Origin of the sequence: Hymenobacter psychrotolerans DSM 18569 (genome assembly GCF_900142395.1) — a bacterium.
In the GTDB taxonomy this organism is placed as follows: Bacteria; Bacteroidota; Bacteroidia; order Cytophagales; family Hymenobacteraceae; genus Hymenobacter; species Hymenobacter psychrotolerans.
Genome location: NZ_FRAS01000004.1, coordinates 173015 through 214096 on the forward strand (window position 1 = coordinate 173015; position 41082 = coordinate 214096).

General features: G+C 58.3%; 31 protein-coding genes and 1 pseudogene (1 of these 32 running past the window's edge). 23 read left to right on the top strand and 9 right to left on the bottom strand.

What is annotated here, in order from left to right; genetic code table 11:
* A protein-coding gene (locus tag BUE15_RS06275; protein WP_073282220.1) for a M14 family metallopeptidase crosses the window boundary here: on the top strand, positions 1 to 2529 show its 3' portion. Its footprint begins 57 nt before the window's first position; 2529 of the gene's 2586 nt are visible here — the last part of the coding sequence; its start codon lies beyond the left edge, outside the window; the stop codon is at positions 2527 to 2529.
* Positions 2530 to 2605: 76 nt separating this feature from the next.
* Here BUE15_RS06275 and BUE15_RS06280 read toward each other — a convergent pair whose 3' ends face one another.
* The 3 genes from BUE15_RS06280 to BUE15_RS06290 form a co-directional block, all read right to left on the bottom strand.
* Positions 2606 to 2923, bottom strand: coding sequence for a hypothetical protein (locus BUE15_RS06280; protein WP_073282222.1), 318 nt, complete (start codon positions 2921 to 2923; stop codon positions 2606 to 2608).
* Between the two features lie 87 nt (positions 2924 to 3010).
* Positions 3011 to 4249: an S-adenosylmethionine:tRNA ribosyltransferase-isomerase gene (locus BUE15_RS06285; RefSeq protein WP_073282224.1), complete on the bottom strand. Its 1239-nt coding sequence runs from the start codon at positions 4247 to 4249 to the stop codon at positions 3011 to 3013.
* Between the two features lie 68 nt (positions 4250 to 4317).
* The gene (locus tag BUE15_RS06290; RefSeq protein WP_244535891.1) at positions 4318 to 5106 is read right to left on the bottom strand and encodes a class I SAM-dependent methyltransferase; all 789 of its coding nucleotides are present in this window, start codon (positions 5104 to 5106) and stop codon (positions 4318 to 4320) included.
* Between the two features lie 182 nt (positions 5107 to 5288).
* On the opposite strand from BUE15_RS06290, the gene BUE15_RS06295 reads away from it, so the two are divergent.
* Together BUE15_RS06295 and BUE15_RS21900 are read left to right on the top strand one after the other, a co-directional pair.
* The gene (locus tag BUE15_RS06295; protein WP_073282228.1) at positions 5289 to 5912 is read left to right on the top strand and encodes a hypothetical protein; all 624 of its coding nucleotides are present in this window, start codon (positions 5289 to 5291) and stop codon (positions 5910 to 5912) included.
* Between the two features lie 68 nt (positions 5913 to 5980).
* Positions 5981 to 6652 carry a hypothetical protein gene (locus BUE15_RS21900; protein WP_170865202.1) on the top strand — a complete coding sequence of 224 codons (672 nt, stop codon included), beginning with the start codon at positions 5981 to 5983 and terminating at the stop codon, positions 6650 to 6652.
* 8 nt (positions 6653 to 6660) lie between these two features.
* Here the strand turns inward: BUE15_RS21900 and priA are convergent, their stop codons facing one another.
* The 5 genes from priA to rpsF all read right to left on the bottom strand — a co-directional run bounded on the left by priA (position 6661) and on the right by rpsF (position 13154).
* Complete coding sequence (gene priA / locus BUE15_RS06300) at positions 6661 to 9210, bottom strand: replication restart helicase PriA (protein WP_073282230.1); 2550 nt, start codon at positions 9208 to 9210, stop codon at positions 6661 to 6663.
* A gap of 231 nt (positions 9211 to 9441) precedes the next feature.
* Entirely contained in the window at positions 9442 to 11877 is a 2436-nt protein-coding gene (locus BUE15_RS06305; RefSeq protein ID WP_073282232.1) for a GSCFA domain-containing protein, read from the bottom strand.
* A 178-nt stretch (positions 11878 to 12055) separates the two neighbouring features.
* Positions 12056 to 12499, bottom strand: a complete 444-nt coding sequence (gene rplI / locus BUE15_RS06310; protein ID WP_073282234.1) for a 50S ribosomal protein L9 — start codon at positions 12497 to 12499, stop codon at positions 12056 to 12058.
* 21 nt (positions 12500 to 12520) lie between these two features.
* Positions 12521 to 12772 (bottom strand): 30S ribosomal protein S18, encoded by a 252-nt coding sequence (gene rpsR, locus BUE15_RS06315; RefSeq protein ID WP_022822548.1) that lies wholly within the window; start codon positions 12770 to 12772, stop codon positions 12521 to 12523.
* Between the two features lie 10 nt (positions 12773 to 12782).
* Positions 12783 to 13154, bottom strand: a complete 372-nt coding sequence (gene rpsF, locus BUE15_RS06320; RefSeq protein ID WP_073282236.1) for a 30S ribosomal protein S6 — start codon at positions 13152 to 13154, stop codon at positions 12783 to 12785.
* A gap of 398 nt (positions 13155 to 13552) precedes the next feature.
* Here rpsF and BUE15_RS06325 point away from each other — a divergent pair, with 398 nt between their 5' ends.
* The 20 genes from BUE15_RS06325 to BUE15_RS06420 all read left to right on the top strand — a co-directional run bounded on the left by BUE15_RS06325 (position 13553) and on the right by BUE15_RS06420 (position 40296).
* Positions 13553 to 14896 (top strand): c-type cytochrome, encoded by a 1344-nt coding sequence (locus tag BUE15_RS06325; RefSeq protein WP_084548866.1) that lies wholly within the window; start codon positions 13553 to 13555, stop codon positions 14894 to 14896.
* 152 nt (positions 14897 to 15048) lie between these two features.
* Positions 15049 to 18069: a TAT-variant-translocated molybdopterin oxidoreductase gene (locus BUE15_RS06330; RefSeq protein WP_073282238.1), complete on the top strand. Its 3021-nt coding sequence runs from the start codon at positions 15049 to 15051 to the stop codon at positions 18067 to 18069.
* A gap of 77 nt (positions 18070 to 18146) precedes the next feature.
* The gene (gene nrfD, locus BUE15_RS06335) at positions 18147 to 19601 is read left to right on the top strand and encodes an NrfD/PsrC family molybdoenzyme membrane anchor subunit (RefSeq protein ID WP_084548867.1); all 1455 of its coding nucleotides are present in this window, start codon (positions 18147 to 18149) and stop codon (positions 19599 to 19601) included.
* A complete protein-coding gene (locus BUE15_RS06340; RefSeq protein WP_073282239.1) occupies positions 19594 to 20118 on the top strand; it encodes a DUF3341 domain-containing protein in 525 nt (174 codons plus the stop codon). The genes nrfD and BUE15_RS06340 overlap by 8 nt, the downstream gene beginning before the upstream one ends.
* The gene (locus BUE15_RS06345) at positions 20118 to 20867 is read left to right on the top strand and encodes a c-type cytochrome (RefSeq protein ID WP_073282241.1); all 750 of its coding nucleotides are present in this window, start codon (positions 20118 to 20120) and stop codon (positions 20865 to 20867) included. The genes BUE15_RS06340 and BUE15_RS06345 overlap by 1 nt, the downstream gene beginning before the upstream one ends.
* Positions 20868 to 20873: 6 nt before the next feature.
* Positions 20874 to 22196, top strand: a complete 1323-nt coding sequence (locus BUE15_RS06350; RefSeq protein ID WP_073282243.1) for a quinol:cytochrome C oxidoreductase — start codon at positions 20874 to 20876, stop codon at positions 22194 to 22196.
* Between the two features lie 95 nt (positions 22197 to 22291).
* The gene (locus BUE15_RS06355) at positions 22292 to 23350 is read left to right on the top strand and encodes a cytochrome c oxidase subunit II (RefSeq protein WP_073282245.1); all 1059 of its coding nucleotides are present in this window, start codon (positions 22292 to 22294) and stop codon (positions 23348 to 23350) included.
* Between the two features lie 26 nt (positions 23351 to 23376).
* A complete protein-coding gene (locus tag BUE15_RS06360) occupies positions 23377 to 25233 on the top strand; it encodes a cytochrome c oxidase subunit I (RefSeq protein WP_073282247.1) in 1857 nt (618 codons plus the stop codon).
* 161 nt (positions 25234 to 25394) lie between these two features.
* Entirely contained in the window at positions 25395 to 26492 is a 1098-nt protein-coding gene (locus tag BUE15_RS06365) for a COX15/CtaA family protein (RefSeq protein ID WP_073282248.1), read from the top strand.
* 51 nt (positions 26493 to 26543) lie between these two features.
* A complete protein-coding gene (gene cyoE / locus BUE15_RS06370) occupies positions 26544 to 27407 on the top strand; it encodes a heme o synthase (RefSeq protein WP_073282250.1) in 864 nt (287 codons plus the stop codon).
* Positions 27408 to 27462: 55 nt separating this feature from the next.
* Entirely contained in the window at positions 27463 to 28056 is a 594-nt protein-coding gene (locus BUE15_RS06375; protein WP_073282252.1) for a cytochrome c oxidase subunit 3, read from the top strand.
* Positions 28057 to 28077: 21 nt separating this feature from the next.
* A complete protein-coding gene (locus BUE15_RS06380; RefSeq protein ID WP_073282254.1) occupies positions 28078 to 28854 on the top strand; it encodes a cytochrome c oxidase subunit 3 in 777 nt (258 codons plus the stop codon).
* 82 nt (positions 28855 to 28936) lie between these two features.
* Positions 28937 to 29278, top strand: a complete 342-nt coding sequence (locus BUE15_RS06385; RefSeq protein ID WP_073282256.1) for a cytochrome C oxidase subunit IV family protein — start codon at positions 28937 to 28939, stop codon at positions 29276 to 29278.
* A 37-nt stretch (positions 29279 to 29315) separates the two neighbouring features.
* A complete protein-coding gene (locus tag BUE15_RS06390; protein ID WP_244535892.1) occupies positions 29316 to 29945 on the top strand; it encodes an SCO family protein in 630 nt (209 codons plus the stop codon).
* Positions 29932 to 30489, top strand: a complete 558-nt coding sequence (locus tag BUE15_RS06395; RefSeq protein WP_073282260.1) for a DUF420 domain-containing protein — start codon at positions 29932 to 29934, stop codon at positions 30487 to 30489. The genes BUE15_RS06390 and BUE15_RS06395 overlap by 14 nt, the downstream gene beginning before the upstream one ends.
* Positions 30490 to 30600: 111 nt before the next feature.
* Positions 30601 to 30858, top strand: a complete 258-nt coding sequence (locus BUE15_RS06400; protein ID WP_073282262.1) for a hypothetical protein — start codon at positions 30601 to 30603, stop codon at positions 30856 to 30858.
* 68 nt (positions 30859 to 30926) lie between these two features.
* Positions 30927 to 31280, top strand: coding sequence for a DUF983 domain-containing protein (locus BUE15_RS06405; protein WP_244535893.1), 354 nt, complete (start codon positions 30927 to 30929; stop codon positions 31278 to 31280).
* A gap of 82 nt (positions 31281 to 31362) precedes the next feature.
* Complete coding sequence (locus BUE15_RS06410; RefSeq protein ID WP_084548868.1) at positions 31363 to 35088, top strand: sensor histidine kinase; 3726 nt, start codon at positions 31363 to 31365, stop codon at positions 35086 to 35088.
* 102 nt (positions 35089 to 35190) lie between these two features.
* Entirely contained in the window at positions 35191 to 38979 is a 3789-nt protein-coding gene (locus BUE15_RS06415; RefSeq protein WP_073282264.1) for a hypothetical protein, read from the top strand.
* A 126-nt stretch (positions 38980 to 39105) separates the two neighbouring features.
* Positions 39106 to 40296, top strand: a complete 1191-nt coding sequence (locus BUE15_RS06420; RefSeq protein ID WP_073282266.1) for a hypothetical protein — start codon at positions 39106 to 39108, stop codon at positions 40294 to 40296.
* Positions 40297 to 40774: 478 nt separating this feature from the next.
* Here BUE15_RS06420 and BUE15_RS21905 read toward each other — a convergent pair.
* Positions 40775 to 41082, bottom strand: a pseudogene (locus BUE15_RS21905) (IS982 family transposase); the annotation flags it as partial.

Below are 41082 nucleotides of genomic sequence, written 5' to 3' on the forward strand. Positions count from 1 at the left end.
TGGCTGCTGAGTGGTGCTGCTTTGGCCCAGCCGGGCGCTGCTACCTCCACTGGCAGCCCGCTGCTGGCGCCCGGTCAATTTCTGGGCTATGAGCTGGGCAGCCGCTTCACGCCGCACGCCACTTTGCTGCGCTACGTGGAGCACGTGGCCGTGCACTCGGGCGGCCGGATGCGGGTGCAGCCCTACGGCAGCACCTACGAAAACCGTCCGCTGCAGGTCGTGCAGATTGGCACCCCCGAAAACCTGGCCCGCCTCGACGATATCCGGCAGAACAACCTGCGCCTGGCGGGGCTGGCCAGCGGCCCGGCCCGCCTCGATGCGCCGGCCGTGGTGTGGCTCAGCTACAATATTCATGGCAATGAAGCCGTGTCTTCGGAGGCGGTGATGCAGGTGCTCTACGACCTGGCGAACCCCGCTAACGAGGAAACCCGGCAGCTGCTGCAGCATACCGTGCTGCTCGTGGACCCCTGCGTGAACCCCGATGGCCACGAGCGGTACGTGCAGTGGTACAACCGGGTGCAGGCGCAGGTGCCTAACGCGTCGCCGTATGCCTGGGAGCACCGGGAGCCGTGGCCCGGCGGGCGTTTCAACCACTATTTCTTTGATCTGAACCGCGACTGGGCCTGGCAGACGCAGCAGGAAAGCCGGCAGCGGCTGGCGCTCTACAACCAGTGGCTGCCGCAGGTGCACGCCGACTTCCACGAAATGGGCCCCGAGGACCCGTATTATTTCTCGCCGGCGGCCAAGCCGTTTCATGAGGATATTACCAGCTTCCAGCGCAAGTTTCAGGGCGTCATCGGCGACTATAACCGGGCCGTATTCGACAAAAACAACTGGCTCTACTTCACCCGCGAAACATACGACCTGTTCTACCCCAGCTACGGCGACACCTACCCGTCGTTCAATGGGGCCATCGGCATGACGTATGAGCAAGGCGGCTCGGGCCGGGCCGGGGTGCGCTACCTCAAAACCGACGGCGACACGCTCACGCTCACCCAGCGCATCAGCCACCACCACGCGGCCAGCCTGGCTACCATCCGGGCCGCCGCAGAGCGCCGGGCGGAACTGGTGAAGGAGTTTAAGAAGTACTTCGATGATGCCCGCACCGCGCCGCGCGGGCCCTACAAAACGTTTGTGGTGGCCGGTTCCGGCGACCCGGGCCAGCTGCGGGCCTTCACCGAGTACCTGAGCCGCCAGCAAATACAGTTTGGGTACGCGCCGCGCCGCCAGCGCCTGCGAGGCTTCAACTACTTCTCGGGCCGGGATGAAAACGTGCAGATTGAAGCGCAGGACGTGGTAGTGAGCATGTATCAGCCCAAATCGACGCTGGTAAAAGTGCTGTTTGAGCCCCGGCCCGCGCTGGAAGATTCCCTCACCTACGACATTACCGCCTGGGCGCTGCCTTACTCCTTTGGGCTGAAAGCCTATGCCCTGAAAGACCGGGTGGCTGCTACGGGCAATGCCGCCAGCAAGCCTGTGGTGGCCGCTGCAACGGCGGTGCCGGCGCAGCCCTATGCCTACGTCGCCCGCTGGAACAACCTGCAGGACGTGCGTTTTCTGAGCCGGCTGCTGCAGCAAAAAGTGCGGGTGCGCGTGGCCGGTCGCGCGTTTGAGGCCGAAGGACAGCAGTATCAGCCCGGCACGCTCGTCATCACGCGCAACGGCAACGAAGCGCTGGGTTCGAAATTCGACCAGCTGGTGCGCGCCCAGGCCGACTCGGCGGGCGTGCTGGTGCGGGCGGTGCAGTCTGGCTTTTCTACCTCCGGCGCCGACCTGGGCTCGGGCTACGTGCGCAATGTGGCCAAGCCCACTATTGCCGTGGTGGCCGGCAGCGGGGTTTCGCCCACGGCGTTTGGCGAGGTCTGGCACTTTTTCGAGCAGCAGATTGGCTACCCCGTTACGGTGCTGGGCACCGACTACCTGCGCACCGTGCCGCTGGCTAAGTTCGATGTGCTGATTCTGCCCGATGGCGACTACTCCGAAATCTACAGTGAGCGGCAGCTCGAAGCCCTGAAAACCTGGGTGCGGGGCGGCGGGCGGCTCATTGCTATGGAAGGCGCGGCGGCTTTCTTCTCCGGCAAGAAGGAATTCCTGCTGCGGGCCAAGCCAGCCGACAGCTCCGCCACTCGCAACGCCGACCCCTACCGGCTGCTGAAGCCCTACGCCAACGCCGAACGCGCTCAGATAGTTGACCGGGTGCAGGGCAGCGTCTACCGCGTGCACCTCGACAACACGCATCCGCTGGCTTTCGGCTATGGCAGCACCTATTTTGCCCTCATCCGCGACACGCTCAACTACCGCTTTCTGGGTGAAGGCGGCTGGAACGTAGGCGTGCTGAAGCGCGACAATTATGCCGCTGGTTTCACGGGCCGTGGCGCCCGCCGCAAGCTCAACGACACGTTTGTGCTGGGCGCTCAGGATATGGGCCGCGGGCAGGTCATCTACCTCGCCGATAATCCGCTGTTCCGGGGCTTCTGGCAGGGCGGCAAGCTGCTGTTCGGCAATGCGCTGTTTTTTGTGGGCCAGTAGCCGGCTCTGAGTTGCTGGCGCGCAAAAAAGCCCCGCTGAGCGAACAGCGGGGCTTTTTTGCATGGGATATAGCAGACTAATCTACTACGTCCTCAGCTTTGTTTTTCACGGCTTTCGCGCCTTTTTTCACGGCTTTGCCGGTTTTCTTGGCGCCTTTTTCAACGGCGTTACCGGTTTTCTTGCCAGCGTACTTCACGTCTTCTTTCGTGTTGTAAGCTTTCTGGCCGGCTTCGGTGCGGCCGGTGCGGGTTTCGGTTTTCACGGTGCCGTTGTCGCGCACGGTGGTTTCGGTTTTGGCACCAGTGGTTTCGTCCCGAACGACTACTTTGTCGCCCTGGGCATAGGCTGCGGTAGAGAAGGCTGCGGCAGCAAGCAGCATGAGCATCTTTTTCATGATTTTTAGTGTCAAGGGAGGTTTGAAATACAACCTGAGCCTTATACGGCGCTGAAGAAATAGGTTGCCGCCCCGCCTGCGAAGCCCCTACGGCAGCAGCAGCGAACTGTCGCCGTAGCTGAGGAACCGGTAGCCGTTGGCCAGCGCGTGCTCGTACACCTGCCGCCAGCCCGGCCCCAGCAGCGCCGCCACCAGCAGCAGCAGCGTGCTTTCCGGCTGATGAAAGTTGGTAACCAGGCCGCCAATCACCCTAAACCGGTAGCCCGGCGCAATCAGCAGTTGGGTGGTGGCGTGCAGCGTGTCGAGCTGCTGGGCTGCCAGAAAATGGAGCAGGGCCTGCAAAGCCTCCGTAGCTGGCAGCTCGGAGCCGGGCTCGTAGGGCTGCCACTGACTGACGTGGGGCACCACATCGGCAGAAAGCTGGCCCTGCGTGGCCTGCACGCCCAGCCAGTACAGGCTTTCCAGCGTGCGGAGGCTGGTGGTGCCTACGGCGACTACGGGCCGCGGCAGATGACCCAGCAGCTGCTCCAGCGTTGCCCGCGAAACGCTGATAGGCTCGCCGTGCATGGCGTGGCCCTCCATACGCTCCGCCTTCACCGGCTGGAAGGTGCCTGCACCCACGTGCAGCGTCACGCGTGCCGACTGTATACCCCGCTGTGCCAATTCGGCCAGCACTTGCTCGGAGAAGTGGAGGCCGGCGGTGGGCGCCGCCACGGCACCTTCGTGGGCAGCATACACGGTCTGGTAGCGCACGGCGTCCACAGCCGTGTCTTCGCGGTTGAGGTAGGGGGGCAGGGGCAGATGGCCGGCACCGCGCAGCACCTCCGCAAAAGGCAGCTCGGCCGGCTTCCAGCTGAAATGAATCAGCGAATAACCGTCGGCGGCTTCCTGCCGCTCAGCAGTGAGGAGCGCCGGCTGGCCATTGTTCTCGAATTCCAGGGTAACCGGGCCGCTTTTCCAGCGCTTTCCGTTGCCCACGAGGCATTTCCAGACGCAGGCGCCGGTTTGTTGCATGGCCGGCTCGATGGCACGGTGCGGGGCCACGGGTTCCAGACAAAACAGCTCGATGATGCCGCCCGTGGGCTTGTGGCAAAACAGCCGCGCCCGCACCACTTTGGTATCATTGAATACCAGCAGCGCATCGGGGGGCAACTGCGCGGGCAGCTCCTGAAAGGTCAGGTCGTGCAGCGCGCCGTGGCGCGACACCAGCAGCCGCGACTGGTCGCGTTGGGCCAGAGGCTCGGGCGCAATCCGCTCGGGCGGTAGCTGGTAGGTGTAGTCGTGGATGGAAAGCTGACGTGGATCGGCGGGCAAGGAGGTTGACATAGGGCAAAGGTAAAACGCCCGTGTTATAGGAAGTGCCCGCCTCGGCCTTCTACTCGCCAGCGAAGCGGCTATTTGGGGCGCTGAAAGATGAGCAAGTGCTGCTGCGGCAGAGTCTGCACGTTTTCCACGAACTCCAGGCCCATGGCTTCCACCTCTTTGCGGGCTTGTTTTTCGCTCATCTTATGAATGCGCTTGATGGGTACGCTGGGGTCTTCGGCCCGGTACTCAACCAGCGCCAGGCGTCCGCCGGGCCGGAGCGCCGTCCGGATGGCGCGCATCATCTCACGCGGGTGGTCGAACTCATGATAGGCGTCTACGATAAGCACCAGATCAACGCCCCCAGCCGGCAGGTTGGGGTTGCGCACCGTGCCGAGCACGGGCTCTACGTTCAGGGCTTTGTTCTGCACTTTATGGTCGCGCAGATACTTCACCATTTCCGGCTGAATATCCACGGCCAGCACCTTGCCCTTGGGCACCTGCGGGCTGATGCGGAAAGAGAAATAGCCAGTGCCGGCCCCGATATCGGCTACCACATCGGTGGGCTTAAGCTTCAGCTCACGCAGCAGCACGTCGGTGCCTTCTTCCTGCTGCCGGTCGTTGCGTTCCAGCCATTCGGCGCCTTCGTGGCCCATTACGTGCGCAATCTGGCGCCCCTGGTAATACTTGCCGATGCCGTTGGGGTCCTGCGGAGCGGCTAGGTGGTAGCCGCTGGTATCAGGAACGGTTGCGCTCTGGCCGGAAAGCAGCCGCTGCTCAGCACTAAGGGTAGCGGAGCTTTCCATGGGTGTCTGGGTGCAGGCTACCGGTAGCGTGAGCCCCATAAAAGCCACTGCCCGAAACAAGGAGTAATATGTCATACGCACAGGTGCAAATAAACCGTGTTCTTGTCAACATCCCAGCGGGCAGAAGCGTTCGGCGCTGTTTACGGCTGGTGGAAGCTGAACCTTAATTCGGGAATTTGGGCAGAAATTTTCCGCCATGTTCTAATTTGGCTCGTACAAAGCACGTTTAAGTTCTTTCCACCAACCTTCCTTCTTGTATGAAGCACCTCTTCCATCATCTGCCCAAGCTGGCGGCCGTTGCCACTATTGCCCTGAGCATGAGCAGCTGCAACCGCGCCGAGTACGCCATGCTGCCCAAAACGACGCCTTACCACGCTACCTACCACGGCACTGCCAAGATGACGGCACCAGTAGCGCAAAAGCAGGAAGTAGCTGTGGCAGAAACGCAGGCTGCAGTTGTAGAAGAAAAAAATGTTGTGGCTGAAGCACCGGCAACGGTAGCCGCAGCCCCGGTTGCCGCTCCGGCCACTACCACAGCGCCCGTAGCTGCGGCTGTTGCCGCTCCGGTAGCTGCAAAAGCTGCTCAGCCCGCCACGGCGGCTGCGGCCCCGCGCAAGCTGAACCTAATGGAAAAAGTAGCTTTCAACAAAGTGGTTAAGAAGGTTGACAAGCTGGCCAGCAAAGTTCAGTTCAAGCAGGGCAGCGAAACGGCTGGCACCAGCAAAATCGGTGGCTACCTGCGCACGGGTATCATCCTGCTGCTGGTTGGTCTGCTCGTGTCTTTGCTGAGCGGTATCAGCAACATATTCGGCATCATCGGCGGTATCCTGGCCATCATTGGTCTGATCTTCATCATCCTCTGGCTGCTCGACGAAGTATAGCCTAAGGTGCTATCAGCTCTTGAAAAACCCCGGCCACTACTGGCCGGGGTTTTTTGTTGCCCTATACCATGCTGCCGTTGAATTATTGCTTTACTTTGGGAGATATAAGCGCATATTGTCCGTTACTGCATTTTACCAGCATCATGTTCCTTATAAGAGATTTTGTACTAAGCATTGCCACTGCAGGAGTGCTGCTAAGCGGCTGCCAGAGCACCCGAGTTGCTTCGTTTGCGCCTGCTGCGGCTAGCTACCATGCACCTCAGCCACAGCCTGCGGCCGAGGTAGCGGAGCCTAGCCAGCTAGAATTAGTTGCCACAACGTTAGCCGGGCCCGTTCTTCTGCCTTCGCCTGCACAACTGGCTGTGAGCAAACAGGAGCCGCAACAGCAGTTGCGACGTGCCGTGCCAGTAGTTTCCGCAGCCATCATACAACAATCCTTCCCTGATACCAGCGTGGTCAAGCGTCAACCTGTGCCAACTGCTGATGAAATTCGCGAGGCGGATACATCTACTACAATAGTTAATGTATTAGGTGTGGTTTTTTTCTTATTAGGGCTTGTTGCTGTAATAACCGCATTGGTCACGCCCTTCGGCGGATATGTAGCAGTTGCGCTTTTACGACTTGGGGTAGTCGGTTTGGCTATTGGTATTCCATTTATGGCATTTGCGAGCAAAAACAGCAGACGCGGACTGCTTCGGGAAAAGCGTAAAGCTGAGCGCCGACAAGCCAAAGCCAACTAAGTCCGACGCTACATCGGGTCCACGTCGGCCACGAAGCGAGCTTGTTTGTATTCTTTCTGGTCGCGGATGGCGTTAATAGCATCCAGAATATCGGCTTTGGCGGCTTTCAGGACCGTGTGCTCCCGGCTGAGCTTGATGGTGATTTCCTGCAGGTAGAAGTTGCGAATCCGGAAAATGTAGGGCGCTTCCGGCCCCAGCACCGCCTCGCGGCCCAGCCGCTCTACTAGCTCGCCGGTCAGTAGAATGGCAGCCCGCTCGGCCAGCACCTGGTCCATGTGCTTCACCGTGAGACGGATGATGCGCATGAACGGCGGGTAGCCATGCTCGCGGCGCTGCGTGATTTCGTACTCGTAGAACTCCAGATAGTCGTTGCGCATCACCTTGTCGAAGATGACCTGCTGCGGGTCGGCGGTCTGGATGATGACCTTGCCCTTCTTGCCTTTGCGCCCGGCCCGGCCACTCACCTGCACAAACATCTGAAACGCCCGCTCGTGCGCCCGGAAATCGGGGTAGTGAATGATGCTGTCGGCGTTGATGATGCCCACCAGGCTCACGTTGGCGAAGTCGAGGCCTTTGGTCACCATCTGCGTGCCTACCAATACGTTGGTGGTCTGCTGCTCAAAGTCGCTGATGATTTGCTGGTAGGCGTTTTTGGCGCGGGTCGTGTCGAGGTCCATGCGCTGCACGTTGGCCTGGGGCAGCATCACCTTCAGGTCGTCCTCAATCTTCTCGGTGCCGAAACCAACGGTTTTGACGTTGCGCGAGCCGCAGGCCGGGCACTGCACCGGCATCCGGTCGTGGTGGCCGCAGTAGTGGCAGCGCAGCTCGTGGGCCTGCTTGTGGTAGCTCAGGCTCACGGCGCAGTTGGTGCACTTCGGAATCCAGCCGCAGTCGAGGCAGTTGATGAAAGGGGCGTAACCGCGGCGGTTCTGAAACAGAATGACCTGCTCTTTCTGGGCCAGCTTGCTTTCCATTTCCGTCATCAGCTCCGGCGTGAAATGGTTGAGCAGCGTTTTGCTTTCGCGGGCCTTGCGGGTATCTACCAGTTCAATTTCCGGCAAACCAGCCTCCCCGTAGCGCTTAGTGAGCGTAACCAGGCCGTAGCGGCCGGCGCGCGCCTGGTAGTAGGTTTCCACGGAAGGCGTGGCCGAGCCCAGCAGCGTTTTGGAGCCCTGGAAATTGGCCATCATCAAAGCCACTTCGCGGGCGTTGTAGCGCGGGGCCGGGTCGTACTGCTTGTAGCTCGACTCGTGCTCCTCGTCCACGATGGTCAGGGCTAGGTTGTCGAAGGGCAGGAACACGGCGGAGCGCACGCCCACCACCACCTGAAAGCGGCCGGAAAGCACGCCGTTCCACACTTCCACCCGCTCGTTGTCGGAGAATTTAGAGTGGTACACGCCCAACCGGGAGCCAAACACGCGCATCAGGCGCGTCACAATCTGAGCCGTGAGGGCAATTTCCGGCAGTAGGTACAGCACCTGCCCGCCGCCGTCCAGCGCCTGCCGGATCAGCTCGATATAGATTTCCGTTTTGCCCGCGCCCGTCACGCCGTGCAGCAGCACAATGTCTTTGGTCTGAAACTGGTCCAGAATGTCGTCGTGGGCCACCTGCTGCGCTTCGCTGAGCTGGAAGTGCATGTTGGCTTCCGTGGCATCGTCCAAAGGGAACCGCGACACAATCTGGTCGAACTGCTCCAGCACGCCGTTTTTGATGAGCGTATTGACGGCGGAAGGGGAGAGGTGCGGCGCCGATGTGAGGTAGGCCTTTTCGATGCCGTTGTGGTTGGCGTGCTCGTTCTGGTACACCGGCACTTTCTGCAGGTAGCGCATCAGCACATCCAACTGCTTGGCCTTGCTGGCCAGCTGGGCAAACAAACCTTCCAGCGCAGCTTCCGCCACAAAATGGTGGGCCAGCCGCACCTTCTTCACCACCTTCGGCGAGTATTTGTCGGCCAGATGCTCAAACAGGAAGATGACGTCCTTGTTCATCAGGCTCTTGATGACCTTGTGGAAGGACGCAACGCCCAGCACGTCGCCGACTTCCGTGAAGGTCATGGATTTGCCTTCCTCGCCATCCAGCAGCGCCGCCACCACTTTCTGCTCCTGCTCACTCAGCGGGTATCGGTCGGCTTCGTCGGTGTTCATCCAGACCGGGTGCAGCTGAATCCGGCTTTCGGAGTTGAGCTTGAGGGCCGCGGGCAGGGCAGCGTTTATCACTTCGCCCAGCGTGCACAGGTAGTAGTCGGCCATCCAGCGGAACAGCTTCAGCTGCGGCTGCGTCACGACGGGCGTTTCGTCGATGAACTCCAGAATATACTTGGCCTGATAGTCCTTGGGCGGCGTTTCGTGCACCGCCGCCACAATACAGCTTAGGGTGCGCTTGGCCCCAAACTGCACAATCACACGCCCGCCAATCACGACCTGGTCGTTCAGCTCGAAGGGCACGCGGTAGGTGTACAGCTTGGGCAGCGGCAGGGGCAGAATCACGTCGGCGAAGAGCGTGACCCGGTCGGCGGCCGGCTCGGGCTGCGATTGAACAAAGTCGAACGTAAGGCTCAAAAGGGAAGCAAACTGGAAGCGGATGGTAAAGATAGCACGATGGCGGCCGCACTTCGCAGGCAATTCCTGAGTAAAACAGGAAGGCTATATTGGGTTAGTTGTGCCCCGGTATCAGCAACTCGCTCACTTGCTTTCTGTTCTCGGTGGCAAACTATCGGTAACCAAGCAACCCGCTTGCAGCATATCCAAAACAAAACCCGACCGTATAGGGTCGGGTTTTGAGCAAGGACGCTAGGCGTTTTCCGGTGGCGTATCGGGGGCGGCTGGTTTGCGCCGCGGTGGCCGAGGCCGTTTGGCCGGTGCCGCCGCGGGAACTGCCGGTTCAGTTGGTTCAGCAGCGCTGGTAGCGGCCGGCTTACGGCGGCTTTTGGCTGGGGCTTTTGGCGCAGCTTCCTCCGCGGCTGCTGCAGTGGACTCAGCCGCCTTGTGTTTTGCCCGCGACTTGCGCGCTGGCCGTGCCGCCGTATCGGTAGCTGGAGCGGCTTCCGCACCGCTTTCGGGAGCTGCAGGAGCTACTGCCTCTGGGGGAGGAGTCTGCGACACTAACGGTTTGGGCGCGGCGCGGCGCGGCTTACGGACGGTTTTCGGTGGATCTTCTGCCGGCGCAACAGGTGCATTAGCGGCGGGGGCCTCGGCAGTTTCTGTAGCAGATGCTGTTTCGGCCGCTTCTACGGGAGCAGGCTTAGCCCCGCCACGTTTCGGCCGGTCGGAGCGGGTTGCTTTGCCGTTGGCGCTCAACTGGCCCGAAGCGCCGGTTCCTTTCGTATCCGGAATGGCGGAGGCGGAGGCAGCGGGAGCAGGAGTTGCCGCAGGCTCCGATGCAGCTACTGCGGTTGTGTCTGCAGCAGGCAGGAGTGGCTCTGCAGGCATAGTTTCCACCGGAGCCTCAGCGGCGGCCGGAGCGTCTTCGTTGTAGAGGCTTTTGAAGCGCGAAGAACTGCGGTGCGGCTTCCGGATGGCTGCGGCCCTTTTTTCACTGGCCGAACGGCCTGTGCGCTCAGGCCGACGGGTTCCGCTGGCTTCGGTGGCCGACGCAGAGGCTGTATCCTCTAAGCCCGTTTCCACAGTTGGCGCTGGCATGGGCGCGAGTGGCGCCTGCGCAGGGGCGGAGCTTTCTGGCTGCCGGTTCTCTTCCGGAGAGGCGGTGCCTGCCGGTTCTATAGAGGCATCAGCATCCCGACGGCCCCGGCCACCGCGGCGCGAATTGCGCTTGCGCCGTTCCAGCGCAGTTTGTAGCGGCTGTTCTGCATCAGCAGTGATGACGACTGCCGGCGCAGGAGGCAGTGGCACCGTGGGTGCCTCAGGGCTGGCATCAGCCGGCGGTATGGCTACCGACACAGCCTCACCGGACGCAAGTTCAGCCGCTTCTGCGGCCAGGCGGGCAGCATGTTTCTTCTTGTTGCGCTTAGCACCGCCCCGGCTGCGCCGCCGTTTCTTGGCTGGCGCCACTTCACCCAGGATTTCGGCAGTTTCCGCTTCCGCTGCGTCCTCGTCCTGCTCATCCTCCTGGTATTCGGTGGCGGAAGTGGGCGCGGAAACTGACTCAAACGTTTCGAACTCTTCGGCTTCTTCCACTGGCTCCGGCGCTACTGCAGCAATACCGGAGCGGGGTAGAGTAACCGTCGAGAATTCGCCAATATCAATCCGCTCCTCATCATCCTCGGGTTCGGGCTCCGGTTCTTTCGGCAGCGGAAGGCTTTCCAGTCGGCGGCGTACGTCCAGTAGTTCCATGCGCACATCGGCCTGACCGGAAAGGCGCTCCAGTTTCTCGAGTGTGCTTTCCAGGAACTGACGGTACTCCGGGGCAGCCAGATAAAGCGGACGGTGGTTGAGGGCCTGCCGCACGGCCTCCCATTCCTTACGGAAGCGTCCGAAGCCGGCGTCAAAATAGGTACGGGCAAACCGCTCCCAGATATAGTCTTCTGCTACTTTCGACGGATGCAACATATCTTCGGCGTAGAAGCGGTAGTCGCGCAAATCGTCGAGCAGCAGCTCGTAGGCCGGAAAGTAGGAAACATCAGGCAGCAGCTCGCTGAGGTAGTGGCACGCTACCCGGAGCACTGACTTGCTAACGGAGTTGAGCGGCAGCGTGTCTTTTACGTGCCGCACCGGGCTTACCGTGAGCACGAAGCGCAGCTTCGGATTGCGCAGGCGCAGATAGGCGTGGGTTTCCGCTACGGCGTTGATGATTTCGTCCGGTGTGAGCAGTTCCTTCTCGAACTTGTCGGCGGGTAGCTTGTGGCAGTTGCTGACCAATTCGCCGGTTTCCTTGAGGCGGTACGTCCAGGCGGTGCCCAGCGTCAGCACTACCACATCGGCAGTGGCCAGAAACACGCCCGTATCACGCACTACCTGCTGGATATGCTGCAGCAGTTCCACCGGCGACTCGGCACCCAGGCTGGCGTGCAGGTCGTAGCTCTGCCAGCGGCCCCGCGCCTGCACCAAGTGCTGCTGCCAGTCCATGTCTTCACCAGCTGCAGCCCGCAGCAAGCGGCAGGCCAGCACCGGATTGAAGACGGTGCCAAAAGGATTAACCAGAGTGTGAACCTTATCAGCGGCCAGCCGGCTGCCGATACTGTCCGAAAAACAAGAGCCTATCGTCAGTAGCCGAGCGGAAAGCGGTAACTGCTGCGGGTGCGGGACAAGCGGTAATTCAGTACGAAACATTCCTAAAAGATACGGCCGAAACCGGCCAACGGACAGGCAACCTACTCAACATCGTTGGTTCAACCAAATACGGGCCCAATGGGCGCCGTATTCCTGAGCTACGAGAAAAGGGCTGGTGCAGGGTTAAAAAAAAGGCCCGGCTGTGCAAACAGCCGGGCCTTTCCAGAAGCGCAGTTGCTTATTCAGCTACTACGTTGAAACGTACTTTGTGCTTCACCTCGCGGTGCAGGTCAACGGTAGCGGTATATTCGCCGGCCGAGCTAGGCTCCTGGTCGAACGAGAGGCGCTTACGCTCCACGTCGATGCCTTTGGCTTTCAGGGCCTCAGCCAGCTGCAGCGTGGTTACGCGGCCAAAGATTTTGCCGCTTTCACCCACTTTAGCCGGGATGTCCAGTACCACGTCACCGATTTTGTCAGCTACTGCCTGAGCATCAGCTTTAACCTTGTCGGCTTTGTGAGCAGCCTGACGAATATTTTCGGCTACGATTTTCTTGTTCGATTTGTCGGCCAGAACGGCCAGACCCTGCGGGAGCAGGTAGTTGCGACCGAAGCCGGGCTTCACCGTTACGGTGTCGTTCTTGTAGCCCAGGCCCTTTACGTCGTCTTTCAGAATTACTTCCATGTCAGTACTACGGTTGGGGGGTTACTTCAGCGAGTCGGTTACGTAAGGCATCAGTGCCAGGTGGCGGGCTTTAGCTACAGCCTGAGCCACTTTACGCTGGAACTTGAGGCTGGTGCCCGTGATACGGCGGGGCAGAATGCGGCCCTGCTCGTTCACGAACTTCAGCAGGAAGTTCGGATCCTTGTAATCAACGTACTTGATGCCGTTTTTCTTGAAGCGGCAGTATTTCTTGCGGGTATCCTGCTTGTGGATACGTTCGTTGGCGAGACTCATCTTCTTAGGCTTAGGCAACGGCTTCCGATTGTTTAGCTTTCTGCTGGTTCATTTCGCCTTTGCGGCGACGCTCACCGTAAGCTACGGCGTGCTTGTCCAGAACGGTGGTCAGGAAGCGGATGATACGTTCGTCACGACGGAAAGCGAGTTCCAGCGTGTCTACAATGTTGCCCGAGCCAGTGAACTCCACGAGGAAGTAGTAGCCGGTGTTTTTCTTCTGAATCGGGTACGCCAGCTTTTTGAGGCCCCAAGATTCAGTGTTGATGATGTCGGCGCCATTTTCCTTAAGCACCTGCGAGAACTTCTCGACCGTCTCTTGCACCTGGCTCTCGTTCAGAACGGGAGTCAAAATGAAGACCGTCTCGTAATTTCTTACTTCCATTACGACGGGGTTGAAAATTATTGTGTGAAAAAACTCAATGAGCCGGCAAAGATACGGTTTTTCCGTTGCGAAATGCACGGATTTGTATAAATAGCAGGAATATAGTTCGCGGTAACGAATTGGCGTTCAACGAGCAGAATAAAGGCTGTAGCTCTTACCATTAGGAGTAAGGGACACGTAAAGCAGTGAGAACGGCCTTTTACTCAGGTTTGCTGAATTGTGTTAGCTAAAGTGCCGGGGCTCACAGAACGAGGAGCAGGAACATCATTTTAGAATGTTTCTAAGCAAGGCTAAATGGGCTAATTTTCGCCCAAGCAGGTTTGTTCTCTGGGTTTCCCAACCTACATTTGTGGCCTTGAAGCACCCCCCGCGTTTCTTTTTCCCAGTCATATTGTGCTATGAATAGCATCCGACTTCGTCCCCTTTCCCGCCTCTTTCTCGCTCTCTTCCTGACGTTTGCTGCCGTAGGTAACACTTCGGCACAGGACGTGGGAGCAGCTCCCGATGTGAGCAAAGAAGGTGTGGCACCCGGCGCTACGGCCGCCGCTACTCCCGCCACGGCGGCCGCTCCCGCTGCTGGCGGTGGCGACGCTGCTGCTATTGCCGCCGGCGACGCACTCTTTAAAGGCAACTGCGCCCAGTGCCACGCCATCAACGATGTGGTGGTGGGTCCGGCGCTGGCCGGCATTAGCAAGCGCCGCCCGGTTTCCTGGCTGATTCCCTGGATCAAGAACTCCAGCAAGATGGTAGCCGCCGGCGACGAGTACGCCGTGAAAATCTTCAACCAGTACCAGAAGCAGCAGATGCCCAGCTTCCAACTGAGCGACGCTGAGGTTACTTCTATTCTGGCTTACATCACGGCGGAAGAAGGTAAGGGCGGTGCTGATACCAAACTCACTCCGAATAGCGGCGACAATGCTGCCGTTGATGGTACGGCGGCTGCTAACGGCGAGGCCGACGGTGGCAAGTACATGGACATCCTGCTGATTGTATTGGTAGTAGTGCTGATTGTACTGGTAGTAACGCTGGTTATCATCGCCAATATCATGAAGGACGTGCTGCGTGGCCGCAAGGACCTCGACGGCCGCGACGTAGAAATTCTGGAGCAACGCACCGACTGGAGCCGCCTGTATAAGTCGCCGGTATTGCGTGGCATTGCCGGGGTGGTATTCGTGCTGGCCGTGCTGTACACTTCGGTGCAGGGCGCTATGGGAGTAGGTCTGCAGCAGGGCTACCAGCCGACACAGCCTATTGCCTTCTCGCACAAGCTGCACGCCGGTGAAAACCAGATCAACTGCGCCTATTGCCACACTTCGGTGTACAAGAGCAAGTCGGCTAACATTCCTTCGGCCAACATCTGTATGAACTGCCACTCGCAGGTGAAAACGGAGTCGCCGGAAATCAAGAAAATTTACCGTGCTATTGAGCGCAAGCAGCCTATTCAGTGGGTGCGCGTGCACAACCTGCCCGACCTGGCTTACTTCAACCACTCGCAGCACACGCAAGTCGGCGGTATCGAGTGCCAGACTTGCCACGGCCCTATCCAGAACATGGAAGTAGTGTATCAGTATTCGCCGCTCACGATGGGCTGGTGCATTAACTGCCACCGCGAAACGCCGCTCAACACGAAAGGCAACGGCTACTACAACAACCTCGTGAAGCTGCACGACAGCGCTAACGGTGCTGCACCGTTTACGGTATCGTCGAACGGCGGCACTGAGTGCTCGAAGTGCCACTACTAATCCCATAGGGTCTTGAAAGACCGGCACTCAGACCAACCGCTGAAGCCGGTCATTCAGGACCCAAATTCTTTAAAAAGCACACTTAGAGACCATCCGGACGATTATAAAATCCGAGTCCCTAAGTCTCTGAGACCCTAAGTTCCAAAAACACGATGCAAGAGTCGCCTAAGTACTGGAAGGGAATTGAGGAACTGGAGAACTCACCGGAGTTCGTGAAGAATGCACTCACGGAGTTTGCAGACTTCCTGCCGGTGAAGGAAACCTATGGCTCTTCCGACGCTGCGGTAGCGCCGCGCCGCGACTTCCTCAAGCTGATGGGCTTTGGCCTAGCAGCTGCTACCCTCGCCAGCTGCGAAACGCCGATTAAAAAGGCCATCCCGTACCTGAATAAGCCGGAAGAGGTAGATCCGGGCATTGCCAACTTCTACGCTTCTACTTACTTCAACGGTCAGGACTACAACAGCGTACTCGTGAAGACCCGCGAAGGTCGTCCGATCAAGCTGGAAGGTAACCCTGAGTCGCCGATTACCCGTGGCGGCCTGTCGGCCCGTGCGCAGGCTTCGGTTCTGAGCCTCTACGACGGAGCCCGTCTGCAGCATTTCGCCATCAAAGGCCAGAAAGCTGATAAGGACCGGGTTGACCAGGAAATCCGCACGGCATTGGCTGGTGCTGGTCGCACGCTCATCGTGTCGCCCACCATCATCAGCCCCAGCACCAAGAAAGTAATTGCGGAGTTTGCCTCGCGCTATCCCGGCACCGAGCACGTGATGTACGACGTGAATTCGGCTTCGGGTCTGCTGCGTGCCAACGGCGGTGTGCTGCCGAGCTACGACTTCAGCAAAGCTGATGTAATTGTGAGCCTGGGTGCCGACTTCCTCGGTACCTGGATTTCGCCCGTAGAATTTGCTCGTCAGTACGTAACCAACCGGAAAGTAAGCAGCGACAAGCGCACCATGTCGCGCCACTTCCAGTTTGAAAGCGCCCTGACCCTGACTGGCTCCAACGCTGACGTGCGCGTGCCTGTGAAACCTTCGGAAATGGGGGCTATGACTGTGGCTCTCTACAACGGGGTTGTAGGAGGTGCTGCTGCCGGCAACGCTCAACTAAAGAAGGCGGCCGCTGAACTGAAAGCTGCGGGTAGCCGTGGCTTGGTTGTGTCGGGTTCCAACGACCCCGCCGTACAGGCTCTCGTAACGGCCATCAACCAAAGCCTCGGCAGCGCTGCAGTAGATGTAGCAGCCCCGTCGATGGTTCGCCAGGGTGATGATGCCCGTATGGAGCGTGCTGTGAAGGACATCATTGGCGGCCAGGTTGGCGCCGTGATTTTCTACAACGCCAACCCAGTGTTCGACCACCCAATGGGCGCTCAGCTAGGCGAAGCACTGAAAGGCGGAAAAGTGAAGACCACTATTTCGCTGAATGACCGCCTCGATGAAACCGGCTCCCTTTGCACCTACGCCGCTCCCGACCATCACTGGATGGAGTCGTGGAATGACTACGAGCCGAAGCGTGGCTTCCTGAGCATCGCTCAGCCCGTAATTTCGCCGCTGTTCGGCACCCGCCAGGCGCAGGATTCTCTGCTGACCTGGGCCGGTAACCCAACCAGCTACTACAACTATCTGCGTGCACAGTGGAAAGCCGTAACTGGCTCCGACCCGAAAGCATGGGATAAGGCAGTGCATGACGGTGTGGCTATGGGCTCAGCTCTGGCTGCTCCTGCTGCTCAGGCCGGTGCTGCCATGGGTGCTGCTGAAGCCATCAGCGCCATCAACTCTGCTCCCAAATTCACGGGAACCGAGCTTTGCATCTACGAGAAAGTAGGTGTCGGCAACGGCACAGAAGCCAACAACCCCTGGCTACAAGAGTTGCCTGACCCGGTATCGAAAGCTACCTGGGGCAACTACGTGGCTGTGCCGCGCAAAATGGCCGAGGAAAAAGGCTGGGCGCAGGGCGACGTGCTGAAAGTTACGGCCAACGGCAAATCTATTGAGCTGCCTGTGTTGATCCAGCCAGGCCAAGCTGCCGGCTCGGTAGCCATTGCGCTGGGCTACGGCCGCACGCAGGCTGGCAAAGTAGCCGACAAAGTAGGTGAGAACGTGCTGCCCTTCGCGGTGATGCGCAACGGTGCTATCATGTACGCCAATTCGGTAACGCTGGAAAAAACCGGTGCTACCTCGCCCATCGCCCAGACGCAGACTCACCACACCATCATGGACCGCAAGCCGGTGGTGCAGGAGGCTACGCTGAAGCAATACCGTGAAAACCCCAAGGAAGTAACTGAGTACGAAACCATTTCGACCCCCGATGGCCCGCAAAAGCCGAACAAAGTGTCGCTGTGGCAGGACTACGAGTACAAGAACCACCATTGGGGCATGGCCATCGACCTCAACTCCTGCATCGGCTGTGGCTCGTGCGTGGTAGGTTGCCAGGCTGAGAACAACGTGGCCGTAGTAGGCAAGCAGGAGGTGATTAACCGTCGCGAGATGCATTGGATGCGCATCGACCGTTACTACAGCTCCGACGCCAGCAAAGAGGACTTCGAAACTAAAGGCAAGCTGGATACTTACGCGGCCATGGAAGATCCATCCGAGAATCCCTCGGTTATCTTCCAGCCGATGATGTGCCAGCACTGCAACCACGCTCCCTGCGAAACGGTATGCCCGGTACTAGCTACTACGCACAGCTCGGAAGGTCTCAACCAGATGACCTACAACCGTTGCGTTGGTACCCGTTACTGCGCTAACAACTGCCCCTACAAAGTGCGCCGCTTCAACTGGTTCTCGTACTACTCCAACGAGAAGTTCGAAGCCGTAAACGGCCACATGTTCACCGACCTCGGCCGCATGGTATTGAACCCGGATGTAACGGTTCGTGCCCGTGGTGTAATGGAGAAATGCTCGCTCTGCGTGCAGCGTATCCAACTCGGCAAGCTGGAAGCCAAGAAGCAGAAGCGTCGTCCGAAGGATGGCGAAATTGTGTCGGCTTGCGCCCAGTCGTGCCCCACGCAGGCTATCGTATTCGGCGATATGCGTGACCCGGAGTCGCGCCTGTCGAAGCTGCTGCGTCGTGAAGACGGTGAGCGTGCCTTCCACGTGCTCGACGCCATCAACGTGCAGCCGAACATGACCTACCTGACCAAGATCCGTAACACGGAAGAAGTTCGCAACGCCTAGAAACTGAGCCATAGGGGAGGGCCACTTGGTCCACCACCCGGTAGCCCTCCCCATCTACTCCATTAAGTCCAAACACTATGCAGCACGTATCGCCTGTACGGGAGCCGCTCGTAACCGGGGGGAAAACGTACCACGACGTCACTCAGGACGTGTGCCGCCAGGTAGAAGCCGCTCCCAACGTCCGTTGGATGGCCGCCCTGGCCGTGGCGCTCTTTTTCCTCGGCGTCTTCTTCTACTCCGTTTATCGCACCCTCTGGTATGGTATCGGTGAATGGGGCCTGAACAAAACCGTAGGCTGGGCCTGGGACATCACCAACTTTGTATGGTGGGTAGGTATCGGTCACGCAGGTACCCTGATTTCGGCAGTTCTGCTGCTGTTCCGTCAGAAATGGCGGACTTCTATCAACCGCGCGGCTGAGGCAATGACCATTTTTGCCGTAATCTGCGCCGCTATGTTCCCGGTACTGCACATGGGCCGCCCGTGGTTGGCTTACTGGGTATTCCCGCTGCAGAACACCTTCGGCTCGCTGTGGGTGAACTTCAACTCACCGCTGCTCTGGGACGTTTTCGCCATCTCGACCTACTTCACCGTGTCGCTGGTGTTCTGGTACACGGGTCTGGTTCCTGACTTCGCTACCATCCGTGACCGTGCAAAAGGCCCGATTGCTAAAGTAGCTTACTCGCTGCTGAGCATGGGCTGGAAAGGTTCGGCCAAGCACTGGAGCCGTTACGAAACGGTTTCTCTGATTCTGGCCGGTGTTTCTACGCCGCTGGTACTCTCGGTACACACTATCGTATCGATGGACTTTGCAACCTCGGTTGTTCCGGGCTGGCACACCACCATCTTCCCTCCCTACTTCGTAGCGGGCGCTATCTTCTCGGGCTTCGCGATGGTACTCACGCTGATGCTCATCACGCGAGTAGTATTCAAGCTGGAAGATTACATCACGCTGGAGCACATTGCCCTCATGAACAAAATCATGATGGTAACCGGCTCTATCGTAGGGGTAGCTTACATCACTGAGTTCTTCATTGCCTGGTATTCACAAGTAGAATTTGAGCAGTACGCTTTCATTAACCGTGCTACCGGACCTTACTGGTGGGCTTACTGGTCGATGATGACCTGCAACGTAATTACGCCCCAACTGGTGTGGATTCGTCGGGTACGCTACAGCATTCCGCTGACCTTCGTTCTGTCGATCATCGTGAACATCGGGATGTGGTTCGAACGTTTCGTGATTATCGTTACCTCGCTGCACCGCGATTACCTGCCTTCGAGCTGGGTTATGTTCTCGCCTTCGATTATCGATATCGGCATCTATGTAGGTACGCTGGGTCTGTTCTTCACGCTGTTCCTGCTCTTCGCCAAATTCTTCCCGGTGATTAACATGGCGGAAGTGAAATCGGTGATGAAATACACCGTGGACAATGGCCCGACTTACACCGGCCACGACCCGCACCACAAGACTCCCCAACCTGCCACCCATGGCGTGCCGGCTTCGGCTCCCGTAAACTACGATAAGCATGACTAAGCGCTTCGCCCTCGGCATCTTCGAAGACGAGGACGTGCTGCTGCACGCCGTTGAAAACGTCCGCGAGGCGGGCGTGAAAATCTACGAAGTCTTCACCCCGTTCCCGATTCACGGCATGGACGATGCCCTCGGCATCGAACGGTCCCGCCTGCCTATCGCGGCATTCTTCTACGGCGTCATCGGTCTGAGCTTCGCCTTGTGGCTGCAGATTTACACGCTGGGCTTCGACTGGCCGATGATTATCGGTGGTAAACCGCACATTGCGCTGCCCGCCTTTATTCCAGTGGCATTCGAACTGACGGTGTTCTTTTGCTGCCACGGTATGGTAATTACCTTCTATACCATCAGCAAGCTGTATCCCCGCTGGAAAACGCCGGTTCTGGATGTGCGCTCTACCGATGACAAGTTCGTAGTGGCCATCGAGCTGAATGAGAAGACCGACCTGAACCATCTGACACAGCTGCTGCGCGCCAATGGTGCCACGGAGGTGAACGAAAAAGAAATGACCAAATTCTAATGACGCATTCGCTGAAACTAGGTCTGCAAGCGTCGGCAATCCTGTTTGCCTCGGTGCTGACCACCGGCTGCAACCGCGCCGATGATCCTGGCATTGAGTACGCGCCGGAGATGTACGAGTCAATTCCGTACGATCCCCTGCGGCAGGTGAATGCCAATACGGTGAATCCAATGGGTATCAACCAGCGCACCCCGGTGGTGGGCACGGTGCCTCGTGGCAAAGCCGATTATTACTCTCACATCGCCAAGGACGATGTAGAGACTGCACAAGCTACCCTTCGTAATCCCTACGCTTACTCGAAAGAGAGCCTGGAAGAAGGTAAGGCACTATACCTGCGCAACTGCCAGCACTGCCATGGCGAGCAGGGCGACGGCCAGGGTGCAGTAGGAGTGAAGTTCAAGGGGGTGCCTAACTACGCAGCTGGCGCCTACAAAACCATGAACGAAGGCCACATCTACCACGTCATTCAGTGGGGTAAAGGCCGCATGATGCCACACGGCTCGCAGGTTAATCCGGAGGAGCGTTGGAAGATTGCAATGTATGTGCGAGTGCTGCAGGAAGGCAAGGGCCCTGATGGGGTAGGAGACTTCCTGAAAGCCAAAGGCGTTTCCGGGGCCGGTGTAGCCGCTGCCGATTCGTCGCAGACCAACGATACCCAAACGCAGGCTCCGGTTCAGGAAGCGCAGGCCAATAAGGCCTCTGCCACCCCGGGCCAAGGTGATAAAGCAAACAACGGCACCGCAAACTAAACCGCTATGGCAACTCTGACGCATCACGAAGGCGTTACGGCTGAATACCTGGAGGTTTCATCCGGTACCCGTAAAAAGTTCATCATGATTATCCTGGCCGGCGTACTGCTGCTGGTTGTTGGATTAATCGTCGCCTACCTAGGTATTGGCGAAGCTCATCACGAAGGTGCTGCCGCAGCCCATGGTGCTACGGCTGGTCACGAAGGGACAGGCCATCATGGCAGCCCTACCTGGCTCAAGCGCCTCATTGTTAGCCTTTGGCACAACAACGTGTATTTCACTGGTGTTTCGGTCATCGGCACGGTGTTCATGGCTATCCAGTACGTTGCATATGCTGGCTGGTCGGTTCTGATCAAGCGTGTGTATGAAGCGCTCAGCGCCTGGGTAATTCCGGGTGGTATCCTGCTGGTTGTGATTTTCCTGTTGGGCCTGATCAACCACGACATCTTCCACTGGACGATGCCGGGCATTATGGACAAGGCATCGCCAAATTATGACCGTCTCATCGCAGGCAAGTCAGGCTTCCTGAATCTGGGCTTCTACTTGGGCCGCATGGTAGTCTTCATTGCTATCTGGGCTTATTTCACGAAAAGACTTCGTGACCTGTCGCTGGCAGAAGATCTGAACGGTGGCACGGAGTACTTCCACAAGTGCATCAACGTGTCGGCTCTGTTCCTGGTGCTGTACGCTGTTTCTTCTTCAATTTCCGCTTGGGACTGGGTAATGTCGATTGACACGCACTGGTTCTCTACCATGTTTGGCTGGTATGTATTCGCCTCCTGGTGGGTATCGGGCATTGCGGCCATCACGCTGTGCACCATTCTGCTGAAGCAAGCTGGCTATCTGCGCTGGGTTACTGCTGGCCACCTGCACGACTTGGGCAAGTACATGTTCGGCTTCAGCATCTTCTGGACCTACGTGTGGTTCTCGCAGTTCATGCTGATCTGGTACGCTAACTTGCCGGAAGAGTCGGTTTACTTCAACCAGCGTCTGGGCGGCTTCAACGGCCAGTACACGTGGTTGTTCTTCTTCAACCTGCTGATCAACTTCGTATTCCCCTTCCTGGTGCTGATGACGCGCGATGCGAAGCGTCAGATGATCATGCTCAAGATTGTCACCATTGCCATTCTGATTGGCCACTGGTTCGACTTTTATTTGATGATCATGCCTGCAACTATGCAGGAGAATAATGGGTTCATCATAGAGTTCGGCGTTGCATTGGTCTTCCTGGGTAGCTTCCTACTGCTGATGACCAAGCGCTTGGCTCAAGCTTCTCTGGTACCGCTGCATCACCCGTTCCTCGACGAGAGCGTGCATCACACCACCTAATCTTAGACCTGAGTATTGAGAAGTGAGAAGTTAGACTGCATAGTATAACAGCCTCTCACTTCTAACCTCTCAAATCTCACCTCTTCCTTTACCTAATGACTGCTCTTGGTATTCTGCTGGTGTTGGTGTTGCTGCTGGTCGTTTTCGGCCTGTTGTTCCGCCTCCAGATCCTGACCTCGATTTTTTCGGGCAGCTCGGCCCGTGACTTCGGGATGAGCAACCGCGTAAACGCGGTGCTGCTGATCCTCTTCATGGTCATTGGCGGTGCGGCCTTCGCTTGGTCGTTCGGCGACAACTTCAATAAAATGAATCCCCCCATTGCGTCGGTCCATGGCCACGCAACAGAGCGGATGTTCTGGACGACGATGATCATCATCGGTATTGTATTCGTCCTGACGCAGATTGCCTTGTTTGTGTACTCCTATAAGTACCAGCACAAAGAAGGCCGCCGGGCGTACTTCTTCCCTCATAACAACAAAATTGAAATTATCTGGACCGTTATTCCGGCCATCGTAATGGCAGGTCTGGTATTCGCCGGTTGGAAAGAGTGGACCCGCATCACTGGTCCTGCTCCCAAAGATTCGGTTGTGCTGGAAGTAATGGGCAAGCAGTTCAACTGGCTGGTACGCTACCCCGGCGCCGATCAGAAGCTGGGTGTGGTAAACTACCGCATGATTGATGCGACCAACGAATTCGGATTTGACCTGACCGACAAAAGTGGTCTGGATGACTTTGTTGCCGGCGAGATTCACGTGCCGAAAGGCCATCCGGTTCTGCTGAAAATCCGCTCCCGTGACGTATTGCACGCAGTATACATGCCGCATTTCCGCGTGCAGATGTACGCTGTGCCAGGTATGCCAACCAAGTTCTGGTTTACGCCTACTAAAACAACTGACGAGATGCGTGCGCAACTCGGCAACCCCAAATTCAACTACGAGTTAGCCTGCAACCAAATCTGCGGCCGTGGTCACTTCGCAATGAAACTGAACATTGTGGTAGACGAGCCGGACGATTATGTTGCTTGGTATGCCCAGCAGAAGTCGTTCTCGGAACAGAACCCGGACGTACTCGCTTCTTTCAAACAGAAGGAAGAGAAGCTGGTTGTGAAAGAGGCTGCCGCCGTGGCTACGCCTGCTACCAAAGCCTCGCTCTAATTCAACGCAGTTAATCAACGCTTTCTATGGCTGCTAATCTTCCCACTCAAGTGCAGGGCGGCGTCGGGGTAACCGAGCCGGGCATCTCGCACGAAGAGCACCTGCACCACGACGATCATCACCACGACCAGCATTGGCTGTTCAAGTACGTGTTCAGCACGGACCATAAGGTGATTGCCAAGCAGTTCCTGATAACAGGTATCTTCTGGGCTATTCTCGGGGGTACGCTATCCAGCTTATTCCGTTTGCAACTCGGCTGGCCAGAGGCTACGCTGGAGTGGCTGACGCCGGTATTCGGCAAGTGGATTGAAGCGGGTAAGCTGAGCCCTGACTTCTATCTGGCTCTGGTTACGATGCACGGTACCATCATGGTGTTCTTCGTGCTGACGGCCGGTCTGTCGGGTACGTTCTCCAACTTCCTGATTCCGCTGCAGATTGGTGCCCGCGACATGGCTTCGGGTTTCATGAACATGCTTTCTTACTGGTTCTTCTTTGTATCCGGTATTATCATGTTCGCCTCGATGTTCATCGAAACCGGTCCGGCTGCAGCCGGCTGGACAATCTACCCGCCGCTGAGCGCCCTGCCTCAGGCTATTCCTGGCTCAGGCTTGGGTATGACGATGTGGCTGGTGTCTATGGCCCTGTTCATCGTATCGCAGCTGCTGGGTGGTGTGAACTATATCACTACCATCATCAACCTGCGGACCCGCGGCATGAGCCTGAGCAAAATGCCGCTCACCATCTGGTCGTTCTTTCTGACGGCCATCCTCGGTCTGCTGTCGTTCCCAGTGCTGCTGTCGGCGGCTCTGCTGCTGATCTTCGACCGTTCGTTCGGCACCAGCTTCTTCCTGTCTGACATCTACATCGCCGGCCAAGCGCTGAACAACACGGGTGGTTCGCCGATCCTTTTCCAGCACTTGTTCTGGTTCCTCGGTCACCCTGAAGTGTACATCGTTATCATGCCTGCTATGGGTATGGTATCGGAAATCCTGGCTACCAACGCCCGTAAGCCTATCTTCGGCTACCGCGCTATGATTGGCTCGCTGCTGGGTATTTCGCTCCTGTCGTTCGTTGTGTGGGCTCACCACATGTTCGTGACGGGTATGAACCCCTTCCTCGGGTCGGTGTTCATGTTCCTGACACTGATTATTGCGGTTCCATCGGCAGTAAAAACCTTCAACTGGTTGGCTACGCTGTGGCGCGGTAATATCCGCTTCACGTCGGCCATGCTGTTCTCGATTGGCTTCGTGTCGCTGTTCATCTCGGGTGGTCTGACCGGTATCATTCTCGGTAATGCTGCTCTCGATATCCAGATGCACAACACGTACTTCGTGGTAGCTCACTTCCACTTGGTAATGGGTAGCTCGGCCTTCTTCGGCCTGTTTGCCGGCGTGTATCACTGGTTCCCGAAGATGTTTGGCCGCATGATGGATGAGAAGCTCGGCTACATCCACTTCTGGCTGACTTTCATCGGTGTGTATCTGGTGTTCATGCCCATGCACTACGTTGGTATTGCCGGTTTCCCCCGCCGCTACTACGCCTGGACTGGTTTCGACTCGTTCAGTCAGTTTGCTGACCTGAACAAGTTTATCTCGGTAGCCGCCATCTTGGCGTTCTTCGCCCAGTTTGTATTCGTCTTCAACTTCTTCTACAGCATTTTCCGTGGCCGTCGTGCTACTGAAAACCCGTGGCGCTCGACGACGCTGGAGTGGACTACGCCGGTGATTCCTGGCCACGGCAACTGGCCCGGCGAAATCCCTGCTGTATACCGTTGGCCCTACGACTATAGCAAGCCCGGTGCTGAGGATGACTTCATCCCGCAAAACGTGCCCTTCTCGAAAACGCAGTCTTCCAACCTGCCCTACGAGAGCGAAATGGAATAGGTGCCTTCTGGCAAATCACCCGAAACGGGCCGCTGTACCTACGGCGGCCCGTTTCTTTTGGTGCCTCCCAGCATTGGCCGGCGAGGTATGTGCGGCGGCTGGTACGCTTCTACTAATTCTCTGACTGAAGGCACACCTAAGCATGTGCCACCTTCATTCCTATGACTCAACCTGCTTTTGTAAGCCGTTTTCGCTTCTTTGGCATCCTCACAGTGGTGGCAGTATATCTGCTGATACTGGTAGGCGGTATCGTCCGGAGTACGGGCTCGGGCATGGGCTGCCCTGACTGGCCGAAGTGCTTCGGAACCTGGGTGCCCCCCACGGATATAAGCCAGCTTCCTGCCAATTACAAGGAAATCTATACGGAGCAGCGCGTTGCGAAAAACCAGCGTATTGCTACCACACTGGATGGGCTTGGCTTCGAGAAGGTAGCGGCCCAGATATTCGCTCATCCCACTCAGTTCATCGAAACTGATTTCAACGTCACCAAAACCTGGATTGAATATGTCAACCGGCTGCTGGGGGCGCTGATAGGTGTGTTCATATTCCTGGCAGTAGTACTGGCGCTACCGTATTGGCGCCGCGACCCACCGGTATTCTGGCTGACTTTCGGAGCATTTCTACTAACGGGCTTTCAAGGATGGCTGGGCTCATTGGTGGTGTCCACGAACCTGCTGCCGGAAATGGTGACCGTGCATATGGCGCTGGCACTGGTTATCGTGGCCATGCTGATTTATGCTGTTGACCGCTCACAGCAGTCTAGTACCGGTCAGATCCGGCCTGGTTCGGTTACTGAGTCAGTGGCGGATACCGGGCTCATGTCCTGGCTGTGGCTGGTGGCAGTGCTGACGTTTGTGCAAATCATCATCGGGACCCAGGTAAGGGAGCAGGTGGATCTGGTGGCCGCTGCTGCCGATCAGCAGAACCGGGCCGGCTGGGTAGAGCAGCTGGGCAGCGTCTTCTACATTCACCGCTCGTTCTCGATTGCGCTGCTGCTGGTGAACCTGTACGTGGCGCGCCGGCTATACGCCACGCGTAGTGAGGCGCTCAGGTCCCTAACTACTTCGGTGCTGGTCCTGCTGGGCGTAGAGATACTGGCAGGAGTGCTGTTGTCGTATTTCGCGCTGCCAGCGGCCATACAGCCCGTGCATCTGATGGTGGCCACGCTGCTGTTCGGAGTACAGTTTCTGCTGATCATCCGGCACCGGCGCCAGATCAAAACCCAAGTGCAGGCCACTAGTACGGGCTTTGTTGCGTAACTTTGCGGTTCGGTTTGGAGTCCTTCCACCGTCCGTGTTGTTTTAGTACTAATGACCAAAGCCAGGGCGTATTTCCAATTAATCAAGTTTCGGCTGGCGCTGACGGTGGCCTTTTCCAGTGCAATTGGGTACTTGCTGGGCGCACATGCTTTCGACTGGGGGCGGGCTACGCTCGTGCTGCTGGGCGGCCTGGCTGTCACTGGCTCGGCCAATACCATCAACCAGATTTACGAGAAGGATCTGGACAAGCTGATGAAGCGCACGGCCAAGCGGCCCTTACCGCTCGGCATCCTGAGCATAACAGAGGCGTGGATATTTACCGTGGTGCTGGGCGTGGCAGGGCTGGCACTGCTGGCCTATTGCTTTAATCCGCTGGCCGCCGCCCTCTCGCTGGTTTCCCTGATTCTGTACGGCTTTATCTACACGCCACTCAAGCAGCTTTCCCCGATCTGTGTTTTCGTGGGAGCCATACCGGGTGGTTTGCCGCCCTTCATTGGCTGGGTAGCGGCCACGAATGCCATTGTGGGCGTTGAAAGCCTGGGCGGCTGGGTACTGTTCGGAATCCAATTTATGTGGCAGTTTCCGCACTTCTGGGCCATTGCCTGGGTTCTGGATGATGACTACCGGGCGGCTGGCTTCAAGATGCTGCCCTCACCAGGCCGTAAGGATCTGCGCACAGCCTTCCAGATTATGACCTACACGCTGCTGCTGATTCCTCTGAGTCTGCTGCCGCTGCAGTTCGGCATAGCCGGCAAAACGTCCGCCCTGATTGCGGTAGTGTGTGGCGTGCTGTTTCTGATGCAAACCTTCTACCTGATGCGCACCTGTACCAAAAAGGCCGCAATGCGCATCATGTTCGGCTCTTTTCTCTATCTGCCCATCGTGCAGATAGCCTTGGTTCTCGACAAATTGTAACGATGCCGCGTGGCCTGAGCCAAAGGCAGGTGAAGCGGCCCTTTTTGCTTTGTATATGCATTCCTCTGAGCTTGAAATTCTGAAAGACCGGGAGCCTGGCCTCGGCACTCACCCCACGCGGGTATTGATGTGGCTGATGATGATCAGCAGCACCATGATTTTTGCGGCGTATACCAGCGCCTACATTGTGCGGCGCGAGGAAGGCAACTGGATGGAGTTCGACCTGCCCTTCAGCCTGCTCTATACCACCCTTATCATTGTGCTAAGTAGCGCTGCTATCCAGTGGGCCTACTTCGCCGCCCGCAAGGACCAGCTGCAGCAAGTAAAGCTGGGCATACTCATTTCGTTCGTGCTCGGGTTGGTATTTCTGGCCGGGCAGTGGAATGTATGGGGTGAACTAGTGCGTAACAAGATCTACTTTAGCGGCGTTGATGCTAATCCATCGGGCTCGTTCCTATATGTACTGATGGGTGTACACGCTTTTCACTTGGTTACGGGACTGATTTTTCTGCTGATTGTATTGCGGAAAAGCTTTAACTATCAAGTGCATTCGCGCCAAATGCTGTCTATTGGCAACGTCACCATCTACTGGCACTTCCTGGGCGCGCTTTGGTTGTACCTGTATTTGTTCCTACTTTTGAACCACTAGTTTCGTCTTACCCCGCACTTTATGTCCACCATTTCCACGACGCAGCCCCTCACTTCTGCCGACGCCGCCGACCGGCCGCGCAGCGGCAACTGGGACGGAGGCAACGAGCCGCTCAAGGCCAGCTATGGCAAGCTGATGATGTGGTTCTTCCTGCTGTCGGACGCCTTCACGTTCGCTGCCTTCCTGACCACCTACGGATTGATCCGCCACCGTTACCCGGCCTTCGACGCCGCTGCGGGTAAAGCCTTCGAATTCACGACGGCTTACTGGCCCATTCCTGATAAGGTGTTCAATGCCTTCCCGGGCCTGCATGGCATGGATGTGCCGCTGGGCTTCGTGGCTCTGATGACCATGATTCTTATCTTCAGCTCCGTGACTATGGTGCTGGCGGTAGAAGCGGGCCACCGGATGGACAAAAAGGATGTGCAGAAATGGCTGCTTTGGACGATTTTGTTTGGTGCTACTTTCCTGGCCTCGCAGGCCTGGGAGTGGAGCCACTTCATCAAGGGCACTGAAACCGGCACCAAAATGCTGGACGGCACCACGGTATACGGCGCTAATCTGGCCGTAAACCAGTACGGCCCGGTACTTTTCGCTGACCTGTTCTTCTTTATCACGGGTTTCCATGGTACGCACGTATTCTCTGGCGTATGCTTGCTGGTGTGGTCTTTCATTGCCACCACCAACGGCACTTTCGAGAAGCGCGGCCACTATGAGATGGTGGAAAAGATTGGCCTGTACTGGCACTTTGTAGACCTCGTTTGGGTGTTCGTTTTCACCTTCTTCTACCTCGTATAATCCCAACAGGCCGCTACGCAGCAGACCCGCCGAACTACCGTTTCGCGCTTTGCTCCGTAGCGGCCCCGTTACTTTCTGCATCATGGCTAATCACGTAGGCACCGAGCATACCACGCATACCGGCGAAATTCCGAAGCCCAACACCGGCTGGATCTGGAAAACATTCTTCATTCTGGTTGGTATCACGGCTCTTGAGTTCGTGTTCGTTTTCCTGATGGACCCGAGCACGCTGCGTAACTCGATTTTCATCATCCTGACGATTTTCAAGGCTTTCTACATCGTGGCGGAGTTCATGCACCTTAAGCATGAAGTGAAGGCGCTGATCTGGACCATCCTTGTACCAATGGCGCTGCTGGTGTGGCTGCTTATTGCACTCATTACGGAAGGCTCCTATCAGAACTCGTTCTGGAACGTATTCAACTAACCGCATGAGGCCCAAACACGTCCTGTTGTTGGGCCTTATGCTGTTGGTCCCGGTGCTGGCTTTCGTGTTTCTGTACACTTTCGGCACCAACCGTTACGCGCTGCCCACTTACCTGCCCGACAGAGTCGATTCGACACTGGTGCAAGGGAAGTGGCGGCGCGATACTGTTTTTCACCAGTTGGGAGACTTTCGCCTGTCTTCTCAGTCGGGCCGGGAGATTACGCAGAAGGACCTCGGCAATGGGGTCTATGTCGCAAATTTCTTTTTCTCGACTTGCCCCGGCGCCTGCCCGCGCATGAACAGCCAGATGGCGCGCGTGCAGGAGAAGTTCCGGCATGAGCCCCGAGTGAAGCTGGTATCGTACACTGTAGATCCGGCGCATGACTCCGTGGCGGTGCTTGGGCAGTATGCGGAGCAATACGGGGCCATTGCCGGCAAATGGTTTTTCCTGACCGGCGACAAAGCCCAGTTGTATCGGCTGGCAACGGAGGAGTTCGGGCTGGATGCCCCCAGCGGCGCCGGGCCGGGCATTGTGCATAGCCAGAACCTGTACCTCGTAGACCGGGACCGGCGGGTCCGGGGCATCTACGATGGCATGAACCCTAAAGACGTGGAACGGTTGATGACAGAAATCAACGTTTTGCTCTACACTTATGACCAAGAATAGCCCTGTTGCCACCAATCCCGGCAACTTCACCAAATACAAAGTGCTGGCTGCCGTTCTGGGCATTGTAGTACCAGTGGCGGTAGCCGTTCTCTACTTCTTTCCTGAGGTGTTCCGCATCGAAGGTGTGCAGGTGAAAGCACTGCCGGCCGTGAATGCGGTACTGAACTCGCTTACGGCGCTTCTGCTGATGGCCGGCTACTACTTCATCCGGCGCAAGGATGTAGCCAAGCACCGCGCCATGATGGGCTCCGCCTTCCTGATGGGCTCCCTGTTTCTGGTATCGTATGTAGCGTACCACTCACAGGTGACCAGCACCAAATTCGGGGGCGAAGGGCTGATCAGAAGTATCTACTACTTTGTGCTGATTACGCACATTCTGCTGGCCGCCATTACGGTGGCGCTGGTACTGTTCACGCTGTACTTTGCCCTGACAGAGCAGTTTGAGAAGCACCGCCGCATTGCGCGCTGGACCTACCCAATCTGGCTGTACGTGTCCGTTACGGGCGTTGTCGTCTACTTCATGATCAGGCCTTACTACACCTGATAAAAACGCACTGCCAGCCAGGAATAGAGTATAGCTGGCCTGGGGGCTCAGGCATCAAGCTGAAGGCCCGTCATCCGCAAACCATTCGTGTTCAAACGGAGTTGAGGAAGTATGAAAAAGGTTGTTCTGACTGCGCTGTTTGCCCTGCTGCTCGGGGTGTTCTTTAGCCTTGCTCCGCACACAGCGGCGGCGCAATGCACCATGTGCAAAACCCAGGTAGAAGCTGCCCGCACCGACAAGGACGGCTACGACTTCTCCGGCCTGAACAAGGGTATCCTCTACATGGCCGCTATTCCGTATCTGCTGATGGGAACGGTAGGCTATTTCTGGTACCGCAACTCGCGGGCCAAGAAGCTGGCCCGGAAATAGTGGGCAGCTCGTCCTCGGGGGTGGTAAGTATGCTGGCGCAGAAGTGCCCCCGCTGCCACCGTGGCCCCTTGTTTCGTCATTCCGCGCTGCACCTCACCAAGTTCGACGACATGTACGAGAGCTGCCCGGTATGCGGGCAGCACTACGAGCCGGAAGTGGGTTTCTACTGGGGCGCCATGTATATCAGCTATGGCTTTTCCACTGCTATTGTCGTCCTGACGGGCGTCCTGCTGTTTTACCTGGCCAACGACCCGCCACTTTGGGTGTACATCACGAGTGTAGCCGTGGTAGTGCTGGCGCTTACGCCGCTGCTGTTTCGGTATGCCCGCGTTGTGATGCTGTACTTTTTCGGGGGTATCCGCTATGATCCTCGGTTTGCCGAAACCCCGCCGCCACACTCCGCCGATAAAACGAATAGCTAGGAAATGCCGCCAATTGGCGGCATTTTTGTTGGGTACCGGCTCCTGCGGGGCCGTGCGCTGCCGCCCATACCCTGCCTTGTAGTTGAAGTTAGCCCGCTTTCTACCGCCAGTACTGCTGCTGGCTGCCCTCCTGTGTTTTGCGGGTGCCTACCTGAGCAACCGCTTCGGCCAGGCGCCGGAGGCGCTGTTGCGCACTGATGCAGAACGCCTGCAGAAGCTGGTGGTGGATGCTGAACTGACCGCCGAGCAGCAAGCCGTGGAAATAGCGGACCTGGCCCGACAGAATGCGCTGAATTTCGGCCGGATGGTAGGGCAGACTACGTATCCGTGCTTCGTTTACCGCAACGGGGAGCTGCGCTACTGGTCCGACCACACCATCCGGCCCGACCCGGAACACGTCAGCCAGCCGTTTCGGGAGAAGCTCGTGACCATGCAGTTTGGGCGCTACATTGCTCTGCGGGAAGCGGCTGGCTCTCTTGTGGTGCTCACTTATATCCCGCTGGAGAAAGGCTACGGTATCAGCAACCGCTACCTGCGTGCCGGCTCCGAGAAGGCCCTCTTTCGGGGGCTGAACGTGCGGCTGGTGTCCGATGGCAACCGTCCGGGACTACACAAGATTTACTCAGAAGAAGGCACCTACCTGTTTTCGCTGGAAAGCCTGCAGCTAAACCCGGTGGCTGGCAAGCATCTGCCGATGGCATTGCTGGGCCTGGGGCTGAGCCTGTACCTGGCCTGCTGGCTGCTGTGGGCTGCCCGCCTGATGAACGCCGGCAAGCTGCTGGCTAGTGCCGCACTGGTATTGCTGCCGCTGGGCGTGTTACGGGCCGTGCTGCTGCATTTCGGGCTGCCCTATTCCTTCGTCGAGCTGCCGATTTTTGATCCGCGCGTGTACGCCGCTTCCTGGCTGTCGCCTTCCCTCGGCGACTTGCTCATCAATGCCGGGTTGCTGGCTGGGGCGGCTTGCTTTGCGCTGCTGCTGTTCCGGCGCTACAATCCCACGCGCTGGGTGGAGCGCCTCCAGAGCTCGGGCCAGCGGACGGCCGTGGCCACGGCCGCCGGGGTGCTGTTCTTCGGGCTGCTGGAGCTGCTATTTCAGTTCTATTCCAATAGCTTCAACAACTCGCAGATTGTCCTCGACATCACCCAGGATATTTCGGTATCGGGGTTCAAACTGCTGCTGTGCCTGGCTATAGTGCTGCACACCGGCGCCTACTTGGCCGGGTTCTACATGCTGGCGCAGCTGTTCAGCACCGCCGTACGGCCCGATACCAAGCGGGGCAGCATCTTCGGGTTGGGGCTGAGCGCGCTGCTTTTCCTGCCGATTGGCATTGCGCTGGGCCAGGCCCACGTGCTGCTTGTGGGCATCACGCTCTGGTTTTTGCTGCTGCTGCGCCTGATGGGGCTGCGGCGCGTGGTAGCGGCCATTCCCTACCAGGTATACCTGTTTATTTTCCTGATGCTGGGCATTAGCTCGGCCGTGGGCGCACTGGCCCTGTTCGAGCACTTCGACCGGCAACTGGTGCTCAACAAGCAGGCCATGGCCGGCAACCTACTGGTAGATAATGACCTGCAGGGCGAGTTTCTACTCACGGAGCGTACCCGGGAAATGGCCGCCGACCCCCTTATCCGGACCCTGCTGGCCAGTCCGTTCGCCAGCTCGGAGGTAGTGCGCCAGAAAATCGTGAAGCACTACCTGCGCGACTACTTCGACAAATACGAAATAACGGTTTCGCTCTTCGACCCCGCCGGGCGGCCGCTGGGGGCGGGGCCCAATGCCGAATCGTTGTCGGCGGTGCGCAGCCGCCTGCTGCGAAACGCCACCCGCACCGACCAGCTCAACCTGTTTCTGGTGCGCGGCAGCAACTCGTTCAGCACCCGCCGCTACGTCGATTTTGTGGCCGTGCCGGCCCCTGCCAGCGGTAGTAGCACTATCCTGCTGGAGCTCATGCTCAAGAAGCTCACTACCTACAGCGTAGTGCCTGAGCTGCTTGTGGATCAGAAGTTCTTCCAGCCGGGCATGGGGGCGGAGCTAAGCTATGCCGGCTACGAGAAAGACCGGCTGGTGTACAGCGAAGGGGATTTTGACTACGTGAACCGTCTGCAGCCGCACCAGTACAACGACCCGCGCCTTTACCGCACGGGCCTGGTGGCAGACCGGTACCACCACTTTGCCGTGCGCGACGAAGGCCAGCACCGCACCGTCGTCGTGACGACCGGAAACTACAGCTTCACCGACTGGCTGGCCAATTTCTCGTTCCTGTTTTTGCTGCACACGTTTTTCTGGCTGTTCGGGGCCGGCGCGTATCTGCTGGTGCGCGGCAAGTTTCTGGATATTTTCCGGGCCAACTTCAGCACCAAAATTCAGCTCTTCCTGAACTTCGGCATTCTGGTGCCGCTCATCCTGGTGAGCATTGCAACGGCCAGCCAGGTAACGTCGTCGTATAAGCGGGACCTGCGGCGCACCTACGAGCGGCGCGGGCGGGCCGTGCAGGAAAACCTGCTGCAAAACCGCGCCCTGCTCACCGATTCCATGGGCCGGGCCGCCCTCTTCAAGCTGGCCGATAACGTGTCGGCGCTTACTGAAACCGACCTCAACCTCTACGATGCCAGCGGCGAACTGCTGGTTAGTAGTCAGCCTATCATTTTCGAGTCGGGTTTGCTGGGGCCGCTGATGAATCCGCAGGCCGTATCTGCCCTGAAGGAGCGCACCCAGCCGCGCGTACTGCTGACCGAGCGGGCCGGTTCGCTCTCGTTTAATGCGCTGTATCTGCCGCTGCGGGCTACCGGGGAAGAAGCCGGGCCGGCCGGCCGGGTGCTGGGCTACGTCGGTATTCCGTTTTTCGACTCCGAAAAGGAGCTGGACAGCAAGCTGATTGAGTTGATTTCGACGCTGGTAAACATCTTCACGGTGATGTTTATCTTCTTCCTGGGGCTCACCTTCCTGGCCTCGCGCGTGCTGACCGACCCGCTGAAGCTGCTGACGGAAAAGCTGAAGAAAACTACGCTCACCGGCCAGAACGAAATGCTCGACTATCAGTCGAACGACGAAATCGGGCTGCTGGTGCGCGAGTACAATGCCATGCTGCTGAAGCTGGAGGAAAGCAAGCAGGAGCTGGCGGCACAGGAAAAGGAAGCCGCCTGGCGCGAAATGGCCCGGCAGGTAGCCCACGAAATCAAGAACCCGCTGACGCCGATGAAGCTGAGTCTGCAGTTTCTGCAGCGCGCCATTCAGGACAACCGGCCCAATATTCAGGAGCTGATTGGCAAAGTCTCGCAGACGCTCATCACGCAGATTGACGTGCTGACCGACATTGCCACCTCGTTCAGCAACTTCACCAACCTGCCCGCCATGCGTCCCGAGCGGCTGGATGTGGCGCAGGTGCTGCGCCGCTGCGTGGAGCTGCACCAGGGCAGCCGCCAGGACGCCCACATTCACCTGCAGCTGCCAGCGGAAGAAACGCCCGCCACCGTCTTCGCCGACGAAAGCCTGCTGGTGCGCACCTTCAACAACCTGCTCATCAACGCCCTGCAGTCGGTGCCGGAAGGCCAGGAGCCGGAGATTGAGGCGCAGCTGGAAATCCGGCCCGAAGGGCGGGTGCGTATCAGCATCCAGGACAACGGCGCCGGCATTGCGGAGGAAGTGCGCGAGAAGGTGTTCGTGCCCAACTTCACCACCAAGGCTACCGGCTCTGGTATTGGGCTGGCCGTGGCCCGGCGCGGCATCGAAAGTGCCGGCGGCAGCATTTGGTTTGAGACGCAGGAAGGCACCGGCACCACATTCTTCATCGAGCTGCCGCTGGCTGGGTAAGGCGCGAGGCCAAGCCCGCGCAGAGCGGTACTTTTGGCGGCACGAATTGCGCCGCTTCTTACGTTGTGGAGCCGGGCAACCTTCCGGGAATAAAGACTTTCAATGATCAGCAGCTTTCCGCACCGCTTTCTGCGCTTTGGCTTGCTGCTGGTCTGTGTGCTGGCCTGGGCCGGAGCGTGGGCGCAGCAGCGTGCGGAAACCCCGCCCAACACGCGCCGCTGCGTGTGGGTGCGCCTGCTGCCAGGCCGCGACACCACCGATTTTGCCCTGAACGATACGCTGACCGTCGTGCCTTCCTCGGTCAGCACGCAGGGCCGCGCCGTCAGCTACGACAGCCGCACCGACCGGTACCGGCTGGTGCAGCCGGGCCGCCGCCTGCCCAGCCCCGAGCCCGGCCAGCCCGACATTGCAGTGCCCGGTCTTGATTCGGTGCTGGTGTGCTACCGGGTGCTGCCGCTGCGGCTGGCCGCGCCGGTGTTTCGCCGTCCGCGCCGCCTGCTCGACAGCACCGATTTTCCACGGCGGCGCTTCGGGCAGGAAGATTTTGCGGTGAAGGAGCAGATTCTGAGTACGCCGGGTATCAACAAAACCGGCAATCTGGCCCGTGGCATCAGCTTTGGCAACGCCCAGAACGTGTTTGTGAACTCCTCGCTCAACCTGCAGCTCGAAGGCCGCCTCACCGACAACATCAACCTGACGGCCGCCATCAGCGACCAAAGCGTGCCGTTCCAGCCCGAAGGCAACACCCAGCAGCTCCAGGAATTCGACCGGATTTACATCACGCTTACCAGCCCGCGCTGGAACCTGACGGCCGGCGACGTGGTGCTGCGCAACAAGCCCGACTACTTTCTGCGCTTCTACAAAAACGTGCAGGGCGCGGCCCTGGAAGTGAACCTGGGCCAGACACCGGGCGGGCTTAGTGGCTTCACGACCCCGCAGCTCACGCCGCTGCCCAGCTACCCTGGCGTCAATCCGGGTACCTATACTACCACCACCATCACCAACGGCGGCCAGCCGCCCACGCAGTCTACCGCGCCGGGCAGCGTGGCGCCGCCCGCGGCGTCGGGCTCCCCGTTTCCGCCCGGTACTTCCGGTACTATTTCCCCGGAGGAGAAGGGGCGGTTCGGACCCCTCCGCTCATCTACGACGGTGGCGGGTGGTGTGGCGAAGGGCAAGTTTGCCAGTATTGACGTGGCGCCCATTGAGAACGTGCAGGGGCCGTACCGGCTGCGCGGGCCCAACGGCGAGCAGTTTATCATTGTGCTGGCCAACTCCGAGCGGGTGTACCTGGATGGGCGGCTGCTGACGCGTGGCTTCGACAACGACTACGTTATCGACTACAACCAGGCCGAGGTGACGTTTTCGCCCCAGCACCTCATCACCCGCAATTCGCGCATCAAGATTGATTTCGAGTACTCCGACTTCAACTATGCCCGCTCGCTCTACCACCTGAGCCACTACCAGCAGGTGGGCCGGCTGGCGGTGCACGGCAACTTCTACCGCGAAGCCGACAACCCCGACAACTCGCCCAACCTGCTCCTCGACAGCCTCGACCGGGTGGCCCTGCGCGACTTGCCCGGCAACGTGGCCCAGGCCGCTACGCCCGGCGGCCAGCGTGTGCAGTACACCCGCAACCAGGTGCTCTACAACCGCGAAACCCGCACCGTGAACGGCCTGCCCGTAGACGTATTCACGTACCCACCCGACTCGACGCGGGACGTGTTCAACGTGCGGTTTACGGACGTGGGGGCCGGCAAAGGCGACTATAACCTGAGCACGACGTACCCCAGCGCCAATGGCCGGGTGTACGAGTACATTGAGCCCCTGAACGGCGTGCAGCGGGGGCGATATGCGCCCATCCGGCTGCTGCCCGCGCCGCTGCAGAAGCAGATTGTGTCGGCCGGGGCCAGCTTTCAGGTGGATTCTACCACGTCGGTGTTCGTGGATCTGGCCGTGTCCGACCTGGATTTGAACCGGTTTTCTCCTTCTTCCGACAAGGGCCGGGCCATGCGTGTGGGCTACGTGGTGCAGGACCGCCGCCTGCCGGGCCTGGGGTTACTGAAAGACTACCGCTTCCGCAGCGCCCTCGACTACGAGTACACCAGCCGCGCCTTCGCGCCCGTCGACCGGTTCCGGGACATCGAGTTCGACCGCAACTGGAGCACCACCAGCACCGTGCAGGGCAACGCCACCCGCCGCGAAGCCCATGCCGACAACATCCTCAACTTTGCCGTAGGCGCGGCCAAAGACGAAAACAACGCCGTGAACTACCGCCTCAGCCGCCGCTTCCGGTCGGGGGAGGTGAGCGGGCTGCAGCACTGGCTGGACGCGGCCCGCCAGATTGGCGACGTGCAGCTGCGCGGCAGTTTGTTTCTGCTCAACTCCAAGGCCGGCAGTAAGGAATCCAGGTGGGCGAGGGGCGAGGCCGCCGCGCGCTACGTGGCCGGGCCCGTGGTGCCGGGCTACGCCTACCGCTTCGACAAAAACCGGGTGGCGCTGCCGTCCGGCGACTCCCTCACCTCGGCCAACTACTTCGACGAGCACAACGTGTTCTTCCAGAGCCAGGACTCGGCCCGCACCCGCTTCCGGGCCGACTACACCTACCGCCGCGACCAGACGCCCAACCCGGAGCAAACCGAAATCCAGCGGCGCAGCACGGCCCAGACCTGGCAGGGCACGCTGGCCACGCGCCTCGGCAACAGCCAGGACCTGGCCGTGCTGGCTACCTACCGCGACCTGGCCGCCCGCGACAGTGCCCGCCAGCGCACCGTGCTGACCAAGCTGGACTGGAACGCCAGCTTCCTGCAGAATCAGATTCGGTCGGAGCTGAGCTACTCCGTGGCGACGGGCCGGGAGCTGAAGCGCGACTACTCGTTTATCACGGTGGCCAACGGGCAGGGCACGCACTACTACGGCGGCGACGCCCCGCCTTTCAACGGCATTCAGGACCGGGACGAGTTTCTGGAGGCGCCTACCGCCGATGCCGTGTATCGCACCCACATCAAGGTCTATCTGCCGACCGATGACTACCTGATTGCCTACAGCAACCGGTTTAGCTACCGCCTCACTACCAACGCCCCGCGCACCTGGCGCGACGCCGGCGGCTGGCGCGCGGCAGCGGCCCGTTTCTCGGCCATCAGCAGCGTCACGCTGGATAGCCGCACCATCGACAACAGCCTTTCGGCCCGCCTGAACCCGTTTGCGTTTCAGACCGAGGACTCGCTGCTGCTGAGCCTGAACAAGCTGCTGCGCAATACGGTGTACTTCAACCGCTCTAACCCCATCTTCGGGGCCGAGTTGACCGTGCAGCAGACCCAGCAGAAAGTACTGCTCACGCAGGGCTCCGATATCCGCAACCTGGCCGCGCAGAGCCTGCTGCTGCGCCGTACGCTGGCGCAATCCTTCACAGGGCGCCTCACCACCTCGCGCAGCATCCGCCAGAACAATTCCAACTACCTTGAAAACCGCAACTACCGGGTGCTGGTGTATGAGGTGGCCCCCGAAATCAGCTACCAGCCCAGCGGCACGCTCCGCTTCACGGGCACCTACCTGCGCACCGACAAAAACAACGTGACGCCCATCAACGCCGAAAACGAGGCCCGCGGCGTGTTCGACGAGCTGGGGCTGGAAACGCGCATCAGCCAGGTCAGCAAGCGCACCATCACGGCCACCACGCGCTACGTGCGCATCGCCTTCGACGGCAACCAGGACTCGGTGGTGGGCCTGGAAATCCTGAATGCCTTGCGCCCCGGCTCCAACTTCACCTGGAACCTGAACGCCGAACAGCGCCTCAGCAACGGCCTCAACCTCAGCCTCAGCTACGACGGCCGCAAAGCCAACGGCCTGAACGTGGTGCACACCGGCCGCATGCAGGTGTCGGTGCTGTTTTAAGGTCGGTGCTGTTTTAAGGCAGGCAGCGGCGTAACATATAGAGGAATTTCTATGTCACGAGACCGGGCAGTTTGTCCTGGATATGCTCCGGCCGGTTTCGGACCTTTGCTGCTCACCAATATCCGTATGAAACGAATACTTACTACGTTATCTATTGGTCTGATGGGGCTGCTTGCCGCGTGCGAGCGGCCAGAAGCCATTGTCCCACAAACCGCGCAGCCTGCCGTGGTAGCAGGGCAGAATGCCAGAGTCTGGTTTGAAAACACCGGCCGGTTCGGCAAAAGTGTCCGTGACGCCGATGTCACACCGGCCGGCCCCGAAAACACCAGCCAGCCGGTGCTGCAGCTGCAATGGGCCGCCGCCGTTACGCTGCAGGCCGGGCCGCAGGAGCACACGCTGGTTCCGATTGTCGACAATCGGGAGATGTTCGAGAATCAGGACGTGGCCTACCGCTACCTGGTGATTGCCACCACCAGTGGGCAGCAGCCCACGGCTTCCATTCTGGAAATCATAGCCCAAAACCGCCGCTATTCGGAGGCCGAAGCCCCGGCGTTGGCGCACGCCCTGTATCAGCGTCTGCAAACCGGAGCCGGCCCACTGGATGGCGCCTTTACGGGCTACGCCTTTCTCTACGACCGCACCTATGCATACCGGCAAGGCCTCAGCGCCACGGCGGGCGCAGTAGTAGCCGGGGCCACGCGCCTGCAGGCCCGGCGGCTGGGCGGCCCCGATACGGAATCGTGCACGGACTGGTACGTGCGCGTGAACGGGGCCTGGGCCTACTACACGACCACCTGCACCAACTCGGTGTACATTGACCCCGACATCGGCCAGCCTATTTTTCCGGGTCCGAGCGGCTGGGGCGGCCCCACCGACCACCCCGACCTGGGCAGTGGGAATGGCTCGGGTGGTACGAATGATGACGGATTCGATCCTAATGATTCAAATTCCTACGATGCGACGGATGATGCCATGGTAACTCTGGATGGGCCAACTTTAGGAGACTATGGAGCTGTTATTCGTACACGATATGATGCTGCGTCGACATTAGAACTTAAAATTGAGATTGATACAAGAACCCACGATGTAAAAAAAATGGTCTTAACAATGGCCGGCTTAATGGGGCCTACCACACTGTCTCAGACTGGGGATGGTAATTTCTTAAGATACGATTCGTCAACTAACAGGTATTATTTCTCGGTAACATTTGTTGTAACAGGAACGGGTAATACTATGTATAATGGAAGTAATCAGTTTTTGAGTGGATGGATTGATCTGGATAATGATACAGCACGCACGCGACTTTACCGTCCATAAGTTAAAGTTGACTTCCTGCCTACAAGAACAAATAGCATCACGTAGTAAGGGGGTAATGTAACTAGTTCTCACTTAAAACGAATTTACTCATGCCTGCTTTGTCTCTACTTCTCTACTCATTGAGTTCTTGGTTATTTGTTTTATTCAAGTTTGCGTTTATTGTGGTCGTATTTCTAATGTTTTTTTTAGTTTTTCGTTTGCTTATACGTAAAAACTTTACAGACAATAAATAATGTAAGACTTTTCTAAACAGTGTGTTCATTAGAATAGACGTAGAGGCGCAACTTTATGTGTCTCTACGTTGCTGATTCTGATAATTTTAGAGGCCAATATTCAGCGAATTACTCAAGTCAGAAGCTGATGCGAGTAAACTAAATGCTTTTCTTTATACTGTTGTGCTGTCTCATCCTTAATTTAAAACAATATGCTGAAAAATTCTTAGAAAATTTATTTTCGCTTAACTAACCCAAGTTGCGGTCTATGCGCCTAGTTGAGCGAGGGTGTGGGTGAAGATGAACAGCAGCAGTTTGAGGGCGAATCCCTGCGCTGTCACGGCATGAATAGACTTGGGGAACTGCTCGGTAATCTGGCTGATGGTCGTTTCGATGCCTTTGCGAAAGTGCTGAATCAGAAAGTTTTGCCACGGCTCATGGGCTCGTTTGCTGTTCTTGCGACGGTCTACCGTTAGCGCCACCTGCTCGGCTTCGAACCAGGCCTCTTCCAGCGCGTAGTCGGTGTAGGCGGCATCGGCATACAAGACGCTGCCTTCCGGCACTTGCGGATCCA

Excerpts from the sequence above, each read along its gene's own strand:
- BUE15_RS21900 (WP_170865202.1), top strand. The coding sequence starts at position 5,981 with ATGCTGCCGTTGAATTATTGCTTTACTTTGGGAGATATAAGCGCATAT.
- BUE15_RS06395 (WP_073282260.1), top strand. The coding sequence starts at position 29,932 with ATGACCAAGAATAGCCCTGTTGCCACCAATCCCGGCAACTTCACCAAA.
- BUE15_RS06390 (WP_244535892.1), top strand. The coding sequence starts at position 29,316 with ATGCTGTTGGTCCCGGTGCTGGCTTTCGTGTTTCTGTACACTTTCGGC.
- BUE15_RS06330 (WP_073282238.1), top strand. The coding sequence starts at position 15,049 with ATGCAAGAGTCGCCTAAGTACTGGAAGGGAATTGAGGAACTGGAGAAC.
- BUE15_RS06295 (WP_073282228.1), top strand. The coding sequence starts at position 5,289 with ATGAAGCACCTCTTCCATCATCTGCCCAAGCTGGCGGCCGTTGCCACT.
- BUE15_RS06365 (WP_073282248.1), top strand. The coding sequence starts at position 25,395 with ATGACTCAACCTGCTTTTGTAAGCCGTTTTCGCTTCTTTGGCATCCTC.
- BUE15_RS06325 (WP_084548866.1), top strand. The coding sequence starts at position 13,553 with ATGAATAGCATCCGACTTCGTCCCCTTTCCCGCCTCTTTCTCGCTCTC.
- BUE15_RS06345 (WP_073282241.1), top strand. The coding sequence starts at position 20,118 with ATGACGCATTCGCTGAAACTAGGTCTGCAAGCGTCGGCAATCCTGTTT.
- BUE15_RS06385 (WP_073282256.1), top strand. The coding sequence starts at position 28,937 with ATGGCTAATCACGTAGGCACCGAGCATACCACGCATACCGGCGAAATT.
- BUE15_RS06375 (WP_073282252.1), top strand. The coding sequence starts at position 27,463 with ATGCATTCCTCTGAGCTTGAAATTCTGAAAGACCGGGAGCCTGGCCTC.
- BUE15_RS06285 (WP_073282224.1), bottom strand. The coding sequence starts at position 4,249 with ATGTCAACCTCCTTGCCCGCCGATCCACGTCAGCTTTCCATCCACGAC.
- BUE15_RS06280 (WP_073282222.1), bottom strand. The coding sequence starts at position 2,923 with ATGAAAAAGATGCTCATGCTGCTTGCTGCCGCAGCCTTCTCTACCGCA.
- nrfD (WP_084548867.1), top strand. The coding sequence starts at position 18,147 with ATGCAGCACGTATCGCCTGTACGGGAGCCGCTCGTAACCGGGGGGAAA.
- BUE15_RS06305 (WP_073282232.1), bottom strand. The coding sequence starts at position 11,877 with ATGTTTCGTACTGAATTACCGCTTGTCCCGCACCCGCAGCAGTTACCG.
- BUE15_RS06420 (WP_073282266.1), top strand. The coding sequence starts at position 39,106 with ATGAAACGAATACTTACTACGTTATCTATTGGTCTGATGGGGCTGCTT.
- BUE15_RS06360 (WP_073282247.1), top strand. The coding sequence starts at position 23,377 with ATGGCTGCTAATCTTCCCACTCAAGTGCAGGGCGGCGTCGGGGTAACC.
- BUE15_RS06400 (WP_073282262.1), top strand. The coding sequence starts at position 30,601 with ATGAAAAAGGTTGTTCTGACTGCGCTGTTTGCCCTGCTGCTCGGGGTG.
- BUE15_RS06355 (WP_073282245.1), top strand. The coding sequence starts at position 22,292 with ATGACTGCTCTTGGTATTCTGCTGGTGTTGGTGTTGCTGCTGGTCGTT.
- rplI (WP_073282234.1), bottom strand. The coding sequence starts at position 12,499 with ATGGAAGTAATTCTGAAAGACGACGTAAAGGGCCTGGGCTACAAGAAC.
- BUE15_RS06350 (WP_073282243.1), top strand. The coding sequence starts at position 20,874 with ATGGCAACTCTGACGCATCACGAAGGCGTTACGGCTGAATACCTGGAG.
- rpsF (WP_073282236.1), bottom strand. The coding sequence starts at position 13,154 with ATGGAAGTAAGAAATTACGAGACGGTCTTCATTTTGACTCCCGTTCTG.
- BUE15_RS06290 (WP_244535891.1), bottom strand. The coding sequence starts at position 5,106 with ATGACATATTACTCCTTGTTTCGGGCAGTGGCTTTTATGGGGCTCACG.
- BUE15_RS06380 (WP_073282254.1), top strand. The coding sequence starts at position 28,078 with ATGTCCACCATTTCCACGACGCAGCCCCTCACTTCTGCCGACGCCGCC.
- BUE15_RS06340 (WP_073282239.1), top strand. The coding sequence starts at position 19,594 with ATGACTAAGCGCTTCGCCCTCGGCATCTTCGAAGACGAGGACGTGCTG.
- cyoE (WP_073282250.1), top strand. The coding sequence starts at position 26,544 with ATGACCAAAGCCAGGGCGTATTTCCAATTAATCAAGTTTCGGCTGGCG.
- BUE15_RS06415 (WP_073282264.1), top strand. The coding sequence starts at position 35,191 with ATGATCAGCAGCTTTCCGCACCGCTTTCTGCGCTTTGGCTTGCTGCTG.
- rpsR (WP_022822548.1), bottom strand. The coding sequence starts at position 12,772 with ATGAGTCTCGCCAACGAACGTATCCACAAGCAGGATACCCGCAAGAAA.